The sequence below is a fragment of the Legionella drozanskii LLAP-1 genome (genome assembly GCF_001467585.1).
GTDB classification, from domain to species: Bacteria; Pseudomonadota; Gammaproteobacteria; order Legionellales; family Legionellaceae; genus Tatlockia; species Tatlockia drozanskii.
In genome coordinates this window covers 80,326-137,815 of sequence record NZ_LNXY01000028.1, presented here as the reverse complement: position 1 = coordinate 137,815, position 57,490 = coordinate 80,326, and the positions used below count along the sequence as shown (strand labels likewise).

Sequence of the window (57,490 nt, the reverse complement as noted above, 5' to 3'; positions counted from 1 at the left end):
TATTGAAACCACTTCTTTCTTGTTGTTTTTTATTAAATAAGGCATCGGTTGTTTGTATGTGACCTCACCATTTTGTATGGTCAGTAAAGGAAGCGCTTGGATGGGGAATAGAATCTCCTCATTAAAAAAATGATTAAATGCTACGATTACCCGCCCAGATAAAGGAATGACTCCTAAAATAATAAGAAATAAAAGGTGCCCCATCCCCAATCCATGCCAACGCTTCACCACATCAGCATATAAAACAGAAGAATAGAACGAAGCGTAAAGAGCTTTACTATATTGTGATAGAGTAGAAAACCAATGATATAGTCGATCGTACATTAATACCTCTTGGGGGATATTATCCATCTTAAATCGCCCATATTTAACAAAATAGGTTATGGGCATTTATCTCATATTCTTTCCAGAGAATATAGAAAAACAAAAATCCTGAAAGAAAACAGATATTTCTCAAGGTTACCGTTTTAAAATAAGAGATCGTGTGATTAGAAAACCAATAATAATGCCTGCAAAATTTATCCAATAAAACGGCCAAGAAAAAATTCCAAGTCCTACAATATTGGGTCCAGGACAAATTCCAGTAATTCCCCAGCCCACACCAAAAGCAGCCGCACCAAGAATAAGTTGCCAGTCAATTCTTTCTTTGGTAGGTAATTCATAGCCCTTATTGAGTAAGGGTTTGGCCAACCATTTACGCAACTGAAATAAAAGAAAAGTAACCAATAAAGCCGTAAAGAAAGTGATATATAAATTTACTTTGAATGTTTCAGCACCAATTCTTAGACCTGATATAATAATATCTGGGCTATACATTCCTGTTAAAATTAAACCTAAACCGAATACCAAACCAGCCATTAATGAGATTAAAGATTTCATATTTTAACTCCTTAGTGTATTAACCAAGCCGTTATTATTGCAACAGGAAAGAAGATACTAACAGCAGTTATAGAGCGTTTGCGTAAGAGAGATACTCCACAAAGTCCGTGTCCACTGGTACAGCCATTGCCAAGATAGGTGCCTCCACCAACCAATATACCTCCCAGAAACAGTAGCCAATAACTCGTTTTAAAAATAGTTATGGGATTAGGAACAACCTGAACAAAATTAAAGATTACTCCACTTAAAAATAGTCCCAGAATAAATAAAATATTTTCGATATTAGGTCGATACGTTGCAAAATCCCATACACGAAATAATATGCCACTACAACCAAGAATTTTACCTCGAACCAAGAGCATTATTGCGGCGGCAACTCCAAGAAGAATTCCTCCTAGAACAACCTGTACTTCGATGATCATTATGACTATCTCCTTGATGTAAATGATTTTTTTTTATACCTACAAAATTAGGCTTGCATCCCATAATGGAATATCAAAATGCGATCAACAAAACCTATTGCACTTAAATGGCGTCATTTTCACGGTGAAGTGATCATGCAATGTTTACGGTGGTATTGTAAATACAACATCCGCTAAGAGATTTGGAAGAAATGCTGAGGGAAGGCGGTCTGAGCTTGATCACACTACTGTTTATCACTGGGTTCAGGTTTATGCACCTGAGCTTAAAAAACGACTTGAATGGCATAAGAAACATTATTCTTGACTTTGGCGCTGGGATGAAACCTACATCAAGATAAAAGGAGAATGGAAATAACTCTATCGCGCGGGTACACATTATTAATAAGTTAAGGGGCTAATGATCCTGGGGCAATCCTGTTGATTAGATTCAAATTCTGTTGCTACATCAATGTAGTATACTGGGAGGGTCGCTTCTGTCGTTAGAATAATACTATTGCTCGTAGCGTTCCGGCTGTGACGGAACTTAAGTTTTTGTTTTGACCAGGAGTAGGAATATAAGACAGAGCTGGCTCGAGAAAGATGTTCGTCAATAGGCTAGCTTGGTAATATAATTGAAACATCAATTCTGTTTTACGATCCGTGACTCGTTGATTTAACCAAGCTAGAGAGAAACCTGCGCCAATGGAATCTGATTCACGATTTGGTACTAAACCAAATGCAGTTAATCCTGCCCCAACTGATTGTTTCATGGGTAATACGCTAGAGTTATTAATCCCATACTGATAAAAGGCTGAAAGGCCACTGATGTCATAACCTGGATGCCGATACCATAAGCGTTGAGAACCAAATAAATAAGCCCCTGTAGCATCCAACTCGCTTAAATTATTCTGCCGAATAAGCCCAGTCTGATGCCATAATCCGATACTACTTGTGCCTGGCATTTTATTTTTTCCCAGTAGCCAGGCCTTACCTGTTTCTCCCACGTGAAAATAATTACCATTGAAATGTGGCCCTCTTAACCCGGTTTGTTTTCCGCTTGCTAAATTACCGTCATAAACTCCATAAGAAAGATACCATTGCTTTATAGGAGTGTAAGTCGCTGTGATGCCATAGGCAGAGTTTGTATAACCGGGCATGACTCCATCCACTGCAGGGTTAATAAATACAGGGGTGTAAATTAAACTAGTGACAGCCGGAATGTTAGGGGCACCCTGACTAAGTGCGACAGGTTTAATCACGTTATTAAAGTCTAAGGTTGTAATTGTTTTACCGATACGAATAAAGAATCGATCCTCAAAAAGTGCTTGTCTATACCAAAGTGCATAGAGTTCAGACCGATTATAGGGTGGAACATCAGGCAAAGAATTATACCCTTGGATCAAACCAGCTGGTCCATTAGTGTTTTGTGCATTCTGTTGAAGAAATTGAGCACTGAACAACCCTCCTTTCCAACCGTTGAATCGTTCCATTTCAATGGTTAAATCAATAAGACCAACACTATTTGAAGTCGACTTTTTTGCATTGGGAAGACCTCCTGCAAATAGACCATTCGTATCTCCGATCCACGCCCCTTGTACTTCAATGCCATGATTGTCATGTATACCTAACTTTTTTTCTATTAAATGCTGTAGGAGTCCCGAGCCAGTAGTCACGTTGACAGCCGCAGGGTTTGAACTGATGCTTTTTGGTTTCTGCTTTGAGTCGTTAGTTGAGGCTGGGGGAATTTCTGACTTCGCCGGCGTGGAAGAATCAGCATAGAGATTAAAAACACAAAAGAAGGAAAGTATCAGTGTAGTGATGCGCAAAAGGTACATAATTTTTCTTTTAATAGATTCTGAATAGCCCTCTTAGTAAGCCTCATATTTCTTCGTATTGCAATTCCATTCAATTTTAAGACTTGCTTATTAAAGTAATTAGGTTAGCTGTCTTGCTTTTTGCCTCCATACATATAATTATGTCTGATTAGCCATTTTAATGGGACTAGAATGCTAAAAAAATTACAAACTCTCGTTTTTCTCGCAACAGCTATCCAGGTATCTTCTCTTTTGGCAGAAACCTATCGTGTTCCAGCAACATCCGAAACAACAACCTTAGGTCTTTTTACACTTGATAAAACACCGGTCGTAAAAGTGCGCTCAGGCGATTCGGTCTCATTGGAAACATGGAATAGTTGTCTTCATGCAATGGTATTTAATAAAACAACACCTGACGATCTAGCAAAATTCTATGTCAAATATGATATTCAGAATAGGCGTGGAATGCATACTCTCACAGGGCCTGTTTTTGTCGAAGGGGCTGAACCGGGAGATGTATTAGAGATTCGGATTCTTGATATTAAACTGAATGACTTTGGATATAATTTCTTAAGCCCATCCCAAGGTATTTTATCGGAATTTACCAAACCAAGAGTTAAATACTTTAAATATGATCTAAAAAACAATAATACAGAATTCACTAAAGGTATGTGCTTACAGTTGAAACCTTTCCCAGGGATAATAGCCGTTGCTCCTCCACTTGATTGGCCTGATGGTTGGCCAGTCAATTTGCAAAAGCATATGGGACAGCCAGTAGCAGGGCAATTTAATTCTGTGCCTCCAGGGCCCTTTGGGGGCAATTTAGATGAACCAAGTTTACAAGTAGGTTCCATTCTTTATCTACCTGTATTTCAAAAAGGAGCCTTGGTTTGGACTGGAGATTCACATGCAATGCAAAGTAATGGCGAAATTGACGTAACGGCTTTGGAGACCTCCTATCAGGGCATAACTCTACAATTCATTGTAAGAAAAGACCTCAAAGCCGAGGGTGTTTTCGATAAAACGAAACGCAACGGTGGTAATTTGTTTACCTGGCCAATCATCGAAAATGCGTCTGAATGGATAATTGTTGGCTTAAATGAAGATCTTCTGGAGGCGATGCAACAGGCTTCTAAAAATGCGATTGACTTTTTAGTGCGTACCCAAGGGCTCTCACCGCAGGAGAGTTATCAATTCTTAAGTATGGTTGGCAGTTTTGAGATTGCTGAGGCAGTCAACGTTATTAAAAACGTAACAGTGCATCTTCCTAAAGAACAATTCAAGGGGTTAGGCAAAACTTCGACACTAAGTTCTGCAGGAAAATTTCCTTTAGAGATCCCAAAGGTCACTGCAAAAGCTCCTTGCAAACCTCAAGAGGGAATTACAATTACATAACATTTAGGTGATAAGATGAAAAAACTCATACTCTCTTTTCTCTCTTTACTAATAACCTCACTAGTATTCGCGCAGAATATTGTTGTTAACAACCAGACAAACTTTCCTAATAAAAATAAGGCTGCAAAAATTGCTATTCAATGGGCAAATAGTGCTAAAGATATTCAGAAGAGCAACAAGGCCTTAATGTATGGCTTAAAACTGAATCCTAGCTCCTTACAAGTTCTTTTACAGCTAGGTATGAATGAGTTAAGTATTCCCGAAAGTGCAAAACATTTCAGAGTTCTAGTATGGTCAGAAGGAAAGACAAAACCTAATTTACTGACTAACTGGGTTGATGTCATGCCGAATAAAACCTATAACTTGCTTCAAGAGCAACTCGCCCCAACAGTTCTAATGGTGGGTACAGGATGCTGAGCACTAAAGCTCAACAGCGGGGTAAATTACAGATCTGGGGCAAAAGCGAAATGCAAACAATATAAACCTGTTCAAAGATTTATATTTTTCATAATGACCATTACACACACTTGCAAATTTATTGGTGAACTAAAATAATATCGGAAAATAGCTCCAACGTACACGCTAGGCCGTATTCACGAAAGTGGATGCCAATAAGCAAATGATTAGTGCCAACCATTATAAACTAAGGTGAAATAATCTGGTCCGAAAACTAGCGAATCATAGGATCATTTAGTTACTCATCAATTTCCTCGTCTATTTATAGGGACAATAAATATAAAATTTTAACTTGAATCAAAATAATCCATAAAGATATTTTTTGGGTCAAATTAGCCATTAATTGTCTATAATTAGACTATCTTAATAGTTTATGGACTGATAATGGCTTTTCCAGTTTTGTTATCAGTAAATGACTGGCGTAAAAATACAAAAGGTTATCCTGATGGAGAAGTTGAGAGCTTATTAAGTGCCATTTATGATTCTAAAACAATTTATGAGCGCTTTGATAGTCTAATCGACCTCTTTAATCATTGCGAAAAACAACAGCCAGGCGGGACACACTATAGCGAATTAGCTTCTTCAGTATTAGCAATCATAGGTCATATCATTGATGATGATAAGCTAGACTCCATCAGGAAAAAAATAACTGCACGAGAAAAGATTCGTCGCTACGATCCCTATTTTATGCCTTGGGCACGCCCAAACCCGATTGATGTCAGTAACGATATGCTTAGTCTTGTAAAAGAAGCTCAGGATGTAATGCTAAATGAGATTAGTCAATTTCATAAGCAACTAAAAAAAAGTTCTAATTTATTAAAATATGGTGGTAGAAATACAAATTCAGACATCGACTATTTAGCACTTCGCTCCAATGTGGAAGAAAAGAGTTATGATGTAGAGGAGCTTGAAGCTTTTCGGGCAATACCGCATAAATCCAAATTACTAAAACTCGAAGTAGCACATAGCGGTGATAATAGACGCTTGTCTTTTAATTATCTTGATACTGCAAATCTCTCAATTAAGGCCTATGATACCCTTGTACAAAAACCTGAAAATTATCCTCAAACAGGGATTTACACTGTTCATGTCAATGGGGGTATTTTTATCGGACGCAGCTTAGCGCCTCAACGAATATCTACACTTTTTGACCCTGAGGCTATTCTTCATCCTTCCTATAGTGATAACTATTCAGGCATGCCTCTTTTTATGGCTGGTCAAACAAGAGTGAGCCAGGGAAATGTTCTGATGATTGACGGGGCGAGCGGCCACTATGCCCCTGACGATGCACAAACTTCCCAGGCAATTTCCTTTTTTAAAACGACGGGTATTGTTAATAATCACAGCCTTCTCTCTTATTATCGTCCACAGAAAGGAAGTGACGAAAAAGAGTATACTCCAATTAAATGTACGCAATTAGAAGCCAAATTATTGGATTTTTGTGTTTTAAATAAAATCGACTCAAGACAGGTAACTCAGCATTTTTTAAAGGAACTTGCCCCTAAATTTTATGTACCTTATATGTTGCAATCAAATATCATTGAACAAATCAATATTTGGGGAAGGGAAAAAGCAGTTATTTGGGATAGGCCTTCACCCCAGCTTCTTGCACTTACTGAAGCCGTTGAACAATTTTCAAAGTTTGCTGACTATCAACAGCCAGAGTTGACCATAGCTATACTTAATAAGGTTGATGAAGCAATCAGCGACTGGTATTCATATCATCAACGTTCTGGTACAGGCTCAAGAAGAGAGAAAGCAGTCAACAATTTGGAAAGACGCATATTAGAACAAAGGATGTACTATGCAAGTTATTTATTCTTAAAAAATTATTCTGAGGAAGGGTCTGTTGCCTATCAAGGTCTTATCACTGAATTTTTAAACTATCAAATAGACTTACAAACCTTCATTAGCGAACTTAATAAATTAAACCACCCTTCGCCTCCTCTTAAATTCTTCTCCGAAGAGGTCGATAAAAGGCAAGCTCCTCCTGAGGAACTTAGTCAATTTTATGAGCTTATCAGCCGCAAAATAGAATCAGTTGAGACCCTAAGAGAAATTAATTTTCAATTAAACAAAATGAATAATATGTCGGATGAAAGTTTGCAATTGACTTAACTTCCGATAATGGTAGCGAGTTCGCAGGGCATAAAGCTATTAGCATTGAACTTCAAGCTGATTTTTAATTCTAGGTGTTGCCTTAGCATCTGTTCCGTGTAATTGAAAAACATCCGTTGCCAAATCAACTCCCTATACTTTAATATCCTTCATTATGGATCCCTCACTTTTATTGAATGAATTTAACATTTTCATTCTGGCTCATAACGAAGCCTGGTCAAAGTGGTGGAGTCCATACTATTAGTTTGAGCCAGATATGCGGAAATACCCTAAAATGACCTGTATTTTCAATATTATTTGAGAACATAATACTGATTTAAAAAAATGATAACTATGATAAACGTAATAGAAAAACATTGGTCTCGAGTAGAGTACCTTCATGAACATGTAAAGAATCCCAATATCCATATAAAAGGCACACATAGCTACTACAGCAATGCCTGGTCAGGAAATTTTGAAGAGACTGTTGTGAGATATCTCTATGGAGATGAATTCAGTTTAAAAAACTGGCAGCCACAATGGGAAATTGATCAGCTCTATATAGGTGATTATGTTTGTATAGCAGCCGAAGTGATTATTATGTTAGGAGGAAATCATAATCATCGAGTGGATTGGTTTTGCTTATATCCTTTTGAAGATAATTATGTCAATGCCTATCAAGGGAAAGGTGATACTAACATTAAAGACGGAGTTTGGCTCGGTATGCGCTCAATAATTATGCCTGGTATTACGATTGGGGAAGGAGCAATCATCGCTTCAAATAGCATCGTGACAAAAGATGTTGAACCTTACAGTATTATTGCGGGCAGTCCTGCAAGACTAGTTAAAAAACGGTTTGAGGACAGCGTGATACAAAGGATTCTCAACTTAGATGTTTATTCCTGGGATAAAGAAAAATTTAATTGCTTGAAAAAGTATATTTGCGATAACGATATAGACAATCTTGAAGAACAAAGCAGAAAGTACGATGCCAGAAATCCCAAAAATTAAACAAAATGAAATCGATATCTTTATGATATTGACCTGATCTCAATAGTTACTATGTCCAAGCCTGATGAGGTGGTCCCAACTAAACACTATCGGATATACTTTAAACTGACAATAATTTGGATTTATAAATGCAGTTATCAGATTATTTAGAAGAAATTGGGTTGCCTAATAAAAAAATCGAATCTAAGGGACAGGTAAGTCATTTATTTTTAAAGCACAATATTTTAACCTTGTGGGATGCTGTTAACTATATACACGCCTTACCTTACGAACGAACTACAGATAGAGAAAATTATTTTCAAGTATTGGAAGAAAAACGAGGGACTTGCAGTGTAAAGCATGCATTAATTGCAGACTTGGCTCAAGAACAATTTATTCCCTTAAAATTAGTGCTTGGTATTTTTTTCTTAACTAGAGAGAACATGCCTAAAATTGCTCCTATTTTAGATAGTCATAAGATTAACAAAATACCAGAAGCACATTGTTTCTTAAAATACGAAATTCACTCGGTCGACATTACCTTTCCTGAAAGCACTGATTTTTCGTTTAATATAGATTTAGAGCAAGAACTTACTATCAATCCGCATCAGATTGGCCAATTTAAAATAGAAAAACATCAAGCATTTATTAGGGATTGGGGAAAACAACAAAATATAAAGTTTGATTTAATTTGGAAAGCCCGTGAAGAATGGATTAAAAAATTAAGCAAGAATGTAACTATCTGAAAATTGCCCAAATTCTTTGTTTTTATCGACTTGAATTTCTCACATTGTTTGATTTATAGTCTTCACTAAACGATTAAGGTGGTGGTCAATGATATTTTGAACCCTGCTTTTATCAAAATTTGGACAAAATCGCGGATAAGTACGGTCAAGACCATAAGACCATTTTTCCAAAGTATCCTGATCATATTGGTACATATCATCAATAATGAAGTGTGCTGCATAGAAATTGTCAGAATGTACACCGGCACCGCCATCGTATAAATTGCCATTTGGTAGTCTGATGACAACATGGTCGCATTCTTCACGCTCAGGCATCATTACAAAGCAGATGTGAACCTTTATTGGAAAGCGATGATTCCATGCATCATAAAATAATTTTGCAAACACACCGCAGGGACCATAATTAATTCTTGGAATATCACCATGGAAACCAAGCAATTGATTAATATCTTTTGTTAATTCATTAAGAATGTCTTTAATTTGCTCATCTACCATCAATAATCACTCTACTCTAAAATAAATATCATCGTCATGATTCACTAAAAACGAACCTTTTGTTTATGATAAATGAGCTGTGTATCTTTGAATACTTCGAATACGATTGATCTGTAGTTCTTTTAATATAGATAATCAGACCAAAAGACATTTCCGCGGTGGTTTTGAAAAGAATGAGGGTCGGCCGGGATTCTGACGAAAAGGCCAATAATGCTTACTTTTAATTTCAATTTAAATTCAACCCTTAATTTCTCAACTGTGTCAGCAGTGATTTTTCTGAATCGTTTAGGCGTTTATTCATTAAAGCTCTTCGCATAGAGGGCCCATTTTAGTCTCTAGTTGTCCTAATGAAGCCTTTGCAAGTCTGAGTTTCGCTTGTGTCATATTATACGACCGCCCTTACGTCCTCGCGCCCTGGCAGACGCCATTCCAGCAAGTATACGTTCCTTAATCATTTCTCGTTCAAACTGTGAAAGCGCTGCAAAATTAGCAAAGACCAACTTTCCAGCAGCAGTTGTGTATCAATCGCTGCACTATGACCTGTGAGCACTTTTAATCCAATGCTTCTTGCAGTTAAGTCATGGATCATATTGACAAGGTGATGAAGATCTCTCCCCAAACGGATCCTAAAATCTTATCTGTTTAGCTAAAGAAGCAACATCCATAGAAGGTGTTACAGCACTTGCCAAGTGTCCAGATTGATCTTTATAAAGACATACCCAGCTATCTTTTCCATTCATATTAAAAGGTAGTGGTCCTTGTGTTAATGTTAAAGAAGATAGAGCTTCGTTAGCTTTAGCTTGCGCATCTTTTTCGTGTTTTGCTTTAAATTCGCCAATTACAAGAGACCATGTTTCGTTTGTATCAAAATTAACTGAGGCGACACTGCCATACCAAATATCTCCATCTTTATGCATAAAATTAATACCTACTCCCTGTAATGCGGCTACTGTTGGACAATTATTTGGTTTTTCTGGAGCAGAAAAGCTAATTTGAGATAATGAAAACAATAGAGCTGCACTTATAATTTTTGCTGTCATGGCTAATCCTCGAGTTAATTATAAATATTTGATCTTCGTGTTTTTGTAAGACAAAGTGCACTATTTATTACGCACTTTGGTAAAATATCAAATAACAAAAAAGATATCTAGGGGCTTTTGACATTTACATCGGCAGCCAGGTACTTTCAGAAGAAAGAACTCCTTTATATTTTTCCTTATGATATATAGCAACGTGTTTTAATCCGATTAACTCTTTTGCTCGTGGCTCATTATCTTTAACATAACCATTTTTTTGTTGCTCATTATTCATGGCTAAATACTTTTTCATCTTATTTGCCATATGAGCATCGTTTGCATTTTGTTTAATACTATTGCTTTCAATGTATTTACTTGCAGATACCCTATTTACTTCAATAGAGTCCAGTAGTTCAATACCAGCTTTAGCAAGCATTGCTCTGTTTCTTTTGTCAATTTCTTCAGTAGTTATAGTAGGTTGAACATCTGCCATTGCTTTAAAAGAGAATATAAACTGACATTAGCGCTATTAATAATTTTTCCTTCATTTATCTATTCCTTTAATCCAAAAAAGTGTTTAGTGATCCCACCTTTAGCACCAATAAGGAGTTTTTTGATGGAAGTAACCCCATTTAGAAAAAATTTCCAGTACTCTTAATGGTAAGAGGTAAATATTAATTTCATTGATTAAAAATGGTATTATTTGTTAAAATATTGATTAATACAATTCAATGCTCGTATAAGCCCATGCCAAGAACCAAAAAAAAGACTACTGTTCCTCAAAAACCCTATACAAGGGTTACACCCCGTTCAAGCCATCGATACGCTTCCTTTTTCGCTGAAGATGAAACCAATTTAACGAATATTTACAGAGAATCTAAAGATTATGCCTGTTTATTAGGGTTAAAAAAAACCTTGAAAGAATTTATTATCGAATTGGCAAAAGAAAGAAATCGAAAAATTACTATCCTCGATTCAGGATGTGGTTCTGGTTCTGTCATTAATGAACTCTTAGCAGATAAGGAATTGAATAATTATATTGACCAAATTACGGGGATCTCATTGCATTATTTTAATAACATAGAAAAAGTAATGAGCAGACACTCCAAACGATTCAAATATTATCGGGGTAGTGCTCAGGATGTTCTGTCGAAAGCAGTTGAAACTAGCAATGCTTTTGATTTGATCCTGGATGTCTGGGGTGCCTATCCTTATTCTGAAAGTAAATTAGATTTACTGAAGCTTTATCATCAGGCTCTCAAACCCTATGGAGAACTTCGAGTCCACCTTGGAGAAGGTGATGATTTATTTATAAAAGCCCAAGCGACTGATCGTTATGCTAAACCTTTTTCGCTTTGGGCTACCTGCAATTATCCTCAAACATTCTCCTATGAGCGATTTTTAACAAGCGATCTCACGCGATTGCAAGCTGTCACTATGAAAAAAACTACAGCACGCTGGTTAGTCCCAAGGTTTGAGCTCTTCTCAAGCAAGAGGTTACCTGTGATTAACTCTATGCAGGACGAAAGCCCATCCTATTTCGAGAAAATGGAAAAGGGAAATGCAATCAAGTTCGCAGATATAATCGTAGTGCCGGAAAAGGATCAACCGCCATCACTCAGGCCCCTACCTTTTAAGTCGGCAAGCTAGAGGATTTGTCGAGTACCTATTAGGACTCGCGAACACATTCGGCTCTACTCACGATATTCTGCGAATGATGGTTTATAAGAATATAATAAAAACAATAACATACGCTACGCTCTGATTATTAAATTAACCAGACTTAACGCTAAATTTTCATTTCATCAAATTTTAACCTAGCACTGCTCAGTCCTCTTTTGCTTTATAATTAATACTTCACGCCTAATTTCATTTTCGAGTTGTTCTTCTGTAGGCAAATAAAGCTGATATTTGCTAGCAAATATCTGTTTGACCTTTTCTTTACTTAACAAATAAGGGATAGAGCACCATCCAACAATGCCCTCTATAATCAATGCTAGTCCTAATGCGACATAAAAATACTTTCCCATTCCAATCAGAGCCGCAATACAGAGTGCTGAACCAATTATTGTCCGGTTTATCCTATCTGTTTTATCTATATTACACGCAAATCTCATCTTACTTCCCTTTTAGATATGCAACTGTTTAACTCTTGTGGCAAAGTAATTTTTTGACTAATACGTTTTGACTTATGACATAGTACCTCACATAACCCTTGTTAGCGATACTAATTTATATAAAGTGAAACACTTCAGATTCACGAAGTCCTGTACCGAGTAACTAATAAAGCAGTGCTGTCTCTATTAATGGATTTTGATTTTTGCGAGTACCACTTTTAATACGTTGTTCACATGCAGATTTCATTCTCCTTAGTTGGCGTGAAGTTAAGCCATTCCAATCAGGCGCATCGGTTTGTAAATCTTTCACTTGCGCTAATGGATCACCTCCTAATAATTGGCGTTGTTGGTGAAGCCATCGACCTGCGTGGCGAATGGTTGCCATGGTGCGCTTAATTGAAGTTGCCTTGTATGGTTTCCGGTTTTCTCTGAATCGTTAGAAAATGATGATTCAGATAAATAAAAACAATATTCATTAAGGCTTATGATGATAAATTTTGATAAAGTAAATGAGATGAAAAATTTTTAAAGAATTAACTATGAAATTTGAAATTGTTCCCATTCTAGAAAAGCATATTCAAGATTTTTGGTCTGCAATAGATAGTGTTGCTCGCGAACGTAACTACCTTGCTTTTTTGGAAGGTCCTCCTATCCAGAGCACCAGGGAGTTTGTTTTACAACAAATTAGTGATAATTGGCCACAGTTGGTTGCAATACATGACCATAAGATTGTTGGATGGTGTGATATTAGTCCACTCGATCGCCCTGTTTTTGTCCATACTGGCAGTTTGGGCATGGGGGTATTAGCTCCTTATCGTGGAAAAGGCATAGGAAAAGCTTTAATTAAAGGCGCTCTAGAAGAAGCGAAAAGAAAAGGATTAACTCGTATAGAATTGACAGTTCGTGAAAATAATAAATCTGCTATCGCTCTTTATGAAAAAGTTGGTTTTGTAGTAGAAGGTCTTCATAGAAACGCCGTATGTATCGAAGGGAAATACGAGAACCATTTATCGATGGCTTTAATTTTTGAGGAGTAGATTTTTATACAGCACCTTTTCAATCTAAAACCCAATTAAGAACATATCCATACATTAATTATATTCTTCAATGTTTTTCCTGTTTTTAGTAAGTGCTCTAAATAAAGTAGTAAGCTTAAATGAATAATGTCTGAAAAAAGTTGTTTAGTAACACACATTGTTAAAAGGACAAGGCGAATTTTAAAGTCAATGAGTGGAATATTAATAACCAATCAATTTCATAAATGGAATAGATTGGTACTCACAATAACTATAAATTTAGTTCATCTATCTGTTGAATGTACTATTTTAAGAGAGTGATATGTTAAAAAATAATATTATCCTGCTGATGGGCATAGCAGGGACAGGTAAAAAAACGATTGGCGAAGCAATTACACATCAAGACAATACATTCAAATTAGCCCACCATCATGGGTGGATAGATCCAGTATTAAAATTATTTGGTACTGATGCGTCCGTATGGTACGAGATAGATGAAAAGGGCTGGGCAGCGCTTAATCAGGCTCGAGACGTTATATTCAATACTATTGCTAATGTTTGTTCTAAAACTAGTAATTTTATTATTACTTTTGAAATGTTAGCTAATAATCCATATCACCGAGAATTTTTTGAAAAGGTTTGTATTTTAGCAAAAAAACGTGAAGCGAAATTAATTCCTGTTAGATTAATATGTGATTTGGATGAATTATTGAGTCGGCTTCAACAGCCGGATCGAAAATCATATTTAAAGACGCAAGATATTGAATTAATTAAAAATCGTTATAATGCGGAGAAAGTTTTTTTCTCTGAGATGTCTCACGAACTCACCTTAGATGTTACCAATATAACTCCCATTGAATCAGCCAGAAAGATTCTGAAATGGGTTGCAGATATTCAAAGTGAATGAAATGTTTTTTCAGCATCACCAGCCAAAGCTGTAAACTATTAAGGTTAGTTTTTATTATGCGATTGCTAACTTCATCAAAGTAAATATTTTCTACTAGATAAGCTTCTGCAACTTTTAAATTTTTGTCTAATGAGTAGATAAATTTCATGAACATAATCTGTTCTTGAAGGTTTATTCGTTTCCTTTAATCGTTTTTTTAAGTGAAGCAGATAATATTAAAGATTCAGCCGATCTTCGCCACTTTATATCTGCATGACTTCTTTCTCGAATCAGATTTCTTTTAAACTCAGCAAGTGCTCCAAAATATGGAAATTTATTTAGCTGAGCTAGATGAGTTATCTAAAGATTGATGATGGGTTTTAAGTCCATTTTTTTTCTCATCTAATAGAGCTACCATTTCGGCGCTTTTTTCTATCTGCTCTCCCAGGCAAAGCGCCATAAATAAGATAAAGAAATAACCCGAACCGGAATATAACAACAGTGAGTCAGTCAAATTTCCCAAAAGAAAGCAAAGTAGCATTGCAAAAGCAATTGGGCGCATTTTATCTAAACGCCAACTCGCTTTAATTAAACTAAAAAAGAAAGCGAATAAGATAATAACGCCAACAAAACCAAACTCTGTGGCCACGAAAAAGTATTGATTATGGGGTTCTAACAGCCGGTTTAGCCATGAAGGCACCGGATTCAGGGTACGGAAGTAATAAGTGAAACTGCCAGTTCCATTCCCTATCAGCGGATGCTTATAAAAAAGTTGATAAGCGAATTGATAAAATTGTAACCGATAACCTACGGGCGTATCTTTGTCGTTTTGTTGATAATGCTTAACTTCTGTCACCGCCAAACTAAGACGATCTTTCATATATTGGCTTTGATTGTAAATCATGAAAAAAGTGGTACAAATCATTAGGAATCCAGCAATTGCTAATCGCCAAGAGCAGATTTGTAAAATTAAAAGAGACATCAGTAGAAAATAAGCAATATATCCCATCCGTCCACCATTAATAAAAAGAACATGATAACTGAACAAAAGGAATAACAAACTGTAAGCTATGCGCTGCATACCTCGCTGCCGATAAGCAAATAATGCCGATAAATAAGCAGCAAAATCCAACATATAACCCACCATAATATGATTGCGAAATATATGATCTGGATTGATATTAAAAGTAGGTAGAAAACCTCGATATCTTAATACGGCAATGCCAGAGGTAAGCAGCATTGCTAATAAAAACGCATGGAGACCAAGGTTTCTTGTTTTCTCGCTGCGAAATCCAGCAACCAGAACAGGTAGATAAAGAAATTTACTATATTTTTCAAGAATAAGCATTTTTTCTGAAAAACTAGCAGGGCTCCATAGACAAGCGATAAGCGCAAGACAAGTGAGAATAATAGCCGCTCTACACCAGTCTTTAGTAAGTAAATTAGAGATTTCAGCACGGAAAGAAGGAATTAATAAAATCACCACTACCGATAAACTCAAGCAGATGCTTTTAGCAGAGGAACTAAGGGGCAAGACGAAAAGCGTGACTGCTAATAGTAAAGGCACCCATTTCTGCATCGAAAATTTAGTTGATACGCCGGCAAGTGCATCCATTCTTTAATTATCCTCGTTAGTTGCAGGTATTTTATTCAATTGGGAATCACGATACAACTGCTTAATTCCTCGATAAAAAGTCCCTTGGGCATTAAAAACAGCCAATAGGAATCCCGCTTTTCCATCTAAAAATCCACGCTGTAAAAAATAGCAACGAAAAAACATCCAACAGGTTCCAAGAAGAGTCTTTGCAAAACTAGGTTTTTTGTTTTTTTCAATTTTAATTTTGGCACTGTAAGATGAGTAACGATTGATCTTATAAATGGCATGACTGACATCTTGAAAGGAATGATGCATGATTGCTTTTTTTATTCTGCTAATTCTTACCCCGTGAGGTAAAACTATTTTCTCGTGCACTATATCTGAACTATAGCGCGCCCCTGCTCGTTTAAAAAGTCGCACATGTCTTTTAGGGCTTGAAGAGAAGCGTAAAGGAAATCCATAAAAATTCATGCATATGGGAATTCGATAAGCATCAGCGTCGTCGCTTGTTATCGCCTTAACAATTGCAGCTTTGAGCTGGTCATCGACAGTTTCATCGGCATCTAAGTTTAATACCCAGTTCTCTGTTGCCAGTGACAAAGCTCGCTGCTTTTGAATACCATAACCTTGCCAATCCGTAGAATACACTTTATTGGTGTACTCTTTCGCGATAGCAATGGTATTGTCACTACTTCCTGAATCAAGAACGATGATCTCATCAGCCCATTGAACTGAAGCAAGGCAACGCCTGATATTTGCTTCTTCATTTTTAGCAATGATGATAACACTAAGCATTGGATAGCCAGCTAAATAAATTGTCCTATTCTAACCAGATACACGCATAAATGAAACTGTGAGTCTAGGATATGCATTTTTTGCTGTGATTTTAAAAGAAAATGGACCCGTGGCCGAGGTCGCGGGAAATCAATGATTATTCAATTAGCGGGGCCTAACCCCCGCGGCGTCGATGTCGCGGGGGTTATAACTCTGGGTCAAAAAGAGAACTTAGCAAACACCTTCTCTATGATCATGGCTATCGAAATGCAATTTGCCGTCTTTTACTTTTAACGTAACATGACCACCGTTCGATAATTTACCAAAGAGCAATTCATCAGCTAAAGGTTTCTTCACATTTTCTTGGATCAATCTTGCCATTGGACGAGCACCCATAGCCTTATCATAACCATGTTCAATGAGCCAATCGCGAGCGGCTTTATCCACTTTGAAAGTGACACCCTTATTACTAAGCTGTTCATCCAGCTCCATAATAAATTTATCAACTACCAGACCAATTGTTATGCTATCAAGCGGTGCAAAGTTAATAATCGCATCCAAGCGGTTTCTAAATTCAGGACTGAACTGCCGCTTAATGGCCTCTAAACCATCGTTACTATTATCCTGTAAGCTGAAACCAATTGAATTTCTTGTGATTTCACTCGCACCCGCATTACTAGTCATTACCATAATTACATGGCGAAAATCAGCCTGTCGTCCATTGGTATCAGTCAAAGTACCATGATCCATAATTTGCAAAAGCAAATTAAAGACATCGGGATGAGCTTTTTCGATTTCATCAAGAAGCAATACGGCATGCGGATTTTTAGTGACAGCCTCTGTCAGCAATCCACCTTGATCATAACCAACGTAGCCGGGAGGAGCTCCAATGAGTCGTGAAACAGTATGTTTTTCCATGTACTCAGACATATCAAAGCGCAACAACTCAATGCCTAATACATTCGCTAATTGCTTAGTGACCTCTGTTTTACCGACACCAGTTGGGCCAGCAAATAAGAAACAACCTACTGGTTTTAGAGCATCTCGCAATCCAGAACGAGCAAGTTTAATTGCGGAAGCAAGAGCTGTTATTGCAATATCTTGTCCATAAACTAGCAATTTCAAATCGCGTTCTAGATTACGTAAAGTATCTTTATCGCGAGCAGATACTTTTTTAACCGGAATTCGTGCAATTTTAGCCACAACGCTTTCTATCTCAGTCACAGAGATTATCTTTTTACGTTTAGTCGCTGTGAGTAGATTTTGATAAGCTCCGGCCTCATCAACCACATCAATTGCTTTATCAGGTAAGAAACGGTCATTGATATACTTCGCAGCCAATTCCGCAGCGGCTTTCAAGGCTGGTATAGAGAATTTTACACCATGGTGCTCCTCTAATCGTCCTTTTAAACCTTTGAGTATTTCAAATGTTTCATCAATACTTGGCTCTTTAATATCAATTTTTTGGAAACGTCGAGCCAGCGCTCTATCTTTTTCAAAAATACCCCGATATTCCTGATAAGTGGTTGATCCAATGCATTTTAACTCACCATTTGCAAGTAAAGGTTTTATCAAATTGGACGCATCCATAACACCACCCGAAGCGGCACCTGCACCGATGATGGTATGTATTTCATCAATAAACAATACAGCGCCATCTTGCTGACCTAATTGTTTTAAAACAGCTTTTAAACGTTTTTCAAAATCGCCACGGTATTTTGTTCCTGCGAGCAAAGCACCCAAATCCAGTGAGTAGACGACGCAAGAGCTAATGGCTTCAGGCACCTCCCCATCGACGATGCGTCTTGCCAATCCTTCAGCAATTGCTGTTTTGCCAACCCCTGCTTCACCCACGAGCAAAGGATTATTTTTACGGCGGCGACAGAGAACCTGAATGGTTCGTTGGATTTCTTCATGACGACCAATCAGTGGATCAATCTTTCCGAGTTTGGCGCGTTTGTTAAGATTCATGCAATAGCTTTCAAGTGGAGACTCGTTGCCTTCACCACTCATAGAATCCTCATCCATAGACGAGTTCATATTTTCGTTCAGTTCGTTATTATGATATTTGGAAACGCCATGAGAAATATAATTAATCACATCCAGGCGAGTAATATTCTCTCGGCGGAGGAAATAAACAGCTTGACTTTCCTGTTCACTGAAAATCGCAGCTAAGACGTTAGCGCCTGTTACCTCAGTCTTTCCAGCTGACTGAACATGAAATACAGCGCGTTGTAATACCCGCTGAAAACCAAGTGTGGGTTGAGTTTCACGATCCAACTCATCCTCAGGAATTCTTGGAGTAGTTTCATCAATAAATTCAAGTAAATCACGACGTAATGAATCAATATTAGCATCACAAGCCTGGAGTACATTTCCAGCTGCAGGGTTATCTAGCAAAGATAATAGCAAATGCTCAACAGTCATGAATTCATGACGCTTCTCTTTCGCTTCCTTAAAGGCTAGATTTAAGGTGAATTCAAGTTCTTTGTTTAACATTTTGTCGCTCCTCTCTCCAGCCACAAACACCAAATTATTCGGGTTCCATAGTACATAGCAGTGGGTGTTCATTAGATCTCGCGTGATCATTAACTAAGGCTACCTTTGTTTCTGCAATATCCCTAGTAAACACTCCACATATGCCTTTTCCTAAAATGTGAACCTGTAACATCACTTGTGTTGCTAATTCCTCATTAAAATGAAAGTACCGCTTTAGTACATCTACCACGAACTCCATAGGGGTGTAATCATCATTAAGCAATATAACCTTATATTTTTTAGGCTTCTTGAGCGCCGGCAGAGCTTCTGACTCTGCTGTTTTACGCTCAACTATCTCCTCTAATGACCACCCACTCATAACATACACCCTTTATTAATTTTATAGACTGACAGTGAGCATTTGGCCAGTAAAAAGATGATTTAATTAATGAAAAAATTAAACCTTGTGATAATCAACAACATCTTGATTAGATCACATCCAAATTGATCTTATTGCATGGCAAAAAAAAGACCTCAGCTTTTTAGTCCTTAAATTAAAAATCCTTTTTCAATACGACAGTTAAACACAAAACGCCCCTTCTAGGGGGGGCTTATTTTCACAACTTTTTTTGAGGGGTCTTTATGACAACCATTTCGAGCAAAACCAATTTGGTTTATTTACTAAGATGGTAGCCTTTGGCCGCAGATTCTGTTCTTAAAGAAACACTTAGCAATCTGCGGCACAACTCAAGATGTTATTTTTAATCCTTTTACATGTGCTTAATAATTGCTTTGCCAAATTCGGAAGAACTTAAGCAAGTAGCTCCGTCCATTAAACGCTCAAAATCATAAGTCACGGTTTTCGCTTTGATGGCTGCTTCCATTCCCTTAATAATAAGGTCTGCCGCTTCTGGCCATCCAATATACCGTAGCATCATTTCAGCAGATAAAATGATTGAACCAGGGTTTACTTTATTCTGTCCAGCATACTTTGGCGCAGTTCCATGAGTCGCCTCAAAAACTGCTACTTTATCGCCAATGTTAGCACCTGGTGCAATACCTATCCCGCCAACCTGTGCAGCTAAGGCATCAGAAATATAATCACCATTCAAATTGAGTGTCGCGATCACACTATAATCTTCCGGTCTGAGCAAAATCTGCTGCAAAAAAGCATCTGCAATCATATCCTTAATAATGATAGGCTTTCCAGTGTTCGGATTTTTTATTTGCATCCAAGGACCACCTTCAAAGTCCTTCGCACCAAATTCATCCCGAGCGACTTGATAACCCCACTCTTTAAACGCGCCTTCAGTAAATTTCATTATGTTCCCTTTATGTACAAAGGTTACTGAATCACGTTGGTTATCTATAGCATATTGAATCGCTGCTTTTACTAAGCGGGAAGTACCTTGTTTAGACACGGGTTTGATTCCTATACCGCAATTCTCAGGAAAACGAATCTTTGTCACACCCATTTCTTTTTGTAAAAAATCAATAACTTTTTTTGCTTCCGGCGTGTTTGCCTGCCATTCTATACCAGCATAAATATCTTCAGAGTTTTCCCGAAAAATCACCATATTTGTTTTCCATGGCTCTTTCAGTGGACTTGGAGTACCTTCAAAATAGCGGATCGGACGTAAACAACAATATAGATCAAGCTGTTGGCGAATGGCTACATTAAGTGAGCGAATACCGCCACCAACTGGAGTTGTTAAAGGGCCTTTGATGGCAACCACATATTTTCTTAATATGTCGAGGGTTTCTTTAGGTAACCATTGGTCAGCACCGTAAACTTTGCTGGCTTTTTCTCCAGCATAGATTTCCATCCAGGCAATTTTCTTTTTTTCGCCATAAGCTTTCTTGACAGCTGCATCAACGACTTCCCGCATTGGAGGAGTCACATCCACACCGATGCCATCCCCTTCAATAAAAGGAATAATCGGAAAATTTGGTACCTGTAATGATTGATCGGCGGCAATAGTAATGGCTTGGCCATCTGTAGGTACATGAATTTTTTCGAATGTCATCGACAACTCCGTCTAAATTAAAGCGATTATAATAGCATGCTAAAACCCTTTGTCCCAAATGCGTTCGCATGCATAATAATTTTTTTTCATCATTTGTTAATTTTTCTAATCTCAATACCCAAGATAACTTGGGTATCTAAGATTTAAGGTATTTATGAGTTCGATTTTATTATTTAATAAACCCTTTGGTGTAGTAAGCCAATTCACTGGTGACGCTAAAGAGGAAACCTTAGCTAACTATATTCAGTTACCAAATTTCTACGCCGCAGGTCGTTTAGACAAGAATAGCGAAGGCTTGTTACTCCTAACTGATGATGGAAAACTACAGCATCGCCTAACGGATCCAAATTTTAATAAACAAAAATATTATTGGGTTCAAGTGGAAGGAATTCCTAGTGATCTAGACTTATTACCACTTCGCCAAGGTTTAGTTATTCAGCAAACGCAATTTTTGCCTGCGGTTGTTAAACTGATTGAAGAACCTTTGCTATGGTCAAGAGTACCTCCGGTACGATTCCGTAAAACAGTACCAACCAGCTGGCTTGAAATCATTTTACAAGAAGGGAAAAATCATCAAATCCGCAGAATGACGGCCGCTATTGGTTTCCCGACCCTACGCTTAGTGCGACACCGTATTGCTGAGTGGTCTTTAGGAGACTTACAACCTGGTGAGTGTAGAATGGTAACGCATGCTAGTAAAACAAATAAGGCTTCGCGTCGGCGCTAAATGCTTCGCGTATTCCGAAGGGGTTAGAAATAAACCGAGATAAGTGCTCGAATTAACCACCCAATCGAGGCACTTTGCTTCCTAAGGTGTCGTCCGCGATCAGTCGTACCCAAGGCCATAGTAAGATAGAGATCACTGTGCTGCCTAAAGACATGAGGAAACCATAATAATAACCAAGTGAGGCATCAATCATTAAAATTATTGTTTGATAGAGTAAACAGAAGAAACCCACCAACGCCATTTGCTGTCCCATCGTAAATAAACGAAATCGCCGGGCTTTGGAGCTTGCTAACCAAGTAACTAATGACAATGCACAGGCATGTTCTCCCAGAACTGTTGAGAGTAAAACATCAAGAGCCAAACCAATAATCAGTAAAATAATGACATTGAAATGATCAGGTAAAAAAAACTGCCAGTATAAAATAAGGATTAAAACCCATGGTGGCCTAAGCCCTAAAAAAAACTCTGGAAAAGGTAAAATAGTTAAAGCTAGTACAAAAATAGTAGCGATGAACAAACGCAAACTTAAGGAACTCATGCATTTGCTCCTATTGCATCCATACGTTCATTAATTTGAGCAGTTAATTCTGCTTGCTCCTTGTCAGGCCAGATGAGAAGAACTAATCGATTTCGGTTAAGCAGCGCAATAGGGCTCACGTCAACCTTAATAAAGGCCTCACCAGGTATACTCTTAACATTTTCCACCCGCCCAACTGGATAACCTTCGGGATAAAGACGACCAAGCCCAGAGGTGACCAGTAAATCACCCTTTTCAATCGATGAAGTTCTAGGCAAATTGGCTAAAGACAGCTGACTCATATTATTGGTTCCCATCAAAATAGCTCTTTCACCTGTTCTATTATTTCTTACAGGAACAGCAGATTTCGCATCGGAGATCAACAAAACAGTACTTGTCATATACCCTACGTCAATAACCTGACCCATTACACCTTTTGCATCAAGTACAGGTTGCCCGGTATAGGCACCATCTCGCTTTCCTTTATTCAACACAACCAATTGCCGGGAAATACTGGTATCTACAGCTAAAATTTGCGCTGCCATTGCGCGCATACTCGCTTTCGATGAAGTGAGCAATAACTCTCTAAGTTGTGAGTTTTCTTCTTTAATGACTAAGAGTTTTTGTAATTCTGCTTCAAGCATCGCTTGTTGATAGCGTAACTGCATATTCTCACTAATAAGTGCTTTTTTGGCACTAACTAATGATTGGATCCAGCCTATAACCCGCACTGGATAGTCCACTGCATATTGCAAAGGTGAAACCAGCAAAGCAAAACCACTACGGACACTATCGAGATATCTATAGTGATAGTCTGAGAACATTAACGAGGCTGATATTATCAAGGCAAACACAAAACTAAATGCTCTATGTTTGCCTTTGGCAAATAGCCTGTTTTTAGAATTATTCTGTTGAGAGGAAATCACCGCCGCGTAGATCCATTGTTTCCAAGGCTTTACCACCACCACGTGCAACGCAGGTTAACGGATCTTCTGCAACCAGCACGGGCAGGCCTGTTTCTTCCATCAATAAGGTGTCCATATTTTTCAAGAGTGCTCCACCGCCTGTCAAAACCATTCCGCGTTCAGCAATATCCGCTGCCAACTCAGGTGGTGCTAACTCTAGAGCAGCTCTTACTGCACCGACTATTCCTGATAAAGGTTCTTGTAACGCTTCCAGAATTTCTGCACTGGTTAGAGTAAAACTACGAGGTACGCCCTCAGCTAAGTTTCTACCTCTTACCTCTATTTCAAAAAGATCGCGGCTTGGGTAGGCAGAACCAATTTCATGTTTAATACGTTCAGCCGTCGTTTCACCGATTAAAGTACCGTAATTACGGCGTACATAAGAAACGATCGCATCATCAAACTTATCACCGCCAATGCGTACAGATTGGTGATAAACAATGCCGCTTAGAGAAATAATAGCTACTTCTGTTGTACCGCCACCAATATCAACAACCATCGAGCCACTTGCTTCTTCAACTGGCATTCCAGACCCTAAGGCCGCAGCCATAGGCTCTTCGATAAGGAATACTTCGCGTGCTCCAGCACCCATTGCTGATTCACGAATCGCACGCCTTTCGACTTGTGTCGAGCCGCATGGTACACAAACTAGTACCCTCGGGCTTGGCCTTAGGAAGCGATTTTCATGAACCTTATGGATAAAATGTTGCAACATTTTTTCGGTAACAAAGAAATCGGCTATCACGCCGTCTTTCATTGGTCGAATAGCATTAATATTTCCAGGAGTTCTTCCAAGCATGCGTTTGGCTTCTAGGCCAACGGCTGCTACTCGTTTCTGACCTGATTCATTGCGTAATGCAACGACTGAAGGTTCATTTAAAACTATCCCTTTATCTCGTACGTAAATCAACGTATTAGCAGTTCCCAAATCAATCGATAAATCGTTGGAAAAAACGCCCCGCAATTTCCTGAACATGAGCCTAATTACCTCGTTCTTTTTTTGGCGAACACTTTAACCTATATTGAAATAAAAATCGACTGATATCAAGAAAGATTTATTTCAATCTAAATCAAAAAATAGGCGGCATCGCCGCCTTAAAATTTACTGTAGCAAAAATTAGTTGGTTGTGAACAGTTTTTGCAATTGAATAAGATGATTTTTAACAAATCGCTCACCAAATCCAGGTACTTTCGCTAAGTCTTCGATTGAATTGAAACGACCATGTTCCGTGCGGTATTTCACAATTGCCTCAGCTCGCTTTTGGCCTATCCCCTTAACTGCTCTAAATAAAACCTTGGTATCTGCTTTATTTAAATCAATTTGGCTTTGCGATTTTTGCACGGGTGCTGTGGAGGATTTATTCAATTGTTCACTTGCTGCATGAACAGAAAGACAAACGATAAATGATGACAAAACAATAGCAAATAAATTTGCTTTCATCTGAAGCTCCTTGTTGATTGGACTAATGTGGTTTTCTTACCACGTTTGCTGCCTCTACACACTGTAGAGGCACCAAAGTATCGCAGTATTTTTTCTAACTGTCGAGCCTTGTTTGCTCATAATGACGATTTAGAACATAGGCCACACAACTCGTTAATTTTTCTACCATTTTTAAATGTAAAAATTCATTAGGTCCGTGAGCATTTGAATGAGGTCCGAGGACTCCAGTTATCATAAATTGTGCTTGCGGAAATTTTTCACCTAACATCGCCATGAAAGGAATTGTCCCCCCCTCCCCCATATAGATTGCGGGCTTCTGGTAAAACGCCATGGAGGCATCATCGACTGCCTTTTCTAACCAAGGCACCAAGGGTGGAGCATTCCATCCTGCGGCCGCATTATCGATGCGAAATGTAACTTTTGCGTGATAGGGTGGATTTTCGATCAACGCTTTCTGTAATGCTTTTGCTGCCTTTTTTGGAGAAACCATTGGAGGTAAGCGCATTGATATTTTTAGTGCCGTTTTGGGTCTCAATACATTGCCTGCATCGGCGAGTGCAGGAAATCCTTCAGCACCAGTAACCGCTAAAGCTGGGCGCCAAGTACGGTTTAATATAAGCTGCTTTTTATCTTTTGTAATTGGTTCAACACCAGGGTGAAAAGGAAAACCATTATAGACTTCCTCGCCTAAAACCTCCGCACAAACCTCAGCCTGATGAATACGCTCCTTCGGAATATCACAATGCAATTCCTGCAACTTTATTTCACCACTATCCTCGTCTTCAACGCGGCTAAGCACTTGCTTAGCCACACGAAAACTCTCAGCCACAATACCACTGCCATAGCCTGAATGAATTCCTTCAGTGAGTAATTCAACCGATAATTCACCGACAACATTACCGCGTAAAGAAGTAGTCATCCAAAGTTGTTCATAATTTCCGGCACCGGAATCTAAACAAATGACCAATGAAGGTTCGCCAATTTTGTCTTTTAAGGCATCAATGTAATAAGGTAAATCATAACTACCACTTTCTTCACAAGCCTCAATAATTAAAACGCAACGAGCGTGGGATAACTGCTGTGCTTGTAAAGCACCTATCGCCGCAATTGAGGCATAGGCAGCGTAGCCATCATCCGCCCCTCCTCGCCCGTAGAGACGACCATCTTTAATAACGGGTTTCCACGGACCGAGATCCTCATGCCATCCTGTCATTTCGGGTTGCTTATCGAGGTGCCCGTAAAGCAATACAGTCTCCTCGGTTTGTCCTGGTACTTCCATAAATAATAAAGGAGTACGATCCGGCAATCGTATCACTTCCAATTTCATATTGGTCGGACCATGTTGCTTACACCAAGCTGCCACATGATCCACTGCCTGATCCATGTAACCATGCTCTTGCCAATTTTTATCAAAATGAGGCGATTTATTAGGAATTTTTATATAGTCACATAAACTAGGCAGAATGGTTTCTTTCCATTCACGGCTGATATAGTCATACAGCTTTTGCGGATTCAACATGCATCTGCTCCTTGATGAGGGCCACGATTTTTAGCGTTGCGGATTGAATGCTTAACGCTTTAATTTTTTTGATAATTTCATCTTTGTTTTGGTTGACTTCATTAATTGCTTGCAAAAACAGCTCGACCGTCAGGGTATCATCATCTAATACTTGGCTTATACCTAGTTTTTGAAAATAACGAGCATTTTGAATTTGATCACCGCGACTAACTTGAATCGACAGAGGAATCAGTATATGCGGCTTTTGCAAAGCGAGAATTTCATAAACTGAATTTGCACCTGCACGCGAAACCACCACATCAGCGGCAGCTAACAAGTCAGCGAGCTCTTTATTAGCATACTCTAACTGGCAATAATCCCCTTGACTCTGAAGGCTAGCATCCAACTTTCCTTTGCCGCATAAATGAATAATTTGATAATGTTCAATCAGTGAGGGTAAAGCGTCTCTGACTACCTTATTCAGCCTCATAGAACCTTGACTGCCCCCTACAACCAGTAAACAAGGCTTATCTGCTTTAAAACCGCATAAAGCTAAACCAGCTTCTTTGGAACCGTTAAATAATTCTTGGCGTATTGGTGTTCCGGTGATCTCTACTTTTTCTTGATGATTTTTAAAATGTTGTTTTGCTGCAGCAAAAGTCACACAAATTTTATTAACGAAAGGAAAACTTAGACGATTTGCCAACCCAGGACTCATATCAGACTCATGAGCAATCACTGGAATACGATTTAACCAAGCGGCAAAAACGATAGGGAAAGCAACAAATCCACCTTTAGAAAAAACCACATTTGTTTTGAGTTTTCGCAATAAGTAATAGGCTTGGCCGATGCCAAGAAAAATCTTGAAGGGGTCAAGAAAGTTTTGCCAGCTAAAATAGCGTCTTAATTTTCCACTCTGTACTGCATGATAAGAAATATTTAAAGGGCTAATGATTCCTTTTTCTACGCCATCCTCAGAGCCGATATAATCAACTTGCCAGCCTTCGTCCTGCAAGGCCTCTATCAAGGGTAAATTGGGAATTACATGACCTGCAGTCCCTCCGCCGGTAAAAACGATTCGTGGATTCATTGGATGTCCCTAATTAATAAACTTAAATCAATCGCTTGGATTGATTTAGTCATTGCTCCTGTTGAAATATAGTCTACTCCAGTTTGCGCAATAGCAGCGATCGTTGATAAATTGATGCCCCCTGAAGCTTCTAATTCACAATGATAAGACTGATTTATTTTTACTGCTTTTGCGATCATTTCCTGAGAAAAATTATCAAGTAAAATGCGATCGGGTTTAGCATTTAAAGCGTCCTGCAATTCATCAAAATTTTCCACTTCGACTTCAATAAATAAATGCTCTTTCAGTGCACGTGCTTGTTTGATAGCTTTGTTAATGGAGCCGCAGGCTTTGATGTGATTTTCTTTAATTAAAATAGCATCATACAAGCCCATGCGATGATTGACACCTCCAGCACAAGCAACGGCATATTTTTGTGCAAGACGTAAACCAGGTAGTGTTTTACGGGTATCCAACAATCGTGTACGAGTACCTTTAAGCGCCTGGAGATAATGATAAGTTTGGGTTGCTGTGGCAGCTAAGGTTTGGAAAAAATTCAAAGCAGTTCTTTCTGCCGTTAATATTGCTGCCGCAGGGCCCCTGATTTGACACAAGGTTGCGGGTTTAGCAAGCCACTCCCCTTCTTTTACCAACCAATTTAGTTCAATTGATGAGTCAACTTCAGCAAAAACAGCCTCAACCCAAGAACGACCGCAAACTAGCATCGGTTCACGTGAAATAATTTCAGCATCCGCGATAAGTGTAGTGGGTATAAGCGCAGCGCTTACATCGCCAGTACCAACATCTTCATGCAAGGCTCGCTTAACATCGGCTAAAATTTCGGATTGCTGTGGTTTCATTCTTTAACACCTTTACGGCTTTTACTTGCCTTTAAGCCTCTCTGCACATAGCGTGCTTTTAAAAGTGGAGGGGCTATAAAGGTCGTCACAATAACCATAAAGACGATTGCTGAAAAAAGCTGATCTGACATCACGCCAAGGGTTCTACCGATTGATGCAAACACTAGTCCTACTTCTCCACGTGGTAACATGCCAATTCCTATCAACCAGCGATCATCTTTTGCCGCTCCCCCCAGACCACTTATGAGTTTTCCAAGTATTGCAGCAACGATTAGCCCACTCGCCATCAACAATACCTGCCAATCAAAAAAGGATTCCAGCTTCACTTGGATGCCAATCAGCATAAAAAATAAAGGAGCTAAGATGGACTCGAGAGGGGCGATGAGATTTTTAATACTCTCTGATCGGGCCTCATGTTTTTCAGACTCAAAAAATCCTTCATGTAAAATAAGTCCTGCGGCGAAAGCGCCTATAATTGTTGCTAGATGGACAAGTGTTGCTAACCAAGCCAGCATCATTACAAAAATAAAAGCAATAAATAGCTTCAGTTCCCAAAGCTCTAAAAATTGAAAAAATTTTATCGACTTGCGGATCATCCAGGGACCAATTAATACAACGCCTGCAAAAAAGGCAATGGCCGAAATAATAATTTTCGTCACCATCCATACATCAACCACGCCACTGAGTACGACCGAGCTCACTACAGCAAGGAGGATTAGACCTAAAATGTCATCAATCATTGCCGCACCAAGAATGGTTTTTGCTTCCCGAGTACGTAATTTTTTCATTTCTGAGAGTACGCGAGCAGTAATTCCAATACTTGTGGCTGATAAGGTTGCTGCTACGAAAAGATGAGATTTATAATTGGAGCCAGGTGATAGCAAGCAAGAGACACCATACCCGAGTATAATCGGAGCAATAACACCAATGACAGCCACCTGGAGTGACTCTCGCCCCGTATGCCTTAACTCCTCTATGGATGTTTCAAGTCCCACTTTAAACAGAAGGAAAATAACGCCATAACGGGAGAAAATATCTAAAACATAAGCAATCTTCATTAAATCAATCCCATTACCCTGGCTAAGGGCCTGAGTGACTTGATTGGCATAATAGGGATTATGAATGCTGTCGCTTACTGCTTGCACGAGCGGAAATCCACTCAACATATCTCGCATAATATTAAAAACCGCAGAGCCTTCGCGTAAAACTATCATGAGATTGGAGCCTAGAAAGTAACAAAGGTTACCTAATAAAACTCCCATGAGTAACTCACCTAATACCGCAGGTTGCTTGCAGCGCGCGGCAAGATAGCGTCCAATCAGTGCGCACAAAAAAATAAGCGTTACCCATAAAATGACTGGCGCAATGGGATCATGATGTTGCGTTGTTGGGCTTTCTGCAAAAACAGCAGGAACATACCCTGCTAACGAAGCCCAAGTTTTAGCACCTAGCAACATAACTATTGCTCAGCAAGAAATAAACAAGTTTCTAATACTGAATCAGGATTTAAGGACACGCTATCAATTCCCTCATTCATCAACCATCGCGCAAAATCCTGATGGTCTGAAGGTCCTTGGCCGCAAATTCCTACATATTTTCCTGCTTTCTTGCAAGTAGAAATGGCCATATGTAACAAAGCCTTGACCGCAGCATCTCGTTCATCAAACTGAGAGGCAACTAGACCGGAGTCTCTATCCAAGCCCAGGGTAAGTTGCGTGAGATCATTTGAGCCGATAGAGAATCCATCAAAATACTCTAAAAATTCGCTAGCCAGAAGAGCATTTGAAGGTAGTTCGCACATCATAATGATTCTTAACTCTTCTTTACCACGCTCAAGTCCATGCTTTTTAAGCACTTGAATGACTTCCCTGGCTTCTGAAACAGTTCTAACAAATGGAATCATCACTTCAACGTTTTTAAGTCCCATGTCTTCCCGCACCCGACGAACAGCTTGGCATTCTAACGCGAAGCAATCTGCAAAATTGTCTGAGACGTAACGTGAGGCACCCCGGAAACCAAGCATAGGATTTTCTTCGTGAGGCTCATAGAGACTACCGCCAGCAAGGTTGGCATATTCATTGGATTTAAAGTCGGACAGCCTTACAATCACTGGTTTTGGATAAAACGCTGCAGCGATAGTAGCGATCCCTTCTTTTAAACGCTCAATATAATATTCTACTGGCGAAGCATAAGCCGCGGTTTTATCAGCGATAAGCTTTTTCAACTCTTTATCTTGTAAACTATCATATTCCAGTAAAGCTTTGGGATGAATTCCGATAGTATTTGAAATCAAAAACTCGAGACGCGCCAGGCCAACGCCAGAATTGGGTACTGATTGGAAAGCAAATGCACGCTCAGGGTTTCCTACGTTGAGCATGATTTTCAGCGGTAAATCGGGCATGGTGTTAACATCCAAAGTTACTCGCTCAAAAGGCAATAAACCTTCATAGACATAGCCGATATCGCCTTCTGCACAACTGACAGTCACTTCATCGCCGTCGCGAATCACGCGTGTCGCATCACCACAACCAACCACAGCAGGGATTCCTAGCTCTCGTGCAATAATAGCCGCATGACAAGTCCTACCGCCACGATTAGTGACAATAGCTGCAGCACGTTTCATTACTGGTTCCCAATCAGGATCGGTCATATCCGATATCAATACATCACCGGGCTCCACACGATGCATCTCATTGATGTCATGTATAATTCTTGCTCGCCCTTGTCCAATGCGTTGTCCAATACTGCGACCTTCACTTAACACCTTTGTTTTTTGCTTTAAGGTATAACGCTCTAAAACTTGCTTGTTTGCTCGACTTTTTACTGTTTCTGGGCGAGCTTGCAGAATATATAATTTACCGCTTTCTCCATCTTTTGCCCATTCAATATCCATTGGTTGACCATAATGTGCTTCGATAATCAATGCTTGTTTGGCCAAAAGTTCAACTTCTGCATTGGTTAAAGAAAACTTTAACCGTTCTGCTGGAGGAACATCTTCTGTTTTTACGCGACGATTTTGTGTTTTGTCATTGCAATAAACCATTTTTAGCGCTTTCGAACCCAAATTACGACGAATCACAGCAGGCTTACCTGCTTTTAAGCCTGGCTTGTGGACATAAAATTCATCGGGGTTGACTGCACCTTGTACAACCATTTCACCCAAACCATAAGAAGAAGTAATAAATACGACCTGATCGAAACCTGATTCCGTATCCATAGTGAACATAACACCGCTTTCAGCCAAATCACTGCGGATCATTTGTTGAATACCAGCAGATAAAGCCACATCATTATGGGCAAAACCATGATGAGCACGATAAGTAATGGCTCGATCATTGTAGAGTGAGGCAAAGACTTGTTTAATAGTGACTAACACATCCTCTATACTACGTACATTTAAATAGGTTTCTTGTTGGCCAGCAAAAGAAGCTTCTGGTAAGTCTTCTGCGGTTGCTGATGAGCGAACTGCGACGCTAAACTCATTATGACCGATTGTTTTCGTCAGTTCTTCATAGGATTTACGCACAGCCTTTTCAAAGTCAGCAGAAAATGGGGCCTTGATAACCATCTCGCGAATTGTTTTTCCAACCGAGGCTAAGGCGGACAGATCATCGGGATCCAAGGCTTGCAATAACTCATAAATTTTCTTATCCAAGCCGTCATTCGCTAAAAACTCACGAAAAGAATCAGCGGTTGTCGCAAATCCAGTAGGTACAGAGACGCCTGCAGAAGATAAGTGGCTAATCATTTCTCCTAAAGAAGCATTTTTGCCTCCAACCTGCTCCAGATCCTTCATGCCTAAATGTCGTAAATCTATTGTATGTACGCTGACAGCCATAAGTTACCCTCTAATCCTTAAAAAATGACCTTCATTCTACTGAAATTACTGTAGGTTGTGAATGACAACATTACATAGTTATAAGATTCTCATTTTTCTAGGAATTTCTACTCTGCCAGGTGACTTTAAAAAACATTGCTCATTCACTTGAAATATAAATTGATTATCGCTAGATTGATGGCCACTTCTTTATCTTATACTTCTACTTATGTTTCAGCACAGCAAGATCTCTGTAATAGCTCCAATGTATAACGAAGAAATGGTTATAGAAACCTATCTTCAAGAAACAATTGAGGTATTGGAAACGCACTATAAAAATTATGAGTTAATTCTTATCGATGATGGCTCAACGGATCATACTTTGATGCGTTGCACCCCCGCTATTAAAATGAATAAAAATATTCGCTTAATTTCATTTTCTCGTAATTACGGACATGAAATTGCATCCACAGCTGGCCTTGATCATGCAACAGGTGATTTCGTCATTTTGATGGATACGGATTTACAGCATCCTCCACACCTCATTCCTGACTTAGTTAAAAAAGCAAAAGAAGGCTATGACGTCGTTTGCGCATCACGCACTAATCGTGATCATGAAACCCGATTTAAACGAGTTTCGGCAAGAGTTTTCTATCGTTTTACGCGAAAAATGACTGGGTTTGATATGCAAGGTGATACGGGAAATTTTCGTCTTCTTAGTCGTAAAGTAGTTGAATCTCTTAAAAAAATGAAAGAGAGTAATCGCCATCTTGTTATGATGTTTGCCTACGTTGGATTTAAGACTGCGATACTACCCTATCACTGCCCTCCAAGAGCAGGAGGAAAATCAAAGTATAATTTAAAGCAACTTATTCATTTATCTTTAGATTCAATTATCTCATTCTCAGCTCGACCACTGCGCACAATGTCCTTCCTGTCCATTTTCATTAGTGCGATTATGATGCTTTACGCTGGATTCATTTTAATTGAAAAATTATTTACTCATCAGCAACTCGCAGATGGTATTGCGTCAATTATTTTTTTAACCTCGGGGTTGTTTTCAGTTTTGTTTTTATTTTTGGCAATAATTTCTGAATACATTAGTCGAATTCTTGTAGAAACCAAAAATCGACCTTTATATTACATTAAACAAGAAATAACTCATGAAACCTTCGAAAACCTTTCTTAAATTCACTAAGGCTCGATTTTTACAGGCAATTTATGATTAGAGAGTTGATACTTTGTGCCGATGATTACGCGCAAAATGAAACCATCAGTGAAGGCATTCTATTATTAGCACAAAAGAAACGCATAAATGCCATTAGTTGCTTAGTTAATTTACCGGACTGGAAAAACACTCATCATGAGTTAAAACAGGTGAACAAGGATACTTATCTTGGATTGCATTTAAATTTGAGTTTAGGTCAAGCGCTCAGCACAAAATGGCGAAAAAAATACTCTCCCCATTTTAATAGTCATTCATTAACCATTAAACAAAGTTATTTGGGCTTTCTCAATAAAGAATGCGTTGAAGCTGAAATTTGTGCTCAACTTGATGCTTTTAGCAATTCCACCGGTAGGCTTCCTGATTTTATTGATGGTCATCAACACATTCATCAATTACCGATTATTCGCGATGCATTAATCAGCATTTATAAGCAAAAAAAATTAACTGCCTTTTGTCGCAACACTAGTAGTCATTGGCGAGATTTTTTACTCTGCGCTAACTTTCCTAAAGCTCAGGCGATTTCTCTCCTAGGTGGTTTTTCTTTCAAAAAACTATTAAGACAACAACTCATCTCAGCGAATTCAAGTTTTGCTGGGATTTATAATTTTGCTAGAGCTAAAAATTATCGTTATTACTTTAAAAAATTTTTATACCAGAGTGATAATGGCGGACTAATTATGTGCCATCCTGGTCTGCACTCAAATGATCACCGAGATGCGCTGCATCCTTATCGCCATTACGAGTTGAATTACTTAATGAGTAGTGAATTTTTAAGTGATCTAGATGATGCGCAATGTCGATTACAACTTAAGCCATCATTCTCAAGTTAAATCCTATGCATAAATCGTTTTAAGAGAGCGCCAGGTTTAAGCATTAAAAAGAGGTTTTATTATTCATGACAGATGTAAAAAACGGACCTAATTTTAGTAAAAACTTCTACTATCAAGTGGCTTTTGTCTTATTGTTTATTCTTATTGTTCGACTTTTTGCAATGTATTTTGTGCCATTAATTGATACGACTGAAGCACGATACAGTGAAATCGCTCGAGAGATGTTAAGTTCACATAATTGGATTACCCTCACCCACAATAATGGAATCCCTTTTATGGCAAAACCTCCATTATCAACCTGGCTTTCTGTTTTTTTCATGCAGTTATTCGGCCTTAATGAATTAGTCTTACGATTACCGAGCTTACTATTATCTGTTGCTATTCTATGGCTAGTCTGGGCTCAAGCAAGAAAACAAAGTGGTTCCGTCGTGGCTATTATCAGCGTCGTGTTTTTAGCGGGTAATTTATATTTTTATTTAAATGCCGGTACTATAATGACTGATGCATCGCTTCTATTCTGCACCACGCTTGCGCTGATTGCTTTTTGGCGGAGCATGATTGATCAATCAAAACTCTGGTCTTATCTCTTTTTTATTGCGTTAGGTTTGAATTTATTAGCAAAAGGATTGATTGGCATAGTTCTCACAGGATTGCCCATCTTTTTTTGGACCTTAATACGCTGTCAATGGCGAGCTCTTTGGCATAATTTGCCCTGGATTAAAGGCAGTTTGATTAGCTTATCGATTGCATTACCCTGGTATATTTTAGCGGAAATTCGCACCCCTGGCTTGATCAATTACTTCATTATTGGAGAACATTTTAGTCGGTTTTATGTACCCTCTTGGACTGGTAATAAATATGGCTATTCTCATGCAAAACCTTATGGCTTAATTTGGGGTTATGGTTTAGTTGGTCTTTTTCCTTGGTCACTTGTTGCAGGCTTTTGGCTACTTCGCCATGGCAAAAAACTACCCTCTTTTTTACGCCAAAATGATCAAGGGTGGTTACTCTATCTTCTTCTTTGGGCTTATATTCCCTTCCTTTTTTTCACTTTTTCAAGGAATATTATCTATACTTATGTTTTTCCTAGCTTGCCCGCTTTTGCTTTATTATTTGCCGAATTATGGAAACGCTCTGGGATTACTGAACTATGGGCAATAAAAATTAGCTATCTAACCACTTTAGTTGCAATTTCTTTTTTTGTAGTAACAACTATTTTTATGCTGAATCCGGGTAAGGTAGCTAAATCGCAGAAAATAATAGTGTCTGAGTGGAAAAAACAACCGCTTTCAACAAGTTCAAAACTTTTCTATTGGGCTACACGGCTTGAGTACTCCGCTCAATTTTACTCAGAAGGCAGAGTGTTAACTACTCGAAATCTTTACTATTTGGCCTACTTATTTGCAGTCAATCCCGATAGCTACTTAGTCATTAGTTCATCTGAATTACCACAACTTCCGCCTAGTTTCCTGGCCAAATTTACTCAAATCGCTCAAATCGAGTTATTAGAGGGAACTTCTCTCCTTTTTCACAATAAGGATAAAATAGATCTAGCTAACTTGGTTCAATGGCGATAATCGTAATAGCTCTGAGAGAGCTATTACGAAAAACTCTATTACTGTCGGTACAAACGCGAATTTCTAGGAGGGGCAATTAAATTAGTGGACCGAATTGGATTAATATCCAACCCTCCTCGCCGCGTATATCGCGCATATACGGTTAATTCTTCAGGCTGACAACGGGCCATGATATCCATAAATATTCGTTCGACACATTGCTCATGGAATTCATTATGGTTACGAAACGAAACTAGATATTGCAGAAGAGTATTAGGTTCAATCTGTGGACCTGAGTAGTTGATTGAGACAGAGCCCCAATCAGGCTGCCCCGTCACCGGGCAGTTGGATTTAAGTAAATGACTATAAGCCGAATAATTATTGACATAGACCTGGCTAGTTTGCAGTAGCTCGGCATTCACTTTATATTCTGAACAAACAATATCCAGCTCATCCAAATAAAATCCATCAAATTGACCAATCGGTGAATTAGTGAATTCTTGAGGCGAATACATAATCACTTCAACAGGAAGGCCTGCGGCTTTAGAAAGATCACGCTGGATTAGATCGCGAACTAATTCCGGGGAAGAAAAGCGAGTATTGTTAAATGAATTCAAATACAACTTAAAGGATTTAGATTCGATAATATTCGGGGAATCACAGGGAATGATGATGTCAGCCACTGCAACCACCGGTTTGCATTTTTCATTCAGCCAAGATAATTCAAAGGCAGTCCATATATCATAGCCTTTAAAAGGCAAGGGGTGGCGGATAGCAATGGCATCTCGTTTAGGTTGCCTTGAAATGGGAAACAACAGCGTATCATCATAATTATCAATATAAATACTGCGCTGACCCAGCGGGGAACTAGTTAAATCGTCTACTGCCATCTTAAAATCTTTTTAAACTGTCAAATGGGACTAAATAATAGCAAAACAAGACGAATTATGCATCAATACTGATCATAATCATCCCTTTAGCTTGCTAACAAACAAATTGATGGACAGTTTCATTCACATCTGTCGCTGCATCTAATATCATATCCCCTATACCTTTTTGATTGTGGCAGCTAGATATGACTTTAACCTCCTTAAATGCAATTTCTCCTATTGATGGGCGCTACCTTAAAAAAACAAGTTCATTGAGCCCTTATTTTAGTGAATTCGCTCTCATTTATTACCGTCTCATGGTAGAAATTCGTTGGCTAGAATCGCTTGGAGCAAATAAAGAAATTCCCGAAGTAGGTGAGTTTGATAGTGACGACAAAGCATTCTTAGCCGACGTACTAGTTAATTTCGACGAAACTGAAGCGGAAAAAGTAAAAGACTACGAAAAAAAAACAAATCATGACGTCAAAGCGGTCGAGTACTATCTTCGAGATAAATTACAAGAACACGAGGGCTTAAGTCGATATATTGGATTTATCCATTTTGCTTGCACCTCCGAAGACATTAATAATGTTGCTTATGCCTTGATGATAAAAGAAGCGATAGCGCAAATCCTCCAACCTACACTAGCGGAAATTATTGGTAGCATTACCCTACTGGGTAAGCAACATGGTGACGTTGCTATGTTATCTAGAACGCATGGGCAACCCGCTACTCCCACGACAATGGGCAAAGAATTAGTGAATTTTGTTGCTCGCTTGAAACGTCCCCAACAGCAATTGGCGGAAGTATTAATTCCCGCGAAATTTAATGGTGCAGTGGGTAACTATAATGCGCACATGATTGCTTATCCTCAAGTGGATTGGCGTAAACATTGTGCTAATTTTGTTAATTCTCTTGGTCTATCTTTTAGTGCATACACCACCCAAATCGAACCCCATGATGGTATTGCAGAAGTAGCCCATATCATGATCCGCACTAATAATATCTTAATAGATTACACCAGAGATATTTGGACCTATATCTCATTCAATTATTTTAAGCAAAAAACGATAGCTGAAGAAGTCGGTTCATCCACGATGCCGCATAAAGTCAATCCTATTGATTTCGAAAACGCCGAGGGCAACTTAGGCTTGGCAAGTGCGCTTTTTGATCATTTTGCAAATAAACTTACACAATCCCGTTTGCAGCGCGATCTATCGGATTCCACTGTGTTACGTAATATCGGTGTGGCCTTTGCTTATACCTTGATTGCCTATCAATCAATCGCCAAAGGGAATGATAAGCTACAAATCAATAAACACATTTTAAAAGATGATTTGAATAACAATTGGGAAGTCCTCGCAGAAGCCATTCAAACCGTAATGCGTCGTTATGAAGTGCCTAATGCTTATGAACAATTAAAAACCTTAACTCGCGGCCAAGGAATTGATGCTAATAGTATGAAAAAATTCATTAAATCCCTTGAGATCCCAGAAGATGTTAAAGAGCAATTGATTGATCTCACACCGGAAAAATACACTGGACTAGCCGCACTACTAGTGAAAGCATTTTCATGAGCACAAACTTATCCCAACAAGGCAAAGCTTTAGAGTTTGATGTCCTCGTTTTGGGGACTGGGCTTGCCGGTCTCAATTATTGTTTGCAACTCCTAAAAATACAGCCCAATATAAAAATCGCTTTGATTTCTAAAGCAGAGATGAGTGAATGCAATAGTCGCTACGCACAAGGGGGTATTGCTGCTGCAGTTTTACCCGAAGATTCACTCGAATCGCACATTGCCGATACGCTGCAAGCTGGCGATGGTTTATGTTATGAACCCGCTGTTGAATTTATTATTCGCCAAGGACCGCAGGTAATTGAAGATCTGCTTTCCTATTCAATTCATTTTACAAAATTACCCGATGGTGAATATTCTCTCGCGCAAGAAGGAGGACACTCCCATCGACGGATTTTCAATAGTAGTGATCATACTGGCTTAACCATCACTGAAGCTTTGTTAAAAGCAGTCAGACAACAGCCACAAATCCACATTTTTGAGCATCATATTGCCGTTAATTTAATTACTCATTACCACCCCCACCGCACCGATAATCAAGGCGAAGTGATGGGCGCTTATATTTTAGATTGTCAGCGTAATCGAATAGATACCTTTGCAGCTCGCTGCGTCATTCTTGCTACGGGTGGAGCTGGAAAAACTTATCGTTATACGACCAATCCGATGATTGCTACGGGTGATGGCGTCGCAATGGCCTATCGAGCCGGCGCTCGGATAGGAAATATGGAGTTTTATCAATTTCACCCGACTGTTTTACACCATCACTCTTTAAATAACTTTTTAATATCGGAAGCAGTGCGGGGTGAAGGCGCTCTGCTTAAAAATGCGGAAACCGGCGAGCGCTTTATGAGACGCTATGCTCCGGAGCAATTAGAATTAGCCACGCGAGATGTAGTAGCGCGCTCAATTTTTAGCGAGATTGAGCAAAGTCAATCAGGATTTGTGTATCTCGATATTACTCATCAATCCAAATCCTTCCTAAAAAAACATTTTCCGCAAATTTACACCACCCTCCTTTCAATTGGGATTGATATGAGTCAGGACATGATTCCAGTTGTCCCTGCCGCACATTACCAATGTGGTGGAGTACTAACCGATGTCGATGGACGTACTGATTTGAAACGTTTGTATGCCATTGGTGAAGTTGCCTTTACCGGTTTACATGGAGCAAATCGCCTGGCATCTAACTCGCTACTGGAAGCCTTGGTTATGGCAAGCAATGCCGCTCGCTGTTCACTAAAAGATATCGCAAGCCCCTCCAAAATGTTTGAAATCATTCCCAATTGGAGCTCCCCGGGCGAAGTCAATACAAGACGAGCAAGCCAAATTAATGCTCATTGGCGTGGACTGCGAAGTGAAATGACTTCCTACGCGGGCATTGTACGCACTGAAGCCGGTTTGAGAGATCTACTACAATTAATCATGAAACGGAAAAAAATTATTGAAGAGTATTATTGGAAACACAGCATCACTCGCGATTTTATTGAGCTACGCAATATTGTATTGAATGCTGAACTCATCGTTCGCGCAGCATTATCACGAAGAGAATCGCGGGGTGGGCATTATCGTGAAGATTTTCCCTATAAAAATGCTCAAGCTCAAGAAAGCATTGCACGTCTTACTACGCCGCAAAACCCTTTCATTTAAATGAGGTTGCAACCCATGTTTAATAGCCAGGTTTCTACATATCAGCCCGAAAAAACACTCATGCATATTCGCAACGACATGAGTATTTGCCAAGCAGATTATCCTTTGGATTGGTATCAAAAAGATTTTATTCCCTATGCTGAAGAATACCAGGCTTTACCCGATCGAAAATTGACAACAGTTCTTGCTTGGATGACGCCTTATATGAAAAAAGCACAGGCGTATTTTGGTGATAACTTACTTTTGCTTGCTCATTATTACATGGGAGGCGATATTGTAAGACTTGTCGAACAATTTGGCGGGAAAATTGGAGACTCCTATCAATTAGCATTAATGGCTGCCAATCATCCCGAAAAATCCGTCATCATTGAATCAGCGGTTCATTTCATGGCCGAATCAATTAGCATCTTGGCTAACCCACAACAGCAAGTTTACATCACTAACCCTAAATCTGGCTGTACCATGGAAATGTTTGCCAAAGATTTTATGGTAGAACCTGCTTTTTTAGATCTTAATGAACGGTATGGTGCTGAAAATATTCTGCCGGTTTGTTATATGAACACCTCGGGGCGTGTGAAAGCCATGACAGGTGCTCAGGGTGGTGCGGTATGTACAAGCTCAAACGTGAAAAAGATTTTTGAATGGGCAAGAAAGCAAAATAAGAAAATTCTCTTCATTCCCGATCAACACATGGGAGAAAATGTCGCTTACTGGCTAGGTATTAATAATCTAGCTTATTGGCCAGGCGGTACTGCGGGAGCACAGTATTCATTGCTCGACCAATCTCAAGATACCTTATCTCGTTTTGACCAAGCTGAAGTAATATTATTTTCTAGCGAATGTGCAGTTCACACCTATTATCAACCGGAAATGTGTGAATATTGGCATTCGCAAGGTTATACCACTATCGTTCACCCAGAATGTCGCAATTCGGTTATTAAAGTGGCACAACAGGCAGGCTCAACTGCCTTTATTTGGGATTACGTAGTCAACGATAGAGCCAACACCAAACGCTATGCAATTGGCACTGAAAATCACATGGTTGAAAATCTGAGGCAGTACTGCAAAGGTTTGGGTATTAATGTGGTTAATCTTGCAGAAGCTCCGAAAAAGGACCATGAAAAAGGGATGGGTTGTGGTTGTGCTACGATGTCAAGAAACGACCCACCCCATTTAATCGGTTTAGTTGAGCTGTTAAGACAAGGGAAAACAATGGCCTACAATGAAGTAAAAGCGGGTGACCTGGTGAATGAATTCACAGGCTCTCGTCAGCGCTTGTCTGAAACAGAGCAACAGTGGGTCATCGACAATGCTAAAAAAGCCTTAGAAATGATGATTAATATCACAGAGGATCGTTTATAAAATCATAAGCCTATACCTATCGGGCGGAAGCCTCAACTTATTTACAAGACGATTTTTTTGCTAGAATGGAGCTATCATCATTTGACAGAAGAAATTTGTAATTATTTCTTCGTGAAATGACAAAATAAGTGTATAAATCTAGGTCGTTGCTTCATATTTTAACGTGAACAAGGAAAGAGCATGCTAAAACGCGATATCTCAAGGACAAATGTATTAGTCGCCGCTGCCGGCGGGATGATTGGCTCAGGTTGGCTCTTTAGTCCATTTATTAGCGCCCAGATGGCAGGTCCTAATGCTTTAATCAGTTGGATTATTGCTGCCTTATTCATGTTATTCATAGCCTTACCTCTTTGTGAGTTAGGTGCAATGTTTCCTATCTCAGGAGGGATGACTAATTACCCCAGTTTTACGCATGGTAATGATGTCGGATTTTTATTCGCCTGGACCTCATGGTTATCTTATGTCGTCATGACACCCATTGAGATTCAAGCCATTTTGCAATATTCCAGTCATTTTTTCCCTAGTTTAGTGATTCAGGATGCTGCTGCTTTCTCCCTTTCGGGTCTTGGCTATATAGTGGCGATGTTCATTATGCTTTTCGTTGTATTACTCAATTCCTACGGTATAAAAATGCTAGCTGAATGTAATAAAATAGCCAGCATCATTAAATTCTTAGTTCCAAGTATTGCAATTGTCGCTTTACTTTATACAGCACCATCAATGAGCAACATTCAGCTGAATTTAACGGATAAGAATTCTTGGGTTCAGATATTTACCGCGCTTTCAGCAGGGGGTATTGCTTTCGCCTTTACTGGGTTTCAAAATGGCTTGATGCTTGCTGGTGAAGTACAAAATCCCCAACGCAATATTCCCATAGCCATTTTAGGTGCCGTCCTTATTGGTTTTGTCTTATATTTTATGTTGCAATTGAGTTTTCTGGCGGCAATTCCTAAATCGTATTTGAGTCAAGGTTGGCAAAATTTAAGTTTTCCTGGCGAAAGCGGTCCTTTAGTTGGACTAACCTTATTAGTGGGCCTAGGTTTTGTAGCCATATTACTTATGTTTGATGCAGCATTCTCCCCCTTAGGAACAACGCTCGTCTATACTGCTGCAACCTCCCGCATTCTTTATGGCATGAGTTTAAATAATCATTTACCTAAATTATTTACCAAATTAAACCGTCATAAAATTCCTTATATTACCCTTTATGCTAACCTGTTGGTTGGTATGCTATCCTTCCTTCCCTTTCCGGGCTGGCAAAAGATGGTCGCTTTTCTTTCCTCCTGCAGTATTTTGTCTTACGGCATCGGACCCATCTGCTTATTAGCAATGCGCAAGCTGCAGCCTAATCGAGAAAGACCCTTTAGACTTTCAGCAAGTCTCTTACTCTGTCATGCAGCCTTCTATTTCTGTAATTTGATGTTGTATTGGTGTGGTTTTGATATTATATGGAAGCTGGACTTAGCATTATTACTAGGTTTTATTATTAATATGACTTACCAAAAACGCAGCATCACTCATTGCAGTCGCAGCTTATATTGGTTTGCCTTTTATATGGCAAGCATATTGCTGATCTCTTATTTAGGTTCTTTTGGCGGTATTCATCGTTTAGAGTTTCCAATCGATATTTTAATAATTTTACCGATTAGTATTATTGTCCTTCATTTCTCTCAGTGTGTTCTGGTTGATACTAAAGCACACGAAGAACTGACTTCGAATTTGCTTCTTACCGAAGCAGCTGAGGGTTAATTTGAGTCTCTTTTACCGCGAATCTACTATTTGACGAAAAGTTAAATTGATTCGCGGTTGATTGATTAGCTTTGATTTCGGCAAGGCATGTTTCCAATAATGCTGTGTCTCTCCAGACATTAACAAAACGGAACCATGATTAAGAGAAAGTTTTAAAACAGCTTTTTGCTTTTTATGACGCAAACAAAATTGTCTATTTATACCTAAACTAACTGAAGCGATAATCGGTTGATTTCCAAGTTCAGGCTCCTTGTCTGCATGCCAACCCATACTGTCTTGTCCATTTCGATATAAATTGGCTAATACTGAATTAAAGCGAATACCGAAATACTCTTGTAAATAAGAATTAATTTCCAGCAAAGGTTCAATCCATTTTTTAGGTTCATGCTTAACACCTGAATAGCTATAGATGGCATCTTCATCGCCATACCATGCCATTAATCGGGGTACTTTTACCTGTCTTCCCATGATAAAGATCGATTCTTCTTGCCAACAAATCGCATTAAAAAGCGCATGAAAATAGTCATCAGCTTTGTTTTTAGAAAAAAATTGGGGTAAGTAATCGAGTAATAGATTCTCGCTACAAATAATTTTTGAATTTTCTTTTTTTGTCATAAACGTAGCAACTGTTTACTGGCTGTTTTCTATATCCAGAGAATCCGGGGCTTTGACCACCTCTTCAGATTCTAGTTTTATTTAAAATAGGTCCCCTACTCAAGCCATGGATTCGCCTAATTTCCGAAGATACCCGCGTCTTGAGACAGGACCAGCATTAATCTCCTTTACAGCTAAGGCTTATAATAGGATGATTTCTTCTCTTCCACCATTTGGGACATCTACGACTCCGATATAAACCGTAAGAAAAAATAAGCCTGGTTGCCGTTTTAAACGGTACCAGGCTTAGAAACTAAGACTTACTACTTATGAAAGGGGTTTTTATCTTTAAAACCATGAGCTATAGACTCTTGAGCCATTTTGTTATCTAAAGCATTTGTTTTATGGTGTGGCATGTTAATTTTAGGTTCGGGCATCTTCTTTTCCGAGAAATTCATTTTTGGATCTATAAGAGGAGCTTTCGGATTCTGCAGCGGCATATTCATTTTATTTTCCGGCATTATCTTTTTTTCGGACATGGTTTTCTGAGCTACTGGAGCATTTATTTTTTTTGTGAATAAGTTCGTTTTAGGTTCTGCGCCGGCTTTCCTTTTTGCTGCTGTTTTTGCCATAGATGATTGACTAGTAGGTGCTGATTTTTTTTCTGGCTTAGCAGTTTTTGGTGCAGAAGCTGTTTTCTTTTGCATGGATAGCTTAGCCTTTGTCTCAAGTTTTTTTCCAGCTTGAGCTATGGGTTTAGCCATTTTTTTCTCAGCTACATTCCTCTTATCTGAGACTGGCTTTGCCTTAGCAGCTAAAGTTTTACTTTTAACCGATTTCATTTCACTTTTAGCTTTAGCTTGAGGTTTTGTGCTAGCAGACTTAGTAAGTTTAGAGGACGACTTTTTATTAGCTGCGGGTTTTCGAATAGCGCTTTTGACCTCAGGCATTTTTTCCTTGGCTGTTAGCCCAGTTTTTGCAGCTTTCATTGATTGCTCAGTCTTTTCTCTCATTTCTTGAGATACGGATAACAAGGCTTCTTCAAATATGTGAAAAGATTTTTGCATAAAAGAAAAAATATTTTGGCTATTTTCCATTGCAAGAGAAAAATGTCTACTCAATATCTCTGCAGGATTACGTAGATTTGAAAGATCTTCGGGTCTTAGATATCTTAAATTCTTTAATGTGGTCATCTGAAGTTCTAGCATCTCCTGAAATGGTTTTTGCATTTCATTTGACATGACTGCCCAACTCTTTAAATAATCCTGATTCATAATTATCTCCGTATTGTTGCGTTGCACTATATTTCAGCCTAGCCGATTAATTCAAATTTTGCGAGTTTTTGGAAATCAATTTTTTCTTTAACTGAGTTACTCACTCTGCCACACTAAATTGGCAGTTCATAATAGAACCATTACATACGAAACCACCCAGTGTATCAATCCAATTATAATCCTCACGTGCAGGAACCTTTACTCTAACCTGCCACCAAATCGAATAAAGACCTATAGAGTTTTTATAAGTACAAACCACACCCTGCCCCATACCTGCAATTAGAATATTAGCTCGAGCAAATTGAGTGTTTGCGTCGGCTTGTGGCCGATTAGGTGAGTAAGGATTGATTTTCCAAGGCTCAGGAACTTTCCCCACTTTCAAAGAGGAGGTTTGAGGATCAGGACAAGTTTTCACTTCGGCTTGGCAAGCAAAACTAACCACACCTAGTAGAATACTTATCCATAACATTTTATTCATTACCACCTCATCAAATTTCGAGTCTTAGGCAATTATATCTTACAGAATGGTACTATTTTTAACTAAATGAAAGTATTACACAAGCATAGCAAATAAATTTAACTTTCCCATTGTTTCGCAACCTATCTTTGCTATAATGGCCGCCTGTGTGCCGGGGTGGCGGAATTGGTAGACGCGCCGGATTCAAAATCCGGTGGTGGTGACACCGTGTGGGTTCGAGTCCCACCCTCGGTACCAAATCTAAGGGTTATTATTTACTTACGACCTTCCCCACATATAAACCCTTGCAGTCCTTGCTGCTCCATACTCCTTGTGTCATGCCATACTCAGTCAGCTTATAAAGATAATATTGAATATGCTCTTCCCATTGTTGGTTGTTCATTTTGCCTCTTGAACGAAAACTGCCATTGATGAGATATACCCCGTTTACTTTTTTAATAGCAAATTCTGCCTGATCTAAGATGATACCTTTGTCAGTAATGATGGGTTGGGTTAAAACTTGATTAACCACATGAATAAATGCTCCAGGAACATGCCGTTTACAATATTCTTTACTCACCCCAGCCTGATTAGGTATTGCGTCATAATAAGTTCCTTTCCACGTAACTGTAGAGTAATTAGCAGAATAACTAGCTGACAGATTAATCATAAAAAAAATTAGCGTAGAAAAACGAAGATTTTTCAACCTAAATGCTCCTTTGTTTTTTTTTACCAAAATTTATAGCATTGTTTTTTAGGATTGCATAATGCGCAACTATTTTTTTGCAAAAGGTGATTTTTTATTGCATTAAGGCAAATTAATGTGCTAGCTTGTACAAAATATGTCAGAGTCTTAAAAAATAATGAATCGCCATTTTTCTACCATTATGCAAACTAACCTCATTTCTACACCCAGAAATTTAGTTGCTTATGGCGTTTCTTTTTCTAATTTCAATCTAGTTACCCTTTTCGTACTTGTGATTATCATCTGCCTTTCTCCACCCTTGAAGAGATAGTTTGATGCGCGCCCCTTCAAGGGGTCTCTAGCGAATCAAAACATCATTTTTATTCAAGATTTGGAGAACAACATGCGCCAATTATTCTGTCGAAATGCGCGATTACCTCATTCAGGCATGTACCAATTGCAATCAAGAGGAATATCAATCAGTGCAAGATCATTTAAATTAACGGAGCAAGTTTCTGAACAGCCTCCTGAAAATACTCACGGGCAACTGGTAAAAGTAAACTCGAGCTCTGACACCAAATTAGAATCCGTTTTAGAAATTTTGCAAACCTCAATAATCCAGAAAAATAAAAATAGCTTATTTATCTGGACAACACCAACCACTCGCTTAAATAGTAATTACGAGGACTCAATCTACCCAGGTCATACTTTCTCATCGGTAACCGATGAACAGGGTAAAACGGTTTGTTTTATAAGCAAACGTCCTAATACAACAACTGTTCTGGGAGAACACCAACGAGTACCTGATACACGATTTAAAAATCAATCAGGGAAAACCAGGTTATTCACTCCTCGCTTTTCAACCATCCACGAAGAATTAGAGCAGTGGTACAAACGCTCAGTTGCTGTTCAAGAATACCCACTTTTTGTTCATATCATTCCTTTCCATGACAAATTAGGATTGGATGTAGAAACCTATAAATCAAATGTGAATTATTTACTGGGCTCACAAGAGCCGTATACTTTATTCAGCTTTTTGCATCCTAGTGGTAATCGCTATATTCGTGCCGCGAATTGCAACTCAGCAACAGAACAGTCTATTTTCGGTTTAAATTCTACTTCCGTTCAAGACTTATCCTGTCAGGATGCAGCAATGAAAATAGTGATGAGACTGATAAAATCAAAGTATAGTTATATAACAGCAGCTGAATATTTAGGGTTAACAAAAGAAATTGAGCCTTCAACTATTCCAGAGGATCTCTACTATGCTTCCTTTACTTGCTGAGGGTGCTATTACCTATCCCTATCTCGAAGTGTAGTAAAACTTTGTGATAGGGATAATCATAAACAAGAAACCTAGCTAGTCTAGTTCCTAGCTAACCTCTTTATTCAAAGCAAAATATCAATTTGTTCATTCTCCTACCCTGCCATATTCTACTGGTATTTTGACATAGAATAGTTTCACTTTTTCTTGAATAAGATAATTCAATAATTCTTTAGCTGCCTCTTCTGTAGCAATCATTGTAACTTCGACAGGTTGATCTAAAAGCTCGAAAAAATGAGCGCTATGAACTTTGCGATGTTCACCGAATCCCATTGATCCTATAAAAGCAGTGGCTCCGGCAATACCTCTTTCTCGAGCAGCCTCAATAAGCCATTCATGGAGCGGCTTCCTTCCCTGCCTTTCATTTTGCTCCATAAAAAACTCTAGTTGATATCCTTTCTGCATATAAGCTCCCTTTGCTTCTCGTTGAACAATCTCTACACTAATTCAATCTCAAGAAATAGACATCAATTTTCTTGCAAAATCTTAACCTCTTTTAAACCTTTTCTTTCATCAATCTGTGAATCCTCTGCCACTTTAGTATGATCACGAATCAGGATAAGAAAAGGAATGAAACCCAGCGCCAGTAGAAAAGCCAGTTGATATAAACCAATCCAACCTAGCCACATTTGTAACACTGCTGCACAGGGGCCGGAGAAAATTCGTGGTAATGCAGCAATGGCTACTAACAGAGAAAATTGGGTCGCTGTGTAAGGTTGTTTAGTAAGTCTCATAAAAAAAGCAACTAAGGCGGTAGACCCCATACCTGCAGCGAAATTATCGCAAATCACTGCCGTGGCAAAGAGAAAGAGATTTTTCCCCACAATCGCTAAAACAATAAACAAGACATTGGTGAAAGCCTGCAAGAGACCAAAAACGAATAAAGCGCGGTATAATGACCAACGAATTAATAAAATTCCAGCCACTAAACCACCCAATAATATCGAACTAATGCCCATCATTTTATTAACATAACCAATAGTATCGATGGAAAAACCCACACCTTGGATTAAAAAAGGCATCACAATTCCACTGGTCGTTGCAGTGAATGCTTCGCCCAGTTTGTAGAATAAAATAAAAAATAATAAGGGGATAATTCCGCGTCGAGCAAAAAGCTCTTTCATTGGGGCAATAAAAAACTCAACAAAACTTGCGGGCTGATTATCTGAAGGCCTTGAAGGTTCACTAGACCATAAAGTAGCTATAACGCCTATTAGCATTAAAAGCCCCATCAAACGATAGGTATAGGACCAACCGAGATGTTTAGCTAATACGAGTGCAAATCCACCGGCAATCAATAAAGCTAAGCGATATCCAAATGTGGCTAACGATGCTCCTAAACCGTGTTCTTTAGTTGGCAAATATTCAACGCGATGTGCGTCGATTGCTACATCTTGAGTCGCTGAAAAACAGGCACAGGCGAAGGCGAGTATGGCCATCAACTCTGGAGATTGAGTAGGTGAGAGCCATGCCATGGCATTAAAGCCGAGCAGTAATGCAAACTGCATAACTAAAATCCAGCTGCGACGTTTCCCTAATGGCAAAAGGGAATAACGGTCGAGTATTGGACCCCATGCAATACGGTATACATAAGGCATACCTACTAAACTTAGCATGCCCGTCGCTAATACTGACATACCAGCATCTGCGAACCAGGCTTGTAGGGTACTACTCGTAAGTGCTAAAGGAAGCCCCGAAGAAAAACCCAGCAAGAAAACGATGAGTAGGCGTTTATTCATGCGTCAGTGCTCAACTAGAAGGTAGTATTTACCCCAGCTTTGTTAATCACTGGGGTAGAAAAACATCGATTAGGCTTCAGTTTTCTTAACTGAAAGCAGACGAATTTTGAAAATTAATGTTTCATTAGGTCCAATAGGGCCGCCCACGCTGCGTGGACCATAGGCTAAATCAGATGGAATATAAACTTCCCAAGTAGAACCAGAAGGCATTAATTGTAAAGCTTCAGTCCAGCCCGGAATCACTTGTGAAACTTTAAAAGTTGCAGGTTTGCCAGTTTTTTCTGTGCTATCAAATACTTGACCATTGATTAATCGACCGGTGTATTCAACAGTAACCGTGTCTTCTTTAGCTGGCTTAGCGCCATCCCCTTTTTCAAGGATTTTGTATTGTAAACCACTGGGTAAACTTACTACACCATCTTTGGATTTATTATCTTTGAGAAAAGCTTCTCCCCTGGATTTATTTTCTTCAGATTTTTTGTTGAATTCAGCGCTTCGCTTCATCATTAATTCTTTCTGAAATTTATTTAATACCTCTTTCATTTGATCTTCAGTCAGCAATAGTTGACCGCCGCTCATTCCATCTTGTAAACCTTTTGCCATTGCAGCAGGACTAATATCAATTCCCTGCTTCTTGAAGTTCTTACCTAAATCCGCGCCGATGCTGTAAGACAGCTTATCCGTATCAGTAGATAATGATGTCGCTGATGGTGCAGATGTTGCTGTATCAGCAGTTGCAGCTATTGTCGTTGACATGGCCAAACTCATGGCAGCAGCAGCGACCAATCTCATCTTCATAAACAATTCCCCTTTTTGTCTTTCGTCAGAATAGAACTTTGCAAAAATGCATCACCATTCTGCCTAAATTTAAATAAAATTACTAGTAAAGCAGTTTAAGAAACGCTGTAAATTCATAATATTTAGAGTTAACTTATTACTCACTAGATGATTTGTATTGTTTATGGGGTGTTTTCCTTCTAAAATTAGCATATTTGGTCCTGGGTTTTCATTATGAGCATCAGTCTATTCGACTTGTTTTCTGTAGGTATCGGTCCATCAAGTTCACATACTGTAGGTCCTATGCTTGCAGCTAATGCATTTTTAGGTCTACTCGAGAACGCTGAATATTTTGATAAAACAGAAAGAGTCAAAATCGAACTGTACGGTTCTTTAGCTTTAACTGGCAAGGGACATGGCACCGACAAAGCAATTTTGAATGGTTTGGAGGGCAAAGCACCTGAAACGGTTGTGCCAGATAGCATGGTACCTCGCATGCATGAAATTATTGCTTCGAATACACTTCTTCTTGCCGGGAATAAGATTATTCCGTTTCATGAACCCAGTGATTTTTTATTTTTTCAAAAAGAATTATTACCAAAACACACTAATGGTATGCGCTTTACAGCTTACGATAGCTCCGGAGCAAGTCTAATAAGTCAAATTTATTATTCGATTGGTGGGGGGTTTATCACTACTGAAGAAGAGTTTGAAAAGACTTCCTCGACCATTAGCCCCCCACCCTATCCTTTTACTACAGCGCGTGGATTATTAAAACTTTGCCAAGATAATCAGTTAACTATTGCCGAATTAATGATGACCAATGAGTTAACCTGGCGAGATAAGGCCATGATTCATAGAGGCATCCTAGCAATTGCCAAAGTAATGAATGAATGCATTGAAAATGGATGCAAACACCCCGGCATACTCCCTGGGGGATTGAATTTAAAACGTCGAGCTCCCGATTTATACAAAAAACTAATCGAGCATAAAGGTGTACCGAGTATTTTTGAGCAATCCGATATTATGAATCGACTCAATTTATACGCTATGGCAGTCAATGAAGAAAATGCAGCTGGAGGACGAATCGTTACCGCACCAACTAATGGTGCAGCGGGTATTATTCCATCTGTGCTCAAATATTGCCAAGAAGCCCATGATCGCCTCAGCGATGAAGATATTTATACTTATTTTCTAACTGCTGCAGCTATTGGTATCCTCTATAAAGAAGGAGCGTCTATTTCTGGTGCCGAAGTAGGTTGTCAAGGGGAAGTCGGCGTTGCTTCTTCAATGGCCGCTGCAGGGTTGACAGCCGTATTAGGCGGCACTATTGCTCAAATTGAGAATGCTGCCGAAATTGCTATGGAACATCACCTCGGCATGACCTGTGATCCGGTTTTAGGTCTAGTGCAAATCCCCTGCATCGAACGCAATGCCATGGGTTCAGTGAAGGCCGTTAATGCTTCGCGTATGGCGCTTATCGGCGATGGTCAACATCAAATTTCATTGGATAAAGTGATTAAAACCATGAAAAAAACAGGTGAAGACATGCAGAGTATCTACAAAGAAACTTCATTGGGCGGTTTGGCAGTCAATCAGCCTGAGTGCTAACAATCGTACGAATTGGGAGAATACAGGCTGGGCTAAGGCCCAGCTTATATCAAATCCTACTGAGCTTCGCGGGAACTCTTCTCAATAAACTATGCAACAATAATAAACTCGCAACGATAATCCACATCGCGGTAAGAATTTCTGCAAACGCTTGTAAGGGACTCGAGGTAAGATAACCCATAATCACGACTGCGAATGTAGCAGTGGACATATTGATAAAGCTCATCATGGATGAACTACTTGCTTTATCACTCAAGGCATTCGAGGCAATAAATGATCCACCTGAGAACAACAAGCCGTTAAACACATAGAGTGCAAAAGTACTCAGAAAAAACCAAGCGGCTGACATCGAGTGCATATAGCTCATCGCCATGATACTTATAATCCCTAAAGCACAACCAGCTAAACCTATTTTTATGACTTGAACCGCTGGGATTTGATTAAGTAATTTCTTAGCCCATAACCCTCCTAGCAACATGCCGACTATATTGATCAGATTCCAATAGCCATAGCTAGCAGCTGATAAATGCAGTACCTCGTTAGCAATCTGTGGCCCAGCAGCAGAGAAACAATAGCCAATTGCTGAACCGAGACCCACAACTAAAGCAAATAAAACTAAAGTTCTAGAGGAGAGTGCTTGCTTGTAATTATGAAAAATGGTGACGAGATCGATCACTTGGGATTTTTGCAAAGTTTCACTAAAAACCCAAGTCCCCAAAAACATTATCAATCCATGAGCTAATAAAAATAGAAAACAATAAGTCCAATTCCAATATTCCGTAAGTATGCCACCCAAAGTAACCGCTAGACCAATTCCAAAGGTAAAAGACAAAATGGTATAAGCCATTGCAGTTTTGCGTTGCTCCTCAGCTAACCACTCATTAATTAGCATAAACGTACAAGCCAAACCACCCGCAGCACCTAGAGCCGAGATCATACGACCCATTAAGAGTAGCCAGTAACTATAAAAAGATAAGCTTGTTATACATAGTAAAATGCCTATCAAATTAATGACTAAACCAATGCGTAAGGCATAGACTCTACCCCAACGATTAGCCAATGGACCATAGATTAATTGCCCGATCACATAGCCTATCAAAAAAGCGGAAACGACCCATTCAACCTGGCCATTTTCTAAACCAAATTGCAATTGAATGAATGGAAGAGCAGGGGTTACAATTGTCGCTGAAAAAGAAGCGATAGAGATATAACTAAGTAACCATGCCACTCGAAGATTTGAAACCATGACAGTCTCCTCACTGAAAAAGATGGTTTCAGTATAATTATTAACAAATATTTAATAAATATAGGTAATTGTTAACGTATGTTAACTAAAAGTTAATAAACTCTTCTAAGGTAGGATTTCTTCGTCTTCTAATTTGCCCACGACTACCTTCTGGGTATGATCTTCTGCTAGCAACATGTACATAGCTGGCACCACAAACAAAGTAAACAGTGTACCGATCGAAATCCCGGTCGCAATCACAAGACCAATGTTGTAGCGACTTTCAGCACCAGCACCGCTGGCGATAATGAGAGGGATGACCCCTAAAACCATCGCTGCCGTGGTCATTAAAATTGGGCGCAAGCGAATAACAGCAGCCATTAGAATGGCCTCTCGTTTCTTTTTACCACCGGCCTGTAGTTCGTTGGCAAATTCCACGATCAAAATACCGTGTTTACTAATCAAACCAATTAAGGTTACTAAGCCCACCTCGCTATAAATATTCAATGTCGCCTGGCCGACGCCCAGACTAATAAAAATCATCGCTCCACAGATTGACATAGGCACACTAATTAACACGATGAGTGGATCCCGGAAACTTTCAAATAAAGCCGCTAGTGATAAAAAGATAATGAGTAAAGCAAAGAAGAAAGTAACAACTAAACTTGAACCTTCTTGAATAAATTGACGAGACTGTGCAGCGTAATCAATATTGTATCCCTGCGGCAATATCTCTTTCGCAATCTTCGCAAAAGTTGATAATGCCTGCCCTATCGACACACCGGGAAAAGCCACTGCCGAAATAGTTGCAGAATTAAGCTGCTGAAAATGAGTTAAGGATTCGGGAACAATTTCCCTTTTTAGACTTGCAACGGTTGAAAGCGGTATGGATGTCCCTTGGCTCGTTTTTAGATAATAATTAAGTAACTGATCCGGATTCAATCGTGTTATTCGTTTAACCTGTGGAATAACTTGATAAGAACGTCCCGCATAATCAAAGTAATTAATGTAACCTTCACTAAGACCTGAATCAAAAATATTACCAATATCCTGCATTGTTAATCCAAATTCCGACACTTTATCTCGATTAATCACAACCTTAGTTTGGAGTTGATCAATTTTAAGATCGGGATCTATATAAGCATAAATACCAGCTTTTTGAGCTTTGGCTAGGAAATTTTGCAACACTACATTTAACTTTTCAAAAGGCTCTGTTGTCGTGATAACGAATTGAATGGGTAAACCACTACCTCCCCCAGGCAAAGAAGGTAATTGGAATGCCGCTATTTTTGCCCCTGCAATTTTATCGAGTTGCTCCTGAGCTAGAGGTTGAATGTCATTTGTTGTGCGACTCCGCTGATTCCAGGGCTTTAAAACCATTCCAACAATGGCTTGGTTAAGTGCATTATTATTACCATTAACTTCGAAAATATGATCCGTTTCAGGATAATTTCTAAATATTTTATTCACTTGTTTTGAATAAAGCTGAGTTTGTGCCAAGGAAGCATTTGCAGGTCCTGTGACTTGCGCGATGATGATTCCCTGATCTTCCTGCGGAGCAAGTTCTGAGTCAGACGTGACAAATAGAAAATAATTACTTAGCAAAATAATGACAGCAAAAACAACAATAACCGCAAGATAATTCAATGCATTAGATAACAATTTTTTATAACCATCTTCCAATTTTTTTAGCAAATGATCGACTTTAGCCATAAAGCGACTTTTTGCTGCTTCATTTTCTGACTTAAGAAATTTGGAGCACATCATTGGAGAAAGGGTCAGCGCGACGACGGCTGAAACAGTGACAGAACCTGCCAGTGTAAAAGCAAATTCAGTAAATAAAGCTCCGGTTAATCCTCCCATAAAACCAATAGGTGCATAAACCGCAACTAACACTACGGTGATCGCTACAATGGGACTAGCTAACTCTCTGGCACCGAGAATTGCGGCTTTAAATTTAGTTTGCCCTTCCTCAATATGGCGCTGCACGTTCTCAACCACAATAATCGCATCGTCAACAACTAGTCCAATTGCTAACACCAAAGCTAATAAAGTTAATAAATTGATCGAATAACCAAGTACCAACATCACAAAAAATGTCCCAATAATCGATAAAGGGATCGCTATGAGTGGAATAATAACCGAGCGTAAAGAACCTAGAAAAAGAAAAATAACGACGGTCACAATTAAAAAAGCTTCCATTAAGGAAATAATCACTTCATCAATAGAGGATTGGACGAAAAGACTGGCGTCATAGGTTATATTAGAGTTCAAACCTTTGGGTAATTGCTCGTGAATGGAGGGATATATTTTTTTGATCTCATTAATCACCGTTAAGAGGTTTGCTGAAGGAGCAACAGTAATACCAACATACACTGCGGTACGACCATCAAAACTTACTGTCGAATTATAGTTTTGCGCCCCTAGCGATACATCAGCAACATCTTCTAAACGAATGATTGCACCATTTTGGGCCCTCAGTACCATTTTTTTAAATTGCTCTACATTCGTGAGGTTAGTGCTGGTGGTCAAATTTTGAATGAACATTTGGCCATCAGTACGACCAGCCGCCGAAATAAAATCATTGTTAGAAAGAGCAGTCCCCACCTCGCCAGCCGAAATTCCATATCCTGCCAATTTTACCGGATCTAGCCACGCCCGTAAGGCAAAAGTTTGGTTGCCCAGAATTTGGGCATTCTGAACACCGTTTATCGATTGTAATTTAGGTTGAACGACCCGTATTATGTAGTCAGTAATTTTATTAATAGGCAAGTCTTCACTATAAAATCCAATGTACATGGATTGAATTGTCTGCCCTACAGAAACAGTAATGATCGGTTGTTGAGAGTTTTTTGGTAATTGGTTAAGAACCGCATTGACCTTGGTAGTAATGTCCGATAAAGCTTTCAGCGGATCATAGTTTAAGAGAAGATTGACTGTGATGGTACTTGCACCTGGCGTGCTCGTTGAAGTCATATAGTCGATACCGCTCGCTTGAGCAACTGAATTTTCTATTGGAGTAGTTATAAAACCAGCAATAACTGCTGGGTCAGCACCGGTATAAACGGTTGTGATTGTAACAATTGCTTTTTGAGTAAAAGGATATTGCATAATTGGTAATAAATTTATCGAACGCAAGCCCAATACTAAAATCAACAGGCTGATTACAGTTGCAAGTACTGGTCGTTTGATAAAAATATCCGTAAACTGCATCTGACAGCGGTCCTTATTTTCTAATGGTTATTATTTTTCAATTATTTTGGGTGCCATTTGATTACTCGGCTGTATTTTATTGTTTATCTCAATACGACTTCCATTTTTGAGTTTGAGCTGACCACTTGTGACTACGACATCCCCCAAATTTAACCCTTTTAAGATAGCTACTTGATCACCACGTGTTTCCCCTACGGTTACAAAAACTTGCTGAACAACAAGGATAGGTTGATTTTTCTCATCTGTTTTACCACTATTTTTAACGATATAAACGATATCTCCATAGGGATTAAAGCTGATTGCTGATTGAGGTAACGTCAAATAAGTTTGTGGTTTTTTAGTATCAATTTCTCCGTGGACAAACATCCCTGGTTTTAATGCAAAATCGGCGTTCGGAACTGTCGCTTCCACCAATACGTTGCGAGTAGCTTGATCGACTGCTGGTTGTATCGTTGTTATTTTACCTCTGAATTTTCGCTTTGGAAAAGTATCGCTAGTTATAGAAACAATCTGGCCTAGTCTTAACTGTGACAGTGTTTGCTGTGGTAAATTAAAATCAGCATAGATTGGATCAAGCGCTTGCAAGGTCGTGACCGTATCCCCTACATTGAGGTATTGACCTGGATTAGCGAGATTAATGCCTAGCTGACCTGTAAAGGGAGCACGTATCGTTTTCTTTTCTGTTGTTGCACTCTGCTGCTCCACCTGAGCTTGTAAATTTTTGAGATTCCATTCATCAGAGTCAACGACCTGTTTACTTACTGCGTGGGCAGCATATTGCGCTTTATCGCGCTTGTAGGTAATTTTGGCTAACTCGACTTGAGCTTGCAGCGCGTGTAATAGACCAAGCTCAGAGCCTGCATTAAGCTGCACCAGGACAGTTCCCTTCTCTACTTTAGTACCCGGAGTAAATGTGATCGTTTGTACCATGCCAGCAAGTTCAGTTGTCACATTCACACCAACACGGGTACGTAAAGTACCCACAGCCTTTAATTGAGGCTGCCAAAGGGAGGACTCTACTCGCATTGTTGAGACAATAACTGCGGGTTCTTGCTTAGACTCTAGATACTTTCCGGTCATAACGACTTTAAATTCTTTCCAGCCGAAAATTAGACCGAACAAGAGCCCTACACAAACCAACATAATAATCATTTGTTTTTTCAAGAAAATCTCTCTCTTAAAAGACAAAATTATTTCTAATTAAAGATACCATTAAATCATAAACACTCTTTAACACACCAGGGTTTATGCCACCATCCGCCACCTAAAGCTTGAAATAATGCTGCCGTATCAGCATAACGTGCTGCCTGAGCTTGCACTCTATTGATTCGAGTTTGTAAATACTGCTGTTGCACGTTTAATAGATTAATGTAGCTAGCTCCCCCTAAACGATATTGATCCCACGTCAATTTTAACGAGAGCCGAGCTGATTCTTCCGCCAATGCCTGTGCCTGTAAGGCTCGAGCATCCGTTTCCAAAGCACGTAAAACATCTGCTACATTTTGAAAGCCTTGCAGTACCGTTTGCCGATACTGTGCATCGGCTTGTTGATACGCGGCAATCGCCGCACGTCGCTGAGCTAACAAAGCACCACCATGAAACACTGGCTGCGTCACTGTAGCCATAATGCTCCAAATACTATTTTGATGGGAGAACAAATTTCCTAATGAGCTACTTATAAAGCCATAGTAAGCTG

At 39.1% G+C, this 57,490-nt stretch carries 54 protein-coding genes and 1 tRNA gene (1 of these 55 cut by a window edge); 19 read left to right on the top strand and 36 right to left on the bottom strand.

Annotated features, from left to right (window positions below):
- From Ldro_RS13210 to Ldro_RS13195, 4 genes are all read right to left on the bottom strand, one after another.
- On the bottom strand, positions 1–324 hold a 324-nt coding region (locus tag Ldro_RS13210), incomplete at its 3' end, for a DUF1189 family protein (RefSeq protein ID WP_238584019.1).
- Positions 325–459: 135 nt separating this feature from the next.
- The gene (locus tag Ldro_RS13205; RefSeq protein ID WP_058496894.1) at positions 460–879 is read right to left on the bottom strand and encodes a DUF6691 family protein; all 420 of its coding nucleotides are present in this window, start codon (positions 877–879) and stop codon (positions 460–462) included.
- A gap of 11 nt (positions 880–890) precedes the next feature.
- On the bottom strand, positions 891–1,301 hold the full coding sequence (locus tag Ldro_RS13200; protein WP_058496893.1) for a YeeE/YedE family protein: 411 nt from the start codon (positions 1,299–1,301) through the stop codon (positions 891–893).
- A gap of 479 nt (positions 1,302–1,780) precedes the next feature.
- The gene (locus Ldro_RS13195; RefSeq protein WP_083497969.1) at positions 1,781–3,115 is read right to left on the bottom strand and encodes a carbohydrate porin; all 1,335 of its coding nucleotides are present in this window, start codon (positions 3,113–3,115) and stop codon (positions 1,781–1,783) included.
- A 171-nt stretch (positions 3,116–3,286) separates the two neighbouring features.
- Here Ldro_RS13195 and Ldro_RS13190 point away from each other — a divergent pair, with 171 nt between their 5' ends.
- The 5 genes from Ldro_RS13190 (at position 3,287) to Ldro_RS13170 (ending at position 8,778) form a co-directional block, all read left to right on the top strand.
- Positions 3,287–4,489, top strand: coding sequence for an acetamidase/formamidase family protein (locus Ldro_RS13190; protein WP_058496892.1), 1,203 nt, complete (start codon positions 3,287–3,289; stop codon positions 4,487–4,489).
- 15 nt (positions 4,490–4,504) lie between these two features.
- A complete protein-coding gene (locus tag Ldro_RS13185) occupies positions 4,505–4,906 on the top strand; it encodes a hypothetical protein (protein ID WP_058496891.1) in 402 nt (133 codons plus the stop codon).
- Positions 4,907–5,329: 423 nt separating this feature from the next.
- Positions 5,330–7,063 carry a hypothetical protein gene (locus tag Ldro_RS13180; RefSeq protein ID WP_058496890.1) on the top strand — a complete coding sequence of 578 codons (1,734 nt, stop codon included), beginning with the start codon at positions 5,330–5,332 and terminating at the stop codon, positions 7,061–7,063.
- A gap of 333 nt (positions 7,064–7,396) precedes the next feature.
- A complete protein-coding gene (locus tag Ldro_RS13175; RefSeq protein WP_058496889.1) occupies positions 7,397–8,053 on the top strand; it encodes a CatB-related O-acetyltransferase in 657 nt (218 codons plus the stop codon).
- A 128-nt stretch (positions 8,054–8,181) separates the two neighbouring features.
- A complete protein-coding gene (locus Ldro_RS13170; RefSeq protein ID WP_058496888.1) occupies positions 8,182–8,778 on the top strand; it encodes a hypothetical protein in 597 nt (198 codons plus the stop codon).
- A gap of 39 nt (positions 8,779–8,817) precedes the next feature.
- On the opposite strand, the gene Ldro_RS13165 is transcribed toward Ldro_RS13170, so the two are convergent.
- The 4 genes from Ldro_RS13165 to Ldro_RS13155 form a co-directional block, all read right to left on the bottom strand.
- The gene (locus Ldro_RS13165) at positions 8,818–9,273 is read right to left on the bottom strand and encodes a hypothetical protein (RefSeq protein ID WP_058496887.1); all 456 of its coding nucleotides are present in this window, start codon (positions 9,271–9,273) and stop codon (positions 8,818–8,820) included.
- 380 nt (positions 9,274–9,653) lie between these two features.
- Positions 9,654–9,773 carry a recombinase family protein gene (locus Ldro_RS17095; protein WP_476630048.1) on the bottom strand — a complete coding sequence of 40 codons (120 nt, stop codon included), beginning with the start codon at positions 9,771–9,773 and terminating at the stop codon, positions 9,654–9,656.
- Between the two features lie 126 nt (positions 9,774–9,899).
- Positions 9,900–10,313: a DUF4949 domain-containing protein gene (locus Ldro_RS13160; RefSeq protein WP_058496886.1), complete on the bottom strand. Its 414-nt coding sequence runs from the start codon at positions 10,311–10,313 to the stop codon at positions 9,900–9,902.
- Positions 10,314–10,437: 124 nt separating this feature from the next.
- On the bottom strand, positions 10,438–10,782 hold the full coding sequence (locus Ldro_RS13155) for a hypothetical protein (RefSeq protein ID WP_058496885.1): 345 nt from the start codon (positions 10,780–10,782) through the stop codon (positions 10,438–10,440).
- Positions 10,783–11,036: 254 nt separating this feature from the next.
- On the opposite strand from Ldro_RS13155, the gene Ldro_RS13150 reads away from it, so the two are divergent.
- Positions 11,037–11,939 (top strand): hypothetical protein, encoded by a 903-nt coding sequence (locus Ldro_RS13150; protein ID WP_131764353.1) that lies wholly within the window; start codon positions 11,037–11,039, stop codon positions 11,937–11,939.
- A 167-nt stretch (positions 11,940–12,106) separates the two neighbouring features.
- Here the strand turns inward: Ldro_RS13150 and Ldro_RS13145 are convergent, their stop codons facing one another.
- Both Ldro_RS13145 and Ldro_RS16815 read right to left on the bottom strand, forming a co-directional pair.
- On the bottom strand, positions 12,107–12,406 hold the full coding sequence (locus tag Ldro_RS13145; protein WP_058496883.1) for a YgaP family membrane protein: 300 nt from the start codon (positions 12,404–12,406) through the stop codon (positions 12,107–12,109).
- A 163-nt stretch (positions 12,407–12,569) separates the two neighbouring features.
- On the bottom strand, positions 12,570–12,791 hold the full coding sequence (locus Ldro_RS16815; protein WP_058496882.1) for a hypothetical protein: 222 nt from the start codon (positions 12,789–12,791) through the stop codon (positions 12,570–12,572).
- Positions 12,792–12,945: 154 nt separating this feature from the next.
- Between Ldro_RS16815 and Ldro_RS13135 the strand changes: the two genes are divergently transcribed.
- Together Ldro_RS13135 and Ldro_RS13130 are read left to right on the top strand one after the other, a co-directional pair.
- A complete protein-coding gene (locus tag Ldro_RS13135) occupies positions 12,946–13,443 on the top strand; it encodes a GNAT family N-acetyltransferase (RefSeq protein WP_058496881.1) in 498 nt (165 codons plus the stop codon).
- Between the two features lie 301 nt (positions 13,444–13,744).
- Positions 13,745–14,329 carry a nucleoside/nucleotide kinase family protein gene (locus Ldro_RS13130; protein WP_058496880.1) on the top strand — a complete coding sequence of 195 codons (585 nt, stop codon included), beginning with the start codon at positions 13,745–13,747 and terminating at the stop codon, positions 14,327–14,329.
- 313 nt (positions 14,330–14,642) lie between these two features.
- Here the strand turns inward: Ldro_RS13130 and Ldro_RS13125 are convergent, their stop codons facing one another.
- The 5 genes from Ldro_RS13125 to icd form a co-directional block, all read right to left on the bottom strand.
- Positions 14,643–15,923, bottom strand: a complete 1,281-nt coding sequence (locus Ldro_RS13125) for an O-antigen ligase family protein (RefSeq protein WP_058496879.1) — start codon at positions 15,921–15,923, stop codon at positions 14,643–14,645.
- 3 nt (positions 15,924–15,926) lie between these two features.
- Entirely contained in the window at positions 15,927–16,700 is a 774-nt protein-coding gene (locus Ldro_RS13120; RefSeq protein ID WP_058496878.1) for a glycosyltransferase family 2 protein, read from the bottom strand.
- 210 nt (positions 16,701–16,910) lie between these two features.
- Positions 16,911–19,178 (bottom strand): ATP-dependent Clp protease ATP-binding subunit ClpA, encoded by a 2,268-nt coding sequence (gene clpA, locus Ldro_RS13115; RefSeq protein WP_058496877.1) that lies wholly within the window; start codon positions 19,176–19,178, stop codon positions 16,911–16,913.
- A gap of 34 nt (positions 19,179–19,212) precedes the next feature.
- Complete coding sequence (clpS, locus tag Ldro_RS13110) at positions 19,213–19,536, bottom strand: ATP-dependent Clp protease adapter ClpS (protein WP_058496876.1); 324 nt, start codon at positions 19,534–19,536, stop codon at positions 19,213–19,215.
- 391 nt (positions 19,537–19,927) lie between these two features.
- Positions 19,928–21,184: an NADP-dependent isocitrate dehydrogenase gene (gene icd / locus Ldro_RS13105; protein ID WP_058496875.1), complete on the bottom strand. Its 1,257-nt coding sequence runs from the start codon at positions 21,182–21,184 to the stop codon at positions 19,928–19,930.
- Between the two features lie 154 nt (positions 21,185–21,338).
- Here icd and Ldro_RS13100 point away from each other — a divergent pair, with 154 nt between their 5' ends.
- Positions 21,339–21,911: a pseudouridine synthase gene (locus Ldro_RS13100; protein WP_058496874.1), complete on the top strand. Its 573-nt coding sequence runs from the start codon at positions 21,339–21,341 to the stop codon at positions 21,909–21,911.
- Positions 21,912–21,963: 52 nt separating this feature from the next.
- On the opposite strand, the gene mreD is transcribed toward Ldro_RS13100, so the two are convergent.
- The 9 genes from mreD to ppsA form a co-directional block, all read right to left on the bottom strand.
- The gene (gene mreD / locus Ldro_RS13095; protein ID WP_058496873.1) at positions 21,964–22,449 is read right to left on the bottom strand and encodes a rod shape-determining protein MreD; all 486 of its coding nucleotides are present in this window, start codon (positions 22,447–22,449) and stop codon (positions 21,964–21,966) included.
- Positions 22,446–23,354, bottom strand: coding sequence for a rod shape-determining protein MreC (gene mreC, locus Ldro_RS13090; protein WP_058496872.1), 909 nt, complete (start codon positions 23,352–23,354; stop codon positions 22,446–22,448). Before mreC ends, mreD begins: the two co-directional genes overlap by 4 nt.
- Entirely contained in the window at positions 23,332–24,369 is a 1,038-nt protein-coding gene (locus Ldro_RS13085; protein WP_058496871.1) for a rod shape-determining protein, read from the bottom strand. Before Ldro_RS13085 ends, mreC begins: the two co-directional genes overlap by 23 nt.
- 141 nt (positions 24,370–24,510) lie before the next feature.
- Entirely contained in the window at positions 24,511–24,834 is a 324-nt protein-coding gene (locus tag Ldro_RS13080) for a ComEA family DNA-binding protein (RefSeq protein WP_058496870.1), read from the bottom strand.
- A 94-nt stretch (positions 24,835–24,928) separates the two neighbouring features.
- On the bottom strand, positions 24,929–26,353 hold the full coding sequence (locus Ldro_RS13075; RefSeq protein ID WP_058496869.1) for a M20 family metallopeptidase: 1,425 nt from the start codon (positions 26,351–26,353) through the stop codon (positions 24,929–24,931).
- On the bottom strand, positions 26,328–27,422 hold the full coding sequence (locus tag Ldro_RS13070; RefSeq protein ID WP_058496868.1) for an undecaprenyldiphospho-muramoylpentapeptide beta-N-acetylglucosaminyltransferase: 1,095 nt from the start codon (positions 27,420–27,422) through the stop codon (positions 26,328–26,330). Before Ldro_RS13070 ends, Ldro_RS13075 begins: the two co-directional genes overlap by 26 nt.
- Positions 27,419–28,261, bottom strand: coding sequence for a carboxylating nicotinate-nucleotide diphosphorylase (gene nadC / locus Ldro_RS13065; protein WP_058496867.1), 843 nt, complete (start codon positions 28,259–28,261; stop codon positions 27,419–27,421). Before nadC ends, Ldro_RS13070 begins: the two co-directional genes overlap by 4 nt.
- Positions 28,258–29,715, bottom strand: a complete 1,458-nt coding sequence (locus Ldro_RS13060) for a cation:proton antiporter (protein WP_058496953.1) — start codon at positions 29,713–29,715, stop codon at positions 28,258–28,260. Before Ldro_RS13060 ends, nadC begins: the two co-directional genes overlap by 4 nt.
- Positions 29,716–29,720: 5 nt before the next feature.
- Entirely contained in the window at positions 29,721–32,099 is a 2,379-nt protein-coding gene (ppsA, locus tag Ldro_RS13055) for a phosphoenolpyruvate synthase (RefSeq protein WP_058496866.1), read from the bottom strand.
- 208 nt (positions 32,100–32,307) lie between these two features.
- On the opposite strand from ppsA, the gene Ldro_RS13050 reads away from it, so the two are divergent.
- The 3 genes from Ldro_RS13050 (at position 32,308) to Ldro_RS13040 (ending at position 35,713) form a co-directional block, all read left to right on the top strand.
- Entirely contained in the window at positions 32,308–33,267 is a 960-nt protein-coding gene (locus Ldro_RS13050; RefSeq protein ID WP_065235940.1) for a glycosyltransferase family 2 protein, read from the top strand.
- A gap of 32 nt (positions 33,268–33,299) precedes the next feature.
- Positions 33,300–34,136 carry a ChbG/HpnK family deacetylase gene (locus Ldro_RS13045; RefSeq protein WP_058496864.1) on the top strand — a complete coding sequence of 279 codons (837 nt, stop codon included), beginning with the start codon at positions 33,300–33,302 and terminating at the stop codon, positions 34,134–34,136.
- 65 nt (positions 34,137–34,201) lie between these two features.
- The gene (locus Ldro_RS13040) at positions 34,202–35,713 is read left to right on the top strand and encodes an ArnT family glycosyltransferase (RefSeq protein WP_058496863.1); all 1,512 of its coding nucleotides are present in this window, start codon (positions 34,202–34,204) and stop codon (positions 35,711–35,713) included.
- A 38-nt stretch (positions 35,714–35,751) separates the two neighbouring features.
- Here Ldro_RS13040 and queF read toward each other — a convergent pair whose 3' ends face one another.
- Entirely contained in the window at positions 35,752–36,582 is an 831-nt protein-coding gene (gene queF, locus Ldro_RS13035) for an NADPH-dependent 7-cyano-7-deazaguanine reductase QueF (protein WP_058496862.1), read from the bottom strand.
- Positions 36,583–36,767: 185 nt separating this feature from the next.
- Here queF and purB point away from each other — a divergent pair, with 185 nt between their 5' ends.
- The 4 genes from purB to Ldro_RS13015 all read left to right on the top strand — a co-directional run bounded on the left by purB (position 36,768) and on the right by Ldro_RS13015 (position 42,895).
- Positions 36,768–38,138 carry an adenylosuccinate lyase gene (purB, locus tag Ldro_RS13030; RefSeq protein ID WP_058496861.1) on the top strand — a complete coding sequence of 457 codons (1,371 nt, stop codon included), beginning with the start codon at positions 36,768–36,770 and terminating at the stop codon, positions 38,136–38,138.
- A complete protein-coding gene (gene nadB / locus Ldro_RS13025) occupies positions 38,135–39,784 on the top strand; it encodes an L-aspartate oxidase (protein WP_058496860.1) in 1,650 nt (549 codons plus the stop codon). Before purB ends, nadB begins: the two co-directional genes overlap by 4 nt.
- Positions 39,785–39,799: 15 nt before the next feature.
- Complete coding sequence (gene nadA / locus Ldro_RS13020) at positions 39,800–41,146, top strand: quinolinate synthase NadA (RefSeq protein ID WP_058496859.1); 1,347 nt, start codon at positions 39,800–39,802, stop codon at positions 41,144–41,146.
- Positions 41,147–41,326: 180 nt separating this feature from the next.
- Positions 41,327–42,895, top strand: a complete 1,569-nt coding sequence (locus Ldro_RS13015; protein WP_058496858.1) for an APC family permease — start codon at positions 41,327–41,329, stop codon at positions 42,893–42,895.
- A gap of 12 nt (positions 42,896–42,907) precedes the next feature.
- Here the strand turns inward: Ldro_RS13015 and Ldro_RS13010 are convergent, their stop codons facing one another.
- The 3 genes from Ldro_RS13010 to Ldro_RS13000 all read right to left on the bottom strand — a co-directional run bounded on the left by Ldro_RS13010 (position 42,908) and on the right by Ldro_RS13000 (position 45,232).
- The gene (locus tag Ldro_RS13010; RefSeq protein ID WP_058496857.1) at positions 42,908–43,510 is read right to left on the bottom strand and encodes an alpha-ketoglutarate-dependent dioxygenase AlkB family protein; all 603 of its coding nucleotides are present in this window, start codon (positions 43,508–43,510) and stop codon (positions 42,908–42,910) included.
- 302 nt (positions 43,511–43,812) lie between these two features.
- On the bottom strand, positions 43,813–44,763 hold the full coding sequence (locus Ldro_RS13005; RefSeq protein WP_058496856.1) for a hypothetical protein: 951 nt from the start codon (positions 44,761–44,763) through the stop codon (positions 43,813–43,815).
- Positions 44,764–44,863: 100 nt separating this feature from the next.
- Complete coding sequence (locus Ldro_RS13000; RefSeq protein WP_238584020.1) at positions 44,864–45,232, bottom strand: DUF3757 domain-containing protein; 369 nt, start codon at positions 45,230–45,232, stop codon at positions 44,864–44,866.
- Between the two features lie 159 nt (positions 45,233–45,391).
- Here Ldro_RS13000 and Ldro_RS12995 point away from each other — a divergent pair.
- Positions 45,392–45,478 (top strand) — tRNA-Leu (locus tag Ldro_RS12995).
- 13 nt (positions 45,479–45,491) lie between these two features.
- On the opposite strand, the gene Ldro_RS12990 is transcribed toward Ldro_RS12995, so the two are convergent.
- A complete protein-coding gene (locus Ldro_RS12990; RefSeq protein WP_058496854.1) occupies positions 45,492–45,926 on the bottom strand; it encodes a hypothetical protein in 435 nt (144 codons plus the stop codon).
- Positions 45,927–46,308: 382 nt separating this feature from the next.
- On the opposite strand from Ldro_RS12990, the gene Ldro_RS12985 reads away from it, so the two are divergent.
- On the top strand, positions 46,309–47,190 hold the full coding sequence (locus tag Ldro_RS12985; protein ID WP_058496853.1) for a hypothetical protein: 882 nt from the start codon (positions 46,309–46,311) through the stop codon (positions 47,188–47,190).
- Between the two features lie 126 nt (positions 47,191–47,316).
- Here Ldro_RS12985 and Ldro_RS12980 read toward each other — a convergent pair whose 3' ends face one another.
- The 3 genes from Ldro_RS12980 to Ldro_RS12970 all read right to left on the bottom strand — a co-directional run bounded on the left by Ldro_RS12980 (position 47,317) and on the right by Ldro_RS12970 (position 49,766).
- The gene (locus tag Ldro_RS12980) at positions 47,317–47,634 is read right to left on the bottom strand and encodes a DUF190 domain-containing protein (RefSeq protein ID WP_058496852.1); all 318 of its coding nucleotides are present in this window, start codon (positions 47,632–47,634) and stop codon (positions 47,317–47,319) included.
- 62 nt (positions 47,635–47,696) lie between these two features.
- A complete protein-coding gene (locus Ldro_RS12975) occupies positions 47,697–48,968 on the bottom strand; it encodes an AmpG family muropeptide MFS transporter (RefSeq protein WP_058496851.1) in 1,272 nt (423 codons plus the stop codon).
- A 69-nt stretch (positions 48,969–49,037) separates the two neighbouring features.
- Positions 49,038–49,766, bottom strand: a complete 729-nt coding sequence (locus Ldro_RS12970) for a BamJ family beta-barrel-assembly machinery protein (RefSeq protein ID WP_058496850.1) — start codon at positions 49,764–49,766, stop codon at positions 49,038–49,040.
- Between the two features lie 213 nt (positions 49,767–49,979).
- Here Ldro_RS12970 and Ldro_RS12965 point away from each other — a divergent pair, with 213 nt between their 5' ends.
- Positions 49,980–51,356, top strand: a complete 1,377-nt coding sequence (locus tag Ldro_RS12965) for an L-serine ammonia-lyase (protein ID WP_058496849.1) — start codon at positions 49,980–49,982, stop codon at positions 51,354–51,356.
- A 49-nt stretch (positions 51,357–51,405) separates the two neighbouring features.
- Here the strand turns inward: Ldro_RS12965 and Ldro_RS12960 are convergent, their stop codons facing one another.
- The 4 genes from Ldro_RS12960 to Ldro_RS12945 form a co-directional block, all read right to left on the bottom strand.
- Positions 51,406–52,602, bottom strand: coding sequence for an MFS transporter (locus Ldro_RS12960; protein WP_058496848.1), 1,197 nt, complete (start codon positions 52,600–52,602; stop codon positions 51,406–51,408).
- A 105-nt stretch (positions 52,603–52,707) separates the two neighbouring features.
- A complete protein-coding gene (locus Ldro_RS12955) occupies positions 52,708–55,794 on the bottom strand; it encodes an efflux RND transporter permease subunit (RefSeq protein ID WP_058496847.1) in 3,087 nt (1,028 codons plus the stop codon).
- Between the two features lie 30 nt (positions 55,795–55,824).
- Positions 55,825–56,958: an efflux RND transporter periplasmic adaptor subunit gene (locus Ldro_RS12950; RefSeq protein WP_338011198.1), complete on the bottom strand. Its 1,134-nt coding sequence runs from the start codon at positions 56,956–56,958 to the stop codon at positions 55,825–55,827.
- 53 nt (positions 56,959–57,011) lie between these two features.
- Positions 57,012–57,490: the 3' end of an efflux transporter outer membrane subunit gene (locus Ldro_RS12945; RefSeq protein WP_420795410.1), read on the bottom strand. It continues 1,009 nt past the right edge of the window; the window shows 479 of its 1,488 coding nt (coding positions 1,010–1,488); the start codon falls outside the window, past its right edge; its stop codon occupies positions 57,012–57,014.

What these genes read in the sequence shown, in the direction of transcription:
- Ldro_RS13205 (WP_058496894.1), bottom strand. Translation starts at nt 879, where the DNA reads ATGAAATCTTTAATCTCATTAATGGCTGGTTTGGTATTCGGTTTAGGT.
- Ldro_RS13200 (WP_058496893.1), bottom strand. Translation starts at nt 1,301, where the DNA reads ATGATCATCGAAGTACAGGTTGTTCTAGGAGGAATTCTTCTTGGAGTT.
- Ldro_RS13195 (WP_083497969.1), bottom strand. Translation starts at nt 3,115, where the DNA reads ATGTACCTTTTGCGCATCACTACACTGATACTTTCCTTCTTTTGTGTT.
- Ldro_RS13190 (WP_058496892.1), top strand. Translation starts at nt 3,287, where the DNA reads ATGCTAAAAAAATTACAAACTCTCGTTTTTCTCGCAACAGCTATCCAG.
- Ldro_RS13185 (WP_058496891.1), top strand. Translation starts at nt 4,505, where the DNA reads ATGAAAAAACTCATACTCTCTTTTCTCTCTTTACTAATAACCTCACTA.
- Ldro_RS13180 (WP_058496890.1), top strand. Translation starts at nt 5,330, where the DNA reads ATGGCTTTTCCAGTTTTGTTATCAGTAAATGACTGGCGTAAAAATACA.
- Ldro_RS13175 (WP_058496889.1), top strand. Translation starts at nt 7,397, where the DNA reads ATGATAAACGTAATAGAAAAACATTGGTCTCGAGTAGAGTACCTTCAT.
- Ldro_RS13170 (WP_058496888.1), top strand. Translation starts at nt 8,182, where the DNA reads ATGCAGTTATCAGATTATTTAGAAGAAATTGGGTTGCCTAATAAAAAA.
- Ldro_RS13165 (WP_058496887.1), bottom strand. Translation starts at nt 9,273, where the DNA reads ATGGTAGATGAGCAAATTAAAGACATTCTTAATGAATTAACAAAAGAT.
- Ldro_RS13160 (WP_058496886.1), bottom strand. Translation starts at nt 10,313, where the DNA reads ATGACAGCAAAAATTATAAGTGCAGCTCTATTGTTTTCATTATCTCAA.
- Ldro_RS13155 (WP_058496885.1), bottom strand. Translation starts at nt 10,782, where the DNA reads ATGGCAGATGTTCAACCTACTATAACTACTGAAGAAATTGACAAAAGA.
- Ldro_RS13150 (WP_131764353.1), top strand. Translation starts at nt 11,037, where the DNA reads ATGCCAAGAACCAAAAAAAAGACTACTGTTCCTCAAAAACCCTATACA.
- Ldro_RS13145 (WP_058496883.1), bottom strand. Translation starts at nt 12,406, where the DNA reads ATGAGATTTGCGTGTAATATAGATAAAACAGATAGGATAAACCGGACA.
- Ldro_RS16815 (WP_058496882.1), bottom strand. Translation starts at nt 12,791, where the DNA reads ATGGCAACCATTCGCCACGCAGGTCGATGGCTTCACCAACAACGCCAA.
- Ldro_RS13135 (WP_058496881.1), top strand. Translation starts at nt 12,946, where the DNA reads ATGAAATTTGAAATTGTTCCCATTCTAGAAAAGCATATTCAAGATTTT.
- Ldro_RS13130 (WP_058496880.1), top strand. Translation starts at nt 13,745, where the DNA reads ATGTTAAAAAATAATATTATCCTGCTGATGGGCATAGCAGGGACAGGT.
- Ldro_RS13125 (WP_058496879.1), bottom strand. Translation starts at nt 15,923, where the DNA reads ATGGATGCACTTGCCGGCGTATCAACTAAATTTTCGATGCAGAAATGG.
- Ldro_RS13120 (WP_058496878.1), bottom strand. Translation starts at nt 16,700, where the DNA reads ATGCTTAGTGTTATCATCATTGCTAAAAATGAAGAAGCAAATATCAGG.
- clpA (WP_058496877.1), bottom strand. Translation starts at nt 19,178, where the DNA reads ATGTTAAACAAAGAACTTGAATTCACCTTAAATCTAGCCTTTAAGGAA.
- clpS (WP_058496876.1), bottom strand. Translation starts at nt 19,536, where the DNA reads ATGAGTGGGTGGTCATTAGAGGAGATAGTTGAGCGTAAAACAGCAGAG.
- icd (WP_058496875.1), bottom strand. Translation starts at nt 21,184, where the DNA reads ATGACATTCGAAAAAATTCATGTACCTACAGATGGCCAAGCCATTACT.
- Ldro_RS13100 (WP_058496874.1), top strand. Translation starts at nt 21,339, where the DNA reads ATGAGTTCGATTTTATTATTTAATAAACCCTTTGGTGTAGTAAGCCAA.
- mreD (WP_058496873.1), bottom strand. Translation starts at nt 22,449, where the DNA reads ATGAGTTCCTTAAGTTTGCGTTTGTTCATCGCTACTATTTTTGTACTA.
- Ldro_RS13085 (WP_058496871.1), bottom strand. Translation starts at nt 24,369, where the DNA reads ATGTTCAGGAAATTGCGGGGCGTTTTTTCCAACGATTTATCGATTGAT.
- Ldro_RS13080 (WP_058496870.1), bottom strand. Translation starts at nt 24,834, where the DNA reads ATGAAAGCAAATTTATTTGCTATTGTTTTGTCATCATTTATCGTTTGT.
- Ldro_RS13075 (WP_058496869.1), bottom strand. Translation starts at nt 26,353, where the DNA reads ATGTTGAATCCGCAAAAGCTGTATGACTATATCAGCCGTGAATGGAAA.
- Ldro_RS13070 (WP_058496868.1), bottom strand. Translation starts at nt 27,422, where the DNA reads ATGAATCCACGAATCGTTTTTACCGGCGGAGGGACTGCAGGTCATGTA.
- nadC (WP_058496867.1), bottom strand. Translation starts at nt 28,261, where the DNA reads ATGAAACCACAGCAATCCGAAATTTTAGCCGATGTTAAGCGAGCCTTG.
- ppsA (WP_058496866.1), bottom strand. Translation starts at nt 32,099, where the DNA reads ATGGCTGTCAGCGTACATACAATAGATTTACGACATTTAGGCATGAAG.
- Ldro_RS13050 (WP_065235940.1), top strand. Translation starts at nt 32,308, where the DNA reads ATGTTTCAGCACAGCAAGATCTCTGTAATAGCTCCAATGTATAACGAA.
- Ldro_RS13045 (WP_058496864.1), top strand. Translation starts at nt 33,300, where the DNA reads ATGATTAGAGAGTTGATACTTTGTGCCGATGATTACGCGCAAAATGAA.
- Ldro_RS13040 (WP_058496863.1), top strand. Translation starts at nt 34,202, where the DNA reads ATGACAGATGTAAAAAACGGACCTAATTTTAGTAAAAACTTCTACTAT.
- queF (WP_058496862.1), bottom strand. Translation starts at nt 36,582, where the DNA reads ATGGCAGTAGACGATTTAACTAGTTCCCCGCTGGGTCAGCGCAGTATT.
- purB (WP_058496861.1), top strand. Translation starts at nt 36,768, where the DNA reads ATGACTTTAACCTCCTTAAATGCAATTTCTCCTATTGATGGGCGCTAC.
- nadB (WP_058496860.1), top strand. Translation starts at nt 38,135, where the DNA reads ATGAGCACAAACTTATCCCAACAAGGCAAAGCTTTAGAGTTTGATGTC.
- nadA (WP_058496859.1), top strand. Translation starts at nt 39,800, where the DNA reads ATGTTTAATAGCCAGGTTTCTACATATCAGCCCGAAAAAACACTCATG.
- Ldro_RS13015 (WP_058496858.1), top strand. Translation starts at nt 41,327, where the DNA reads ATGCTAAAACGCGATATCTCAAGGACAAATGTATTAGTCGCCGCTGCC.
- Ldro_RS13010 (WP_058496857.1), bottom strand. Translation starts at nt 43,510, where the DNA reads ATGACAAAAAAAGAAAATTCAAAAATTATTTGTAGCGAGAATCTATTA.
- Ldro_RS13005 (WP_058496856.1), bottom strand. Translation starts at nt 44,763, where the DNA reads ATGAATCAGGATTATTTAAAGAGTTGGGCAGTCATGTCAAATGAAATG.
- Ldro_RS13000 (WP_238584020.1), bottom strand. Translation starts at nt 45,232, where the DNA reads ATGTTATGGATAAGTATTCTACTAGGTGTGGTTAGTTTTGCTTGCCAA.
- Ldro_RS12985 (WP_058496853.1), top strand. Translation starts at nt 46,309, where the DNA reads ATGCGCCAATTATTCTGTCGAAATGCGCGATTACCTCATTCAGGCATG.
- Ldro_RS12980 (WP_058496852.1), bottom strand. Translation starts at nt 47,634, where the DNA reads ATGCAGAAAGGATATCAACTAGAGTTTTTTATGGAGCAAAATGAAAGG.
- Ldro_RS12975 (WP_058496851.1), bottom strand. Translation starts at nt 48,968, where the DNA reads ATGAATAAACGCCTACTCATCGTTTTCTTGCTGGGTTTTTCTTCGGGG.
- Ldro_RS12970 (WP_058496850.1), bottom strand. Translation starts at nt 49,766, where the DNA reads ATGAAGATGAGATTGGTCGCTGCTGCTGCCATGAGTTTGGCCATGTCA.
- Ldro_RS12965 (WP_058496849.1), top strand. Translation starts at nt 49,980, where the DNA reads ATGAGCATCAGTCTATTCGACTTGTTTTCTGTAGGTATCGGTCCATCA.
- Ldro_RS12960 (WP_058496848.1), bottom strand. Translation starts at nt 52,602, where the DNA reads ATGGTTTCAAATCTTCGAGTGGCATGGTTACTTAGTTATATCTCTATC.
- Ldro_RS12955 (WP_058496847.1), bottom strand. Translation starts at nt 55,794, where the DNA reads ATGCAGTTTACGGATATTTTTATCAAACGACCAGTACTTGCAACTGTA.